A 56498-nucleotide genomic window follows, 5' to 3' on the forward strand; every position below is an offset into this window, starting at 1 on the left:
GTAAAGCTCAACTGCAAACTCCGGAGAGCGCGATGAAGATCTTTGTTGGCCTAGGCAACCCCGGCGCGAAATATGCGCAAAACCGTCATAACATAGGCTTTATGGCTTTGGACGAAATCGCCGCTGCGCATGGTTTTGGCCCGTGGAAATCGCGGTTTCAGGGCCTCGTCTCCGAGGGCCGGTTTGGCTCAGAGAAGGTCGTGCTGCTCAAGCCCGAAACATTTATGAACCTCTCGGGTCAGTCTGTCGGCGAGGCCATGCGCTTTTACAAGCTAACACCGGATGACATAACAGTCTTTCATGACGAACTTGATCTCGCCCCAGGCAAATGTCGCGTCAAGCAAGGCGGAGGGCACGCGGGCCATAACGGTTTGCGCTCTATTCACGCGCACATCGGAGCCGAGTATCAACGCATTCGCCTTGGCATCGGTCACCCCGGGCACAAAGACGCAGTGGCGCGCTATGTGTTGCACGACTTTGCCAAAGCCGACCAATCCTGGCTTGATGATGTCATTCGCGGCATAGGAGATGGCGCAGCCGATCTGGCCGCTGGCGACACGGGCCGCTTTATGAATGCCGTTGCCTTGCGCGTTAATCCGCCGCGTGAAAAGCTTGAGAGGGCCAAGCCGGCCGGCAAACCCGAAGTGGCCGAAGAACCAAAAGATGACACCCGCAATCCGATGCAAAAACTAATGGATAAGTTCAAGTGAAACTCCAAACAGCTCTGCGTGATCAAGCCCAACATTGTGCGGCCCTTGGCTCGCCATTCATGGAGCTTTTGCTCAACACATTGGCCGATAACTGGCATGACGAGCTGCCCCTTGCAAAGCGTCTTGCCGCGTGGGACGGCGACATTGGCCCGCTCGGTGCATCCCTTCCGCTCCGGCTTGCAGGCGGGTTGCATGCGCTGGTGATAAACGAGCAAGACGCCGCCCTCGCCGCGCAGTATCCGCCGCATCAAGCAACCGCGCTTTGGCCTGCAGCTAAGGCGGCTATGCACAATCACGCCGCGTTTCTTGACGCTTGGATGGACAATGCCCCGCAGACCAACGAAGTGCGCCGCGCGGCCACTTTGATCGCCGCTGCCCAACTGCTCACGGCCCGCTACAACTTGCCCTTGCGTCTGTCCGAGCTCGGAGCAAGCGGCGGCCTCAACTTGATGTTTGACAAGTTCGCTCTCGCCCTCCCCGAGGAGCATTTCGGCCCGCAAGACGCCGCGATCACTCTCTCGCCCGAGTGGTCTGGCCCGATGCCGCCAAAAGCCACGCTGCGCGTCACCGATCGCTGCGGTGTTGATCTCAACCCCCTTGACCCCAAGCAGCCCGAGGATGCTCTCAAGCTGCTCGCCTATCTCTGGCCAGATCAGCCCGAAAGACTTGAACGCACCCGCGCGGCCATTGAAATGCACGACGCGACGCTGACAAAGGCCGATGCAATTGATTGGCTCAAAACCCGCCTCGCAAGGCCGCAACAAGGCACGCTGCACCTCGTCTATTCAACCATCGCTTGGCAGTATTTTCCAGCTGCGGCCCAGTCCCTCGGAACCGCTCTTATCGAGCAGGCCGGAGCAATGGCCACCGAGCAAGCCCCGCTCGCATGGTTCGCCATGGAAAATGATGGGGCGGGTGACGGTGCCGCCCTCACACTGCGGCTCTGGCCGGGTGATCACAACATCAGCCTTGGTCGCGCTGATTTTCATGGACGTTGGATAAAACTCGCCACCGCTGCGTTGCCTTAACCGCGCGCCTGTTGCACAGTCCTTCGCACACAACAGTCCTTTGCAGCCAACAGAAAGGAAACATCATGCGCACATTCGGTAAATGGCTTGGCCGTACTCTCTTGGTTCTGGTCATCGCGGGCGTTGCCCTTTGGCTGTTCAAGCGTGAAGAGATAACCCGCGTGCTGGCTGTTAACTCGCTGTTCTCTCAGGAAAAGATCGTTTCCAACTTTTCCCACATGGACAAATTGTTCCTGTCGTCTCCCGTGCCGCGTGGCGACGGGCCGGTCACTGATCTGCCGCTTGGCGGGCCGCTTGCCCTGCCCGCTGGCTACGACGACTGGGTCAAAACCCGCTCTGTTACCTCGGCTGTTGTGCTCAAAGACGGCCTCTTGCGCCACGAGGCCTACTATCTCGGCACAGGGCCAGACGACAAGCGCATCTCATGGTCGGTGGCCAAGTCGTTTCTGTCTGCTTTGATGGGCGTGGTGATCGCCGAAGGCGCCATCACCTCGATCGACGACCCTGTCACCAAATACGCCCCTAGCCTCAAAGGCAGCGCCTATGACGGCGCAAGCATCAAAGATGTTCTGCAAATGAGCAGCGGCGTGACATTCAATGAGGATTATCTCGACTTTTGGTCGGACATCAACAAAATGGGTCGTGTGCTGGCGCTCGGTCAGTCGATGGACGGTTTTGCCGAAGGCCTCACCGAAACCTACGCCAAGCCCGGCCAGAAATGGCAGTATGTTTCGATCGACACCCATGTCATCGGCATGGTCATCCGCGGTGCAACAAACCGCCGCATCGCTGATCTGCTGTCAGAAAAGATCATAGCGCCGCTCGGGCTTGAGGCCGAGCCCTATTACGTCACAGACGGCCACGAGACGGCCTTTGTGCTTGGTGGCCTCAACATGACAACCCGCGACTACGCACGCTTTGGCCAGATGGTTCTGCAAAACGGTGAATGGCAAGGCGAGCAGATCGTCCCGGCTGCATGGCTCGCCGAAAGCACCAAGCCCTCGGCCAACACCGCTGCCGGCATGCGCCAGTATGGCTACCAATGGTGGATCGACCCAGACCCGCAGGAAGGCGAGTTCTTCGGGCGCGGCATTTACGGGCAGTATATCTACATCAACAAACCCCTCGGCGTGGTGATCGCCCTTAACTCGGCTGACAAATTGTTCCGCGAGGCCGGAGCGCATGAAAGCAACATCGACATGTTTCGCGCTATCGCACAAGCAACGCAGGCAACACAATGAGCACGCCTGATGACCCCGTCAATGTACTTGGTGGCCCGCTCGAATTGTGCAGCAATAGCCCCGTCACCGGGTATTTCCGCGACGGGCATTGCAACACCTGCGCAGCAGACGAAGGCATGCACACTGTCTGCGCTGTGATGACAGCAGAGTTTCTTGCTTACTCGAAGTATGTCGGCAATGACCTGAGCACGCCGCGCCCCGAGTTCGGCTTTGCCGGGCTCAAGGCGGGTGACAAATGGTGCCTCTGTGCGACACGGTTCTTGCAGGCCCATGACGAAGGCTGCGCGCCAAAGGTTCTCCTTGAGGCCACGCACATGCGCACGCTCGACATCATGCAGCTTAGCATATTGGAAGCGAACCAGAGCAAGCCTAGCCGCTAGACAGAGCTGTTACGCCAACAAGTGAAACGAACTGCGCGTCAGCGCACACCGTCCAGCACGAAGCGTTAGTCAGCGTCGCGGCCTTCGGTGTCCGACATGTCAAAGCCGAGGTGCTTAGCAACGGTAAAGATATCTTTGTCACCGCGTCCGCACATGTTCATCACCAAGATATGCTCCTTGGGCAGATCAGGCGCGATCTTCATCACATGCGCAAGCGCGTGGCTTGGCTCAAGCGCGGGGATGATCCCTTCTAAGGCACAAGACAACTGGAACGCCTCAAGCGCTTCCTTGTCGGTGATAGCAACATACTCGGCGCGCTTGGTTTCGTGCAGCCACGAGTGTTCGGGGCCAATGCCGGGGTAATCAAGCCCCGCCGAAATCGAGTAGCCCTCAAGGATCTGCCCGTCGCCGTCTTGCATAAGGTAAGTGCGGTTGCCGTGCAGAACACCTGGCCGCCCGCCAGTGAGGCTTGCGCAATGCTGCATCTCGTCGTTGACACCCTTGCCGCCGGCCTCAACGCCGATGATGTTGACAGATTTGTCGTCAAGAAACGGGTAAAACAGCCCCATCGCGTTTGAGCCACCGCCGATTGCTGCGATCACTGTGTCAGGCAAACGCCCCTCACCTTCTTGCTCGGCAAGCTGCCAGCGCACTTCCTTGCCAATGATGCTCTGAAAGTCGCGCACCATCGCTGGGTAAGGATGCGGGCCAGCGACCGTGCCGATGCAATAGAACGTGTCATCAACGTTTGTCACCCAGTCGCGCATCGCGTCGTTCATTGCGTCCTTAAGCGTGCCGCGGCCCGAGGTCACAGGAATGACTTCAGCGCCAAGCAAGCGCATCCGGAACACGTTCGGAGACTGGCGCTCAACGTCGTGCTTGCCCATGTAAACAACGCACTTGAGGCCGAACTTCGCACAAACAGTCGCCGTGGCAACGCCGTGTTGCCCCGCGCCGGTTTCGGCAATAATGCGTGTCTTGCCCATGCGCCGCGCGAGAATGATCTGGCCCAGAACGTTGTTGATCTTATGCGCGCCGGTGTGGTTCAGCTCGTCACGTTTGAGGTAAATCTTTGCACCACCAAGGTGCTTGGTCAGCCGCTCGGCAAAATACAGCGGCGAAGGGCGACCAACGTAGTGCTTCCACAGATCGTCCATCTCGGCCCAAAAGCTGTCGTCGGTCTTGGCCTTTTCATACTCTGCTTGCAAATCAAGGATCAGCGGCATCAGCGTCTCGGAAACGAAGCGCCCGCCAAAATCACCAAAGCGACCGTTCTCGTCGGGGCCGTTCATGAAGCTGTTAAAAAGTTCGTCATTCATCGGCTTGGCCCTCTTTGGTGTTTAGCCTGTGTTAATTGTCGCGCGGCTCAAGAGCAAGGCACTTCAACCTTTCACAGCGTCACAAAACGCCTTGATCAGCGCGGCATCCTTAACACCCACACTTCCTTCAACACCAGAAGACACATCAACCTGCCGCGCGCCCGTCATTTTGACCGCTTCGGCAACATTGTCAGGCGTCAGCCCTCCGGCCAGCATCCACGGCTTGCGCCAATACTTACGCCCCGCCAGCAAGCGCCAGTCAAAGGCCAGCCCGTTGCCCCCCGGCAATGCCGCACCCTTGGGTGGCTTCGCATCGATCAACAGTTGGTCAGCGACATCTTCGTAGGCGTCGATCGCGGCCAAGTCAGAGGCCTCGGCAACGCCCACCGCCTTCATCACTGGCAAGCCATAACGCGCTTTCACCTCTAGCACCCGCGCCGGGCTTTCCTTCCCATGAAGCTGCAACATATCAAGCGGCACCTGCTCCACGATCGCATCAAGTTCGGCGTCAGATGCGTTCACCGTCAGCGCAACCTTGGCTAAGCCAACAGGTGCGCTGATGGCCAAAGCCTGCGCCGCTTCAAGGCTTACATTGCGCGGTGACTTTGCAAAGAACACAAAGCCCACATACTGCGCGCCAGCTGCCGCCGCAGCGGCAACATGATTAGCCTCTTTCAGCCCGCATATTTTGACACGTGTGCTCATAGCTCTGCCTTCAATAACAAAAAGCGCGAGAAGTCCCCGCGCTTTGCTCTACCGTTCTTTGCCAGATAAGAAAAGTCAGCTCGCCTCATCCAATAGCGCCAGAACTTCGTCAGCTTCGTCTTTCACTTGCGCGCCTTTCACACGGCGCAATTCCTCTTCAAGCTTCTTCACTTCGCCTGATTTGCGCGATGCCTCGGCACGGTGCTTATGCTCACGCAGCCACTCCCAGAAAAAACCGAGCAACAAACCTATGAGTATTCCGCCGAAGACCACAACAAACAGTGGCAACGGAATCGACCAACTCAGGCCAGTCGGTTTTGCGAGCACGTCAGGCAGCAACGTCAGTGTCACCTCCTGCGCATTCGCAAGAGCAATCACAATTAGAGCGACCGCCAAAGCAGCCAGAAAAAAATACCGAATATACCGCATGTCTTACTTTCCGTTTAGTCTGTCTCGCAAAAGCTTGCCGGTCTTGAAAAACGGCACGTGCTTTTCCTCAACTTGCACCGATTCTCCCGTGCGCGGGTTGCGACCAGTGCGCGCATCCCGCTTTTTGACAGAAAACGCACCAAAGCCGCGAAGTTCGACACGATCACCGGACGACATCGCCTCGATGATCTCTTCAAAGATGGTATTCACAATGCGCTCAACGTCACGTTGATATAGATGCGGATTTTCGTCCGCGATTTTCTGAACAAGTTCCGAACGGATCATAGTCCTTCTGTCTCCCCAGGCAGATTATTTTTATTGTTGGTATCCTCAACTATAGAAAGGAAAACGCAACCGAGAAACCTCTAACTGACTGAGAAACCATCAAAAAGCAGCCATTTTCAGCTTTGATAGCAGATTTTCGAGCACCCCGAGCAATTGCAGCGCAGCTTTCCGCGCTGCGGCACAAGCTGGTATAGCGCAACGATTCGGGCGCAACTTCAGGGCTTCCCAAGCGGTGCCCAATAGCGCCAAACCCCACTTCGCATCAAATTCTAAGCAGGCCAGCGTTTCGTTTGAACGACAAATTCCTTGCGTAGAACCTCCGAAATTATACCCTGCCAAAACTTGAACTCACAACTAACATTCAAACTAAGGAATATTCCCTTGAAAGCTATTCGAACAAAAACCAACGCCATGCTCACTGCCTGTTTGGCGCTAGGAACACTTGCCTGCCCGGCACAGGCAGGCTCTGCGCCGTTTATCGGAGAGTTGATGTTGTTTGGCGGGTCGTTCTGCCCTCGAAATTGGGCCGAAGCCGACGGGCGAGAAATCCCCATCGCTCAAAACCCCGCTTTGTTCAGCCTGTTCGGGACAAATTATGGTGGTGACGGGCGCAATAATTTTGGATTGCCAAAGATCGCGCCTCCCGCCGGTGCAAGTTCTGCCCGTTGGTGCGTGTCTTTAGAAGGCACCTTCCCGCCCCGCAACTAACGCAGTCACCTTTCGCGGCAAGAGAAAAGGCCCCACACCCTGCGGTGTGAGGCCCTATCAACAATTTTAGAGAGGTGCTTACTCGTCGCCGCCCTTGAGCGCTCCGCCCAAGATATCGCCGAGTGTCGCGCCTGAATCTGATGAGCCGAACTGCTCGACAGCTTCTTTTTCTTCCGCGATTTCGCGTGCTTTGATCGACAGGCCAAGGCGACGTGTCTTGCTGTCAACATTGGTGACGCGAACATCAACTTTGTTGCCAACCGAGAAGCGCTCAGGGCGCTGCTCTGCACGGTCACGCGAGAGGTCCGAACGACGGATGAATGACTTCATGCCTTCGTATTCAACCTCAATGCCGCCGTCTTCAATAGACGTCACTTCAACAGTGATGATCGAGCCACGCTTCGTGCCACCAACGGCATCTGCGAACTTGTCACCGCCAAGCGCTTTGATCGAGAGCGAGATGCGCTCTTTCTCAACGTCGACTTCCGAAACAACGGCCTGAACCATATCGCCTTTGCGGTAGTTCTGGATCGCTTCTTCGCCGCGCTCGTCCCAGCTGATGTCCGAGAGGTGCACCATGCCGTCGATGTCGCCTTCGAGGCCGACAAACAGGCCGAATTCGGTGATGTTCTTAACTTCACCTTCAACTTCGGTGTTCTCAGGGAACTGCTCTGCAAAGACTTCCCATGGGTTGCGCTGTGTCTGCTTGAGGCCAAGAGAAACGCGGCGCTTGGCACCGTCGATTTCGAGAACCATAACTTCGACTTCTTGCGAAGTAGACACGATCTTGCCCGGGTGAACGTTCTTCTTTGTCCAAGACATTTCCGAAACGTGTACGAGGCCTTCAACACCGGCTTCCAGCTCAACGAATGCGCCGTAGTCAGTGATGTTGGTCACGCGGCCAGTGTGAACTGACTCAAGTGGGTATTTCGCAGCAACCAGATCCCAAGGATCGTCTTGCAACTGCTTCATACCAAGCGAGATACGGTGTGTCTCTTTGTTGATCTTGATCACCTGAACCTTCACAGTCTCGCCAATCGCGAGGATCTCTGATGGGTGGTTCACACGGCGCCATGCCATGTCTGTGACGTGCAGGAGGCCATCAACGCCGCCGAGGTCAACGAACGCGCCGTATTCAGTGATGTTCTTAACAACACCGTCAACCGCGTCACCTTCAGCGAGGTTGCCGATAACTTCGGCGCGCTGTTCGGCACGTGACTCTTCAAGAATGGCACGACGAGAAACAACGATGTTGCCGCGACGACGATCCATTTTGAGGATTTGGAATGGCTGCTTGAGGCCCATGAGCGGGCCCGCGTCGCGCACAGGGCGCACGTCAACTTGTGACCCTGGCAAGAACGCAACCGCGCCGCCGAGATCAACAGTAAAGCCGCCTTTAACGCGACCAAAGATAGCGCCATCAACGCGCTCTTCGTCAGCATAGGCTTTTTCGAGACGATCCCAGGCTTCTTCACGGCGCGCCATCTCACGTGAGATAACCGCTTCGCCGCGGGCGTTTTCAGCCGAACGCAGGAACACTTCAACTTCATCACCAACCGAGAGCTCTGGCTCTTCGCCCGGATCTGCGAATTCTTTGATATCTACGCGGCCTTCCATTTTGTAGCCTACGTCGATGATAGCTTGGCCCGCTTCAATCGCGATAACCTTGCCTTTGACAACTGATCCCTCTTCGGGCGTGTCCATTTCGAAGCTTTCATTAAGGAGGGCTTCGAATTCCTCCATTGATACGTTGCTAGCCATGTGGCGTTTCATTCCTTTTAAGGTGTTTTCGGGCCGTGCGGTTGTCTCCGCCGGTCTTGGGGTTTCATTGGTCAAGCAAGGGTTCTGGCCTTAAAACAAAGAGGGCCGGACTGTTCCGACCCTGCTCATTTTTGCCCAGCAGTTTCCCTGCCCTATTCGACAAGCGCGCGTATATGCGGGTTTCTTCCGTTTTGCAAGGGTGCTGCGCGCAAATACGCTTCCCCGTTGAACCCGCATTTTGCCGGTGATACCCTCGCCCTAATCGCGCAATCTCGGAAAGCCCTCCATTGTATACTCTTGGCCTCGCAACAATGGACAATTCCGCCGCTGCCCTCATGTGCGATGGCGTTCTCGTAGCTGCGGTTGAAAACGAGCGCCTCACGCGCGTCAAAAACGACGGAGCATTCCCCTTTGACGCCATCGACGAAGTGCTGCGCATCGGCGGGGTAACCTTTGCAGACTTGGGCCAGATAGCCGTCTACTGGCAACCGTGGCGTCTGCGTGGGCGCACTCTGGCGACGATAGGCAAAATGCTGCGCTCTCCAGCCACGGCCTTAAGCACTTTCTCGCGCGCGGCGCAGCTTTTCCGCCGCTCCGCCGCAAGCGAAGAGCCCTCAGGTTCGTGGTCTGATCTCTTCCGACTGCGCCGCAAACTCGCCGGCCGATACGGCGCATGTGACGCCGGGATCAGCTACTTTGATCACCACCTTACCCACCAGCTCTATGCCGAAGCCATGCGCGACTGGAACAGCTGCATTTCGCTGTCCTATGACGGCGGCGGGGAAGACGCCTCCTCCGTGCTTTCAGTTGTGCAAGATGGTGCGCGCAAAGAGCTGTCCCGTCACCACTGGCCAAACTCTTTGGGCCACTTCTACTCAGTGTTCACAGGCTTTCTCGGCTTCAAAATGCTGGAAGGTGAATACAAAATGATGGGCCTCGCGCCCTACGGCGAGCCGGTCTGGAAAGACGCGATCCTTGAGCACATCCTCACGCTTGAGGCCCGCGGCCAATACCGGCTCAACACCCGTTTGGCCGACTATCACGCCGCCTTGAAGGGCCGCTTTCACCCGCGGCTTTCCGAGCTCTTCTGCCCCCCCCGCGCAGCAGATGAAAAGCCTAGCCAAGAGCACATCAACATGGCCGCGTCCGTGCAAGCCGCCTATGAGGAAGCACTCGCGCATCTCACCGCACCCGCGCGCGAAAAACACCCCGATATCAAACACCTGGCCCTCTCCGGCGGCTGCGCGCTCAATGTCACAGCCAATGGTAAACTCCTGCAATCGGGCTTGTTCAACGAGGTCGCGATCCCTCCCGCCCCCCATGACGCGGGCTGCGCCATCGGGGCTTGCATCGCCGCTTCAAAAGCACCTGCCGACCTCGCCTCAATCCGCACACCCTACCTTGGCGCAAGCTATGACGATGCCGACATCATCGCCGCGCTTGAGGCGCAACTCAGCCGCCTGCCTGCACCACTTTCCAACGAAACGCTGACAGCCCAAACCGCGCAGCGTCTCGCAAATGGCGAGATCATCGCATGGTTTCAAAGCCGTGCCGAGTTCGGCCCCCGTGCTCTCGGAGCACGGTCGTTTCTCGCCGATCCGCGCCGCGATGGCATCCGTGAAGAGATCAACCAGAAGATCAAAAAGCGCGAGCTTTTTCGCCCCTTCGCACCCTCTGTTACAGAAGAGGCCGCCAGCACATTTTTCGAGCTAGACCAACCCAGCCCTTACATGAACATTGTCGCGCGCACACGGCCTGAGAAGCGCGAGGCAATCCCCGCCGTCACACACACCGACGGCACCGCGCGTGTGCACAGTGTCACCGCCGATGCCAACCCGCTTTACCACGCATTGCTCACGGCCTTTGGCAGCCTCACAGGGGTTCCCGTGTTGCTCAACACCAGCTTCAATATCCAGGAACCGATCGTCTATTCACCCCGGCACGCTCTGGCCACATTCCGCGAGAGCGGCGTCGATGCTTTGGTTATCGGCCCATATATCGTCACCCGCGACTTACTCACATGAATAAGTTATTCTTAAGTATTGATTTTGAAGATTTTTCGCATGACTTAGGCCGGGACTTGGGGCTGTGGATAACGCGGCCCCTGCGCATCAAAGCGCTTACCGATGCCTATGCCGCCATCGAAGCTTTTCTGCAAAGCCACAACGCTGCGCGCGTGACATTTTTCTGCACAGGTATTATCGCCGAGCAAGCTCCGGAACTGATCGCCCGTATCGCAAGTGATGGCCACGAAATTGCCTGCCACTATCACTTTCATGACTGCGTCGACAGCCATACGCCCGCGCAATTCGAGGCCAATCTCGCAACCGCACTCAAGGCGCTTCGCGCAGCGTCAGGCCAACCCGTCACCGGCTTTCGCGCGCCCAAGTTTCGCATCCCGCAAGACCGGCCTGAGTACTACAATGTGCTGGCAAGACATGTCGCCTATGACAGCTCGTTTCTGTGCCGAACCAAGGCCCAAGCAACCGCCTTTGCGGCCTCGCTAGATGCCCCGCTCAGCATCCTGCCGATCTATTCAAGCCGCCTCCGGCTTGGCGGCAGTTACACAAAGCTCTTTCCGCGTTTTGTCACGGCCAAGATGATCGCCAACGCCCGCACGGGCGGCCTTACGCCGCATATCTACTTGCACCCCTACGAGTTCGTCGCCGAAGGCAGCTTCGTGCTCTCACAGCAGGAACTCGCCCCGCTCGGCTTCGCAAAAGCCGCCTACTGGCACGCCCGACAAGCCCAGTGGCACCGCGTCGGGAACCGCGGGCTCGCGGCAAAACTCTCGCATTTCGGCAACAGCCACGGGTTCGGCGGCAGGCTTCAGGACGGCCTGCAAGCGCTTACAGCTTAGCCTCCAAAACCAAGGGCACTACCAAAAGCAGCGATACACTTGCCAACAACCTCAGATTGTTGAATGTTCACCCCATTAAAGTGACTTTTTAAGGAGATCAATAATGCGCCAGATTGGTGGCCTCATGGCCTTTTTCGGCATCTTTGCTATCGTTCTCGATTTTCTAGATCGCGTCCCGTCTATCCTGTTCTGGATATACAACTGGGGCAACGGGCCTGCATGGGGGATCAAGATCGGCCTCGTTGTCATCGGCGGCCTGCTCTACGCACTCGGCGGTGGCGCCGAAGAGGAAAGCGGCGAAGAGTAGCCCTTTACGGCTTCACGATCCTGCTGATTTCGGCGATGGCCTGAGTGATAGCACCGTCGACAGTGAGCTCGGATGTATCCAGAATGATCGCGTCTGCGGCGGGCTTTAGCGGCGCTTCACTGCGGTTCATATCGCGCTCATCGCGTTCTTTCACATCCGCCAGAACTTGTTCCCGGCTCACATCGGCCGCCCGGGCTTCAAGTTCCAGAAACCGCCGCTCGGCCCGCACTTCAGCGCTGGCTGTCACAAACAACTTGGCGGTCGCGTCGGGGCATATCACCGTGCCTATGTCGCGCCCGTCCAGCACCGCGCCGCCCGCGCGCCGCGCAAAAGCGCGCTGAAAGTCAACAAGTGCCTCGCGCACCTCGGCAATAACCGCAACACGGCTCGCCGCCTGAGCAACATCGGCAGTGCGCAGGCTTGCATTGTTCAGGTCTTCAGCCTGCAATGTTCGCGCCGCAGCTACCGGTTCGGCTCCGTTCAGAACCTTCGCCCCGACCGCGCGGTAGAGCAGCCCGGTGTCAAGATGCGCAAACCCGAAATGCGCCGCAACCGCCTTTGAAATCGTGCCCTTGCCAGCCGCCGCAGGGCCGTCGATAGCGATCGTAAAGCCCATTAGACGCGCTCGACCACAGCGCCAAGCCCGCCCATCAGGCTCTCGAATATCGGAAATGACGTTGCAATCGGCCCGCCGTCATCAACCGTCATTGGCGCTTCAGAGGCCATGCCCAAAATGAGAAACGACATCGCAATGCGGTGATCAAGCCGGCTTTCAACCGTCGCGCCGCCAGGCACTTCGCCAAAGCCGAGCCCTTCAACTGTCCACCAGTCTTCGCCCTCTTCAACAGTTATGCCCGCGGCGCGCAAGCCCACAGCCATCGCGTCAATCCGGTCGCTTTCTTTTACGCGGAGCTCCTTCACGCCGCGCATCTCGGTTACACCCTCAGCAAAGCAAGCGACAACCGACAGCACAGGATACTCGTCAATCATGCTCGCTGCGCGGTCTGGCGGCACAGAAATGCCCTTCATGTTTGGGGAGTAGCGCGCCCGCAAATCAGCGACAGGCTCGCCGCCCTCCTCACGCAGGTTCTCATAGGTTAGCTCAGCACCCATCTCTTGAAGCGTGGTAAACAGCCCCGCGCGCGTCGGGTTGAGGCCGATGTTTGGCACCAAGACATCAGAGCCCTCCGTGACAATCGCCGCACATACGGGGAAAGCCGCCGAGCTCGGATCGCGCGGCACAACAATCGTTTGTGGCTTAAGCTCGGGCTGGCCTTGCAGCGTGATAACACGGCCTTCCTTGGTCACTTCAGTCGTAATTTCAGCACCGAAACCCGCCAGCATCCGCTCGGTATGGTCGCGCGTTGCTTCCTGCTCGATCACCACGGTCTCGCCCGGCGTGTTCAACCCGGCAAACAGCACTGCTGACTTCACTTGCGCGCTCGGCACAGGCACCGTGTATGTCACCGGAACAGGGCTACGCGCGCCGACAATTGTCATCGGTAAACGCCCGCCTTCGCGGCCAACTGTCTGCGCACCGAACAGCGCCAGTGGGTCAGTGACCCGCGCCATAGGCCGTCCGTTAAGCGAGGCATCACCCGAGAATGTCGCAGTAATCGGGCATGTTGCCATCGCCCCCATGATCAGCCGCACGCCGGTGCCCGAGTTGCCGCAGTCAATCACGTTTTCCGGCTCGGCAAAGCCGCCAACGCCAACACCCTCAACCCGCCAGTTGCCGTTGCCAAGGTTCTCAACAGTCGCCCCAAAAGCTTGCATCGCGCGGCCGGTATCAAGCACATCTTGCCCTTCAAGCAGGCCGCTAATACGCGTCTCGCCGATGCTCAAAGCACCCAAAATAAGCGAGCGATGCGAGATCGACTTATCGCCAGGCACATGTGCCTCGCCCTTAAGCCCAGCGCTCTTACGTGAAATCATTGGAATGGGTGCGCCGTGTGACGACATATCAGGCCTCGCAAACTTGTTGCGGCCTGTCTAAACCAGCCTCACCCGAAGGTCTAGAACCACAGTTAAAACCACAGTTAGAACCACTGGCCCGTTTCCATCAGCCCCAAGTCAAGCAATTGCCGCGAGTGCCATTCAAACGGCACCGAATTGTGCCAGGTGAATGTTTTGATATCAAACGTCGATCCGGGGTTGCGCTTCAGCGCCTTGGCCGTGCGGAACGAAGCGACAGATGCCGTCAGGTTGTTGTGCCAGGGGCAAGCGTAGGTGTTATATTCCTCGTCATTAAACGTATGGTCTTCTCGCAGTTTCAAACCCGCCTTGGCCCGAAAAAGCGAGACGCGGTCGATCTTGCGACGCGGCATCGGAACATGCTCCTCAAAACGCCAGCGTAGCCCGCCGAAGAAATCAAGTTGGCGTTCTTTCGGGTGGTTGTGGTTGGCAGCATCGGGGCGCGCGAGCGCATAATAACCTGACTTGTCAATGAAGGCGCGATCAAGCGAAACCGCATCAGGGAAGCTCTGCAAATCGTCGGCATAAAGATCAACCACATATGAAAGCATCGCATCACGGCGCTCTTCAGTGTGGTAGGCCAGCATTTCAACGACAGTGCGCGTCTCGCAAAACGGGTAAAACAGGTACTCCGCGTTGTAGCAGTAAAACATCCACTGTTTGTCAGCCATGCTGATCACCGTGTTTACAGCTGTCTCAAGCGCTGCATCAACGCGCATATCGTAGCGCACACGCACGACTGTTTCCAACAAATCTGCGGGCAGCGAAAAGCCGTCAGGCATAAAACAGACGACCTGCACAAATCCGAGCTGCTGATGGTGGCGCAGGGTTGTATCAAGCTCGGTTTCATCCTCCGCAAACACCAGTGCGATCGGCCCTTTAGAGACCAGCTCCGCACCCGAACTCTTAAACTCTGTAAGACTGTCGAACTTCTTCACGCACATCACCTGCATATTTTGCGCTAGAATCGGTTAAATCATCGTGCATTGCAAGTGGCCTCTGTTTTATATAGGCCCCGCACAACACATACGCCCGAACATACGCCCGAAGGAACAAAGCCATGTCAGCGCCTAAAAAGCTCTTCATCAAAACATACGGCTGCCAGATGAATGTCTATGACAGCGAGCGTATGGCCGAGGCTCTTGAGGGCTATGAGCAAACGCAGTCGCCCGATGATGCCGACATGATCCTGCTCAACACCTGCCACATCCGTGAGAAAGCCGCCGAGAAAGTCTACTCGGAACTGGGCCGCTACAAGGTGCTCAAAGATGCCAAGCCTGATCTCAAGATCGGCGTTGCGGGTTGCGTGGCTCAGGCCGAGGGCCAAGAGATCATGCGCCGTCAGCCTCTTGTTGACTTGGTCGTTGGCCCGCAGAGCTACCACCGCCTCCCCGAGATGGAAGCCCGCACCCACAACGGCGCCAAGGTGGTCGACACGGACTTCCCCGAGGAAGATAAGTTCGAGCACCTCAAGGCGCGCCCCAAAGCCAAGCGAGGCCCGTCCGCCTTCCTCACCGTGCAGGAAGGCTGCGACAAGTTCTGCGCCTTTTGCGTGGTGCCATACACCCGCGGCGCCGAAGTTAGCCGCCCCGTTGATCGCATCCTCACCGAGGCGCGCGACTTGGTTGAGCGCGGCGTGCGCGAGATCACCCTTTTGGGGCAGAACGTCAACGCCTATCACGGCGCGTCATCGCAAGGCGAGCAAAGCCTCGCGCAGCTCATCTGGGCGCTTGATAAGGTTGATGGCCTTGAGCGCATCCGCTTTACCACGTCTCACCCCAACGACATGACAGACGAGCTGATCGAGGCCCACGGCACCTGCGACAAGCTCATGCCCTACCTGCACCTGCCTGTGCAGTCCGGCTCTGATCACATCCTCAAACGGATGAACCGCAGCCACACCCGCGACAGCTATATCCGCCTGATCGAGCGCATCCGCGAAGCCCGCCCAGATATCTTGTTGTCAGGCGACTTCATCGTCGGCTTCCCCGAAGAGAGCGACCAGGACTTTGCCGATACGATGGATCTGATCCGCGAAGTGAACTACGGCCAAGCCTACTCGTTCAAATACTCGCCCCGCCCCGGCACCCCTGCCGCCGAGCGCGGTGAAGTTGACGCCGCCGTGGCTGATGCACGCCTGCAAGAGCTGCAAGCCCTGATCGCCCACCAGCAGAAAACCATCCAAGACAGCATGGTCGGCCGCGAAGTTGATGTGTTGTTTGAAAAGCCCGGCCGTGACGCAGGCCAGATGATGGGCAAATCAGGCTACCTCCACGCCGTGCATGTGGCCGACTGCACCGCCCAGCGCGGCGACATCCGCAAAGTGCTGATCACCGAAAGCCAACGCAACTCGCTGGCGGGACGGCTGGTCTAAGACGGCTATCCTACGACGCGCCTCGAAACGGCGGCTGTGCGGACTTAGTTGCCGTTGAATGCTTGAGATTCAATGTCCGTTACTAGAAGAAACCTAGTCCAGATCCTAGCATGGAAGATTGGGGAATACGGCGTATCGCGTCATTGGTTGCCCGTCGCTACGGTAAAGGTCGTAAGCATAAGTCGCTGCATTTTCCTGAAACGCCAGTAGCGCCGCGCGCTCATCGGAACCGCAAACAACCCTTCGGATGTGCTGGTACAGATGGCGATCCGCACTAACGTTTGACTCATCCCGAAGACGCGCCATCTCGGACGTGGACTTTGCGCTGAAGATGAAATTGATTATGCCGTCCTTCATCTCGACCCCATTGAATTGGGAGATACGTTGAGGGATTATCTGAGCAAGGTTAGCTGTCACGTGGGCATATGCCCGCTGAACAGCAGCGTCATGTTCCTCCGGATCATCGAGCCATTGCTGCATCAACCGGTATTGCACCAAGCGCGGTGCGTCCCGCGTATCAACGGCGGATCGTGACCAGCCTTCACCCTCTCCACCGACTTCGATTATGCGGTCTTCTGTCAATTCGAAGGCAAAAACTTCAACCTGCTGTGGCTCTTCGTTAATGACAAACACGCAGGCCATAAAACGATCCTCTGGCTTGGCGATTTCAATGGACCAAATTCGCGCCTCGGCAATGCACCGTTCGCGTGGGTAGTCCATCGGTTGATGGTTCCGGCTCGCCCATATGACGCCTATCACGGCTGGCTTGGCAGTTGAAATGTCGTAGCTACGCGCAGCACCCGGCCCTTGCTCGTCCAATACCCGACAGACAATGTATTCTGAATATCCCGTTCGATACCGCATGCTTGGCGCAAGGTTTTCGCCCCTATGCGTCTGCAGGCACGTGTTGCCAAGAACAGGCGACACTTGTGGATTATTGGCAATATATGGGAGCCAATTTGCGATCCAAAGCGTGCCGAACCCATCGTAGAATGTGTTGTAGTCGGTTGGGTAGTGAAGGTCGAAAACTGTCTCTGCGCCGTCCGCATCAGCAAAAGTGATGTTCGCGTGGAGTTGGCCAGTATAAGTGTATCCATCAAGCGGCTCCACGCTTGCTGAGGCTGTCACGTCATAGCTTATTTCGACTGACCGACCGGACACCCCGGATTTGATCCGCTGAAAAGTGTCATAAAGCCCCTCGGTTGAGACAAGGCCGGTCATCGTCAGGACCGCGCCTCCCATGAACACGATAGAGACGAATAGCTGTAGTAAGGTTGAGAGGCGCATGGGGTCATTGGTCCTTCATAGTTTTCAACGATGAAACAGCGCGAACCAGTCAATAATAAGGCTTACCGCGTTCCTCAATATGGCTTAAGCTGCCTTCTAAAGCGGTGTGGTATTGGACCTAGGTGATAGCATATTGCTAACAAACGGCCCTAACCGAACAACTGCACCGCGCCTGTTTGTGCTGACCTGAAGGTAGAGCGTCTCTCACGAAATACGGTCGCTCAAAAAACCGAGCACTGATGTCAACTGTGCGGTCTTTGCCGTCGTTGCGTTTCCTCATTTGAGCGTCAGCTACTATTCATTTGCGAAAAAGAGAGCCTAGCCCCAATCTAGCAACGCGATGCAATAGTCATGGCTTGATCGTCACAAGAAGGATGATCAACGTCAAAAGGGCCAGCCCAACAAACAGAAATGCCTTTCCGTTGGGCTTTGCCTCACGCGCGTTGTCCTGAACCGCTCGGCGCAGTTTACCGACCAGAGCACCATGCAACCCCGCAAGGCCAAGCACGAGCACAATCTTCATCCCCAACCATGCTGATGTAAACCAGCCGCCCTGAACCCCCAGCGATATGCCTAAAAGCAGAGCGATGATCATCGCAGGAGACGACACCGCCCTGTCATAGGCTTTCAACGACTTCATATGGATCAAGGCTGGATATCGTAGTGCGAGGGCAACTGCGGCCATCCCGCCGACCCAAACAAAGAGTGCAATCAGATGTGCGGCTTTGGTGAGATCGTAGAGCATCATTTTTCTTCCATTTTTCGGCGCAGCCAGCGCTCGTTGACAAAGCCACCGAAGGGGATCATCGCACCGACAAAAAGGCGCGCGGCCCCAGTCCAGCCGATCAGGCCTTCCGCCCAGGATCGGATTACGAACCAGAGGAAAATCACGAAGGCCAAGCCATGGAATGGCCCCATGACAGAAACGAATTGCGGCATACCTGCAAAGTATTTCAATGGCATCGCCACGCAAAACAGGGTGAGGAGTGTCAGGGCCTCGAAAATAGCGGCACGCATAAGGCCAATCATAAAGGATACTCCGAATCTCTATGTGTAAACGTATGTTTACTTTACGGTGAGGTCCGGCGCGTGTAAACAGTTGTTCACACGGAGGGATAGCAGTGAAAAAAGCCGGCATCGTAAAAGATCGCGCCGCGACCGAGGCCCGCATTCTCCATGCGGCACGCACCGTGTTCGCCCACCGCGGATACGATGCAGCCGGGCTACGCGAGATTGCGGAGGTGGCCGAAGCGAACCTATCGCTGATCAGCCGGTATTTCGGCGGCAAAGAGGGGTTGCTGGCTGCATTGACCGATCAGTTCGTGGCCAGCCGCAGAGAGGGAGAGTTGTCCTATCCGCCGCAGGATACCTTGGAAGGCGAGATATACAGCTACCTGCATGCAAAGCTACGCGACGATCTGAAGGACGAAGACATCGTGCGGCTGATCGTCAGCCGCGCCGCCATTGATGCCGAGTTTCGAAATATGGGAGGTGTGCATATCGATGGTCTCGCGGATCAAAATTTTCGCGCCCGTGTCAGACGGTTACAGGATAGCGGCAATGTGTCATCAGATATGGATGTCGACTTGTTGTTCACTGGGGTCATGCATGTGTCTTTCTCGGTGAATTTCTTCGGCGCGATCGTTGTGGGGCGTCCAGACACGGAAATTGACGCACTCTTCTACGGGTTTGCGGCAGCTTTGGCGCAGGGGTTTCCGGTTCGGCATTAGAAGGGCATTTGGCAAGGGTATGCCCCATGCTGGTATAATAGTCAGTGGGACAAAGCCAACGCGGGGTCCGCGGATATGAAATCCCCGCGGATTTCCTCTCGGTACTGAAGGCAAATCCAACCACGCACGAAGGTTGCCAAACACCGCCGCGTTCCAGGCATTTTGAAGTTTACTCGTCTTTGATCTCTGCACGCCGCGAAGCGAGCCTTTCGCAACGCATGCGCGCGATCATCGGAAAACTGGCTGAGACTTTGGCATCCCCTCATAGCAGACTTTAGCTGCAAAAGCTGCAAAGCAGAAATTAGGCACTTTAGCCTCAACCCCGCCATTCGCTGCAGAACCCTCCACAATCCGCTATGAACCCGCTTGGCATGCTCAACAAAGTTAGCCACTGCAACCAAGTGCCGCCGACCGCCGCCCTGAAGTGATTCCCTTAGCAGCGCTGAGAAGCTTCACCATCGGTCGGTACAAATTGCCAATCGGGCAAAAACACCGCTTGTTTTGGCAATTCCGCATGAATGACCACAAGATATTGTAATATCAGCGCTTCACAACCCTAACAAATTTGTTAAACTGCTCTTCATAAGTGTCAGCTCCACTTGCACTAATTTCGGTGTGGAGACTGGCGGGGGTAACAACATAAGGGACACCGGCTGTGGCGAATTTGCTTTCCAAATCAGTAACCAGCCTCGCTGCCTTTGCTCTTGGCGCGGCGATGACCGTCGGCGCCGTTGAAGCGCAGCAAGGAACACGCGTCGTAACAGGCGAAAGATATGCACCAACGATCTGGGTCGACCCGGACGGATGCGAACATTGGGTCATGGATGACGGCTTTGAAGGCTATATGACACCGCACACAACCCGTCAGGGTATCCCGGTCTGCCACCGTGGTAACGTTTGCGGCGTGATGAACTCCGATCAGTTCTTCGCCACCAACAGCTACCGCATTAGCGCGTCAGGCAAAGCCACGTTGCAGCAGTTCTTCCGCTCGGCACAGGCCACGTCATTCATCATCGCCGGCCACACCGACAGCCGCGCCTCTGATGCCTACAACATGAAGCTCAGCTACAACCGCGCCAACGCCGTTGCAGCAGTTGCCAAATCGACCGGTGCTCGCATCGCCGATGTGCGCGGCTACGGCGAGCGCATGCCCGTCGCTTCAAACGGCTCAGCGGGTGGCATGAGCCAGAACCGCCGCGTCGAAATCATCTGTGTACGTTAAGGGGACAGCGATTATGAAACTTTTCCAAATCACTGCGCTCGTAACCAGCGCATTCGTGCTTTCAGCTTGTACAGAAGGCGTTATCGCCGGTCTGTCAGGTGAAGGCGGCGGCGGTCGTGTCAACACCGACAAAACATTCGACTACGGCCAAGGCCCAAGCGAAGAAGAGCACCTGTCAAACCTCGTCGCAGGCATCTGGGTTGATCCAAACGGTTGCGACCACTGGATCATCGACGATGGCATCGAAGGCTACCTCTCGCAGCGCCTCGACAAATACGGCAAGCCGGTTTGCTCAGGCATCGCACCGCCCAATACGGCCATCGGCCCGTATAAAGGCGACCAGACAGTCAACGATCCGCTCTAAGGTTGTTTAGCGAACACAACAATTTAAAGGCCTCGGTGTTTACGCGCCGGGGCCTTTTTAATCGAACCGCCCAGTGCCGCGCCCTATGCCTAACCAAAGACGTTCTCAAGCCAACCAACCACTCTCAGGAGATCTGATTGACCGCCTCAACACAACCGCCCTTCGCTGACACATCTGTCTCTGACCCCGACAAACTCATAGAAACCCACATCGAGTTCCCAGACAATCGCCTGCTCGTCGAGCTTTGCGGCGAGTATGATCGCAATCTTTCGGACATCGAACAAAAGCTCGGCGTTCAGATAGTGCGGCGTGGCAACCAACTGGTGATCATCGGTGACGAAACCACAGCCAAAGCCGCTGAGGATATGCTCACACATCTCTACGAACGCCTTGAAGAGGGCCGCACAGTCGAGCCCGCAGACATTGACCGCGAGTACAGGATGGACAACCGCATCGGCAACACCAAGCCCGCAAAGCCCACCGCACCGGGCGGCCAGATCGAGATGTTCAAAGCCGGCCGCGTCGAGATCAGAACCCGTAAAAAAACTGTCGAGCCGCGCACCGACGCCCAAAAGGCCTACGTGCAGGCGCTCTATGAAAACGCCCTCGGCTTTGGCATCGGCCCCGCTGGCACCGGCAAAACCTACCTCGCGGTCGCCGTCGGCGTGAACATGTTCATCGAGGGGCATGTTGATCGCATCATTCTGTCCCGCCCTGCTGTCGAGGCTGGCGAGAAGCTAGGCTATCTGCCCGGCGACATGAAAGACAAAGTCGATCCCTACATGCAGCCGCTTTATGACGCGCTCAACGACTTTCTGCCAGGCAAGCAACTGGCCAAGCTCATTGAGGAAAAACGCATCGAAATCGCCCCGCTGGCCTTCATGCGTGGCCGCACGCTCTCCAACGCCTTTGTGGTGCTCGATGAAGCCCAGAACGCCACCGCCATGCAGATGAAAATGTTCCTGACGCGTCTGGGCGAAGGCTCGCGTATGGTCATCACCGGCGACCGCTCCCAAGTTGACCTGCCCAAGCACATCACCTCGGGGCTGTCCGACGCCGAGCGCCTGCTCAAATCCATCGACAGCATCAGCTTCAACTACTTTACCGCTGATGACGTCGTGCGCCACCCTCTCGTCGCCGCGATCATCAAAGCCTACGACAAAGACGGGCCAGTAGGCTGAGCAACGCCAGCTCCCACCTTTTTCTTGGTAAAAATATCCTGGGGGGAGGTCACAAACTCGTTTGTGACCTGGGGGCTGGCCCCCATTCTTCAAATCCTTTAGTCCCGCTTTATGCTCGTTGATCTGATCCTTGAGGCCCCTGATTGGGAAAGCCATAATCTCGCCGCCCTTTCCGAGCGTGCCGCGACAATGACCTTGGCGCACCTCGGCCTTTCCGCTGCCAACCACGAAATCGCCCTGCTCGCCTGCAATGACGCGCGCATTGCCACGCTCAACACCGACTTCCGCAACAAGCCAACGCCGACAAACGTGCTCAGTTGGCCCGAGGAAGACCTCTCCGCAGCCCTCCCCGGCGCGGCCCCCGGCGTGCCCGACACAACCGGCCCGTCAGAGGGCTTCCTCGGGGATATCGCCATCGCCTATGAAACCTGCGCCCGTGAAGCCGCCGAACAGGGCAAGCCGTTTGCCGCCCATGTGACGCACCTCATCGTGCATGCGACCTTGCATTTGCTCGGCTACGACCACATACGTGACGAAGATGCCACGCTCATGGAAGCGCTCGAAGTTGAAATACTTGGCAAACTGGGGCTCGCTGACCCATATTAGACGTGTAACAGCGGGAATCCCGCTCAGGAAAGGTGCCATGGGCGACAATTCAGACGGATCTTCTAGCGCAGCGCTGAGCGCGCAAGAAGACAAAAAAACGGCAGCGGCATCCCCCGCTGATCCCAGCAGTAACAGCAGTTTCTTTGGCCGTATCATCGGGGCGCTCAGCCCCACCGATACCGGAGAACCGCTCGCCGAAGCCCCCCGCTCCAACGCCGGCCCCGACTTTACCCATGGGGTTCTCAACCTGCGTCGCATGGCTGTAGAAGATGTGATGATCCCGAAGGCAGACATCATCTCCGTGCCCGCCACCATCACCAAAGACGAGCTCGTCCAAGTCTTCCGCGACAGCGGCCTCACGCGCCTACCCGTATTTGAAGACACGCTCGACACGCCCATCGGTATGGCTCACCTCAAGGACTTCGCCCTTGGCTACGGCTTCAACGGCGGCTCCAAGGGCCGCTTTGCGCTGCGTAAAATGCTGCGCCCGCTGATGTTCGTGCCACCATCCATGCCAATCGGCGTGCTCTTGGCCAAAATGCAGGCCGAGCGTAAGCACATGGCCTTGGTGATCGACGAATACGGCGGCGTTGACGGGCTTGCCACCATCGAAGATCTGATCGAACAGGTTGTCGGTGAGATCGAAGACGAACACGACGCCGAAGATGCCGCCCTCTGGACACAAGAGCCCGACGACAGCTACCTCGCGTTTGCCAAAGCTCCGCTCGACGAGTTTGAAGCCGAACTCGGCCTCTCGCTCACCGATGTAGAAGACGTAGATTCTGAGGAGATCGACACCCTCGGTGGCCTAGTCTTCATGCTCACAGGCCGTGTGCCGGTGCGTGGCGAGGTGGTCAAACACCCGACAGGCGTCGAGTTTGACGTGATCGACGCTGACCCGCGCCGCATCAAACGCTTGCGCGTGCGCCCTCCCAAACGTTCAAAGGCCTAACGTGTCGGCTTGGCGCGATCGCGGCTTTGTGCTGCTGAGTGGCGTGATCGCCGCGCTCGGGCTGGCTCCCTTTGCCATGTGGCCTGTGGCCCTGGCAGGCTTTGCGGTCATCTTCACGCTCACTCAAGCCGCCGCGACACGCCGCGCCGCGGCCCTCACGGGCTGGTTTGCAGGGCTCGGCTACTTCGCCTTTGCCCTGGTCTGGATCGTTGAGCCGTTCTTCATCGAGCCATGGAAACACGGCTGGATGGCGCCCTTCGCACTGCTGTTCATGTCTGGCGGTCTTGCGCTGTTCTGGGCCGCAGCCTCCGCCGCTGCCTTCAAACGTGGTGCGCTAGGCTGGGTCGCCGCACTGGCACTGGCCGAGCTTGCCCGCGCCTATGTGTTCACAGGCTTCCCTTGGGCGCTCATCGGCTACATCTGGTCAGAAACCCCACTGGCAATCTACGCCAGTTTCATCGGCTCGCACGGCCTCACGCTGTTCACGCTCGCACTCGCAGCTGCACTCGGAGCAGGCCTAAAAGGAGCGCGCCTAGGCCCAGCCCTTGCGCTCTTGGCTCTGCTTGTCGGCTTCTTTTTTGAACGTGGATATGCTTTCAACTATGCGCATATTCTCCACGGCCCAACCGTCCGCCTCATCCAGCCCAACGCAGCCCAACACGAGAAGTGGGATCCCGAACTGATACCGACCTTCTGGGAGCGCCAGCTTGAATATACCCAAGCAGCTGGCGCCCACGGCAAGCCCGACCTCATCGTCTGGCCCGAAACCGCGATCCCCTGGACGCTGGGCCGCGCGGACGGCGCATTGGAGCAGATAGCAGAGGCCGCAAATGGCACGCCTGTTGTGCTGGGCCTTCAACGCTTTGACGGCCCAAAACTCTACAACTCACTGCTCATGCTCGACGGGCAAAGCACACGCCGCGCGCTCTATGACAAGTATCACCTCGTGCCTTTTGGCGAATATATGCCGCTCGGGAATTTTCTGGCGCGCTTTGGCATTCACGGCCTCGCCGCCCAGCACGGCAACGGGTATAGCGCTGGCCCCGGCCCGCAGCTGATGAACATTGAAGGCCTCGGAACCGCCCTGCCGCTAATCTGCTACGAGGCGGTCTTCCCTCAGGATGTTTCCGCAGCCCCCACGCGGCCCGATTACCTGCTGCAAATCACCAATGACGCGTGGTTTGGTCAGTTTTCCGGCCCGCACCAACATCTTAGCCAAGCCCGCATGCGCGCCATTGAGCAAGGCCTGCCCATGATCCGCGCCGCCAACACCGGGGTCTCGGCAATGATCGGCCCGCATGGCCGCGTTCTCGCCAGCCTCCCGCTGGGCACCGCTGGCTACCTTGACGCGCCCCTACTGCCACCGCTGCCACCAACACTCTACTCCCGCACAGGCGACTGGCTCGCCCTCGCGCTGATGCTTGCTTTGCTGGCAAGTTCATCTCTGTTTTATCGCTTGCGCAACTGATCTTCATTGACATTTCCCTCCGCAAACGCGACGAGGGCCGCATTCAACTGCCCCGACGGCTTCCTGAAGGGGCGGATTAAACAAAACCGGAGCACTTTCAATGTCACGTCAAAATTATGTTTTTACCTCGGAATCCGTTTCTGAAGGCCACCCCGATAAAGTCTGTGACCGCATCTCTGATGCTGTCCTCGATGCCTTCATCGCACAAGAGCCTGAAGCCCGCGTCGCTGCAGAAACCTTCGCCACAACAAACCGCGTTGTGATCGGCGGAGAAGTTGGCCTCGCAGACCAAGACAAGCTTGCCGACTACATGGGCAAGATCGACGCCATCACCCGCGCCTGCATCAAAGATATCGGCTATGAGCAAGACAAGTTTCACTGGAACACTGTCGAGGTAACAAACCTTCTGCACGAACAGTCGGCGCACATCGCGCAGGGCGTTGACGCAGCCAAAGACAAAGAAGAAGGCGCCGGCGACCAAGGCATCATGTTCGGCTATGCTTGCTCGGAAACCGACATGCTGATGCCCGCCCCGATCCAATACAGCCACGCCGTGTTGCGTCGCCTCGCTGAAGTGCGCAAGTCAGGCCAGGAGCCAACGCTCGGCCCCGACGCCAAGTCGCAAATCTCGGTTGTCTACCGCGACGGCGCGCCCGTTGGCGTAAGCTCTATCGTGCTTTCAACACAGCACCTCGACGCCTCCATGACATCGCAAGATGTGCGCGCGGTTGTAGAACCCTATATCGTCGAAACGCTGCCAGATGGCTGGATCACAGCCGACACAGCTTGGCACGTTAACCCGACAGGCAAGTTTGTCATCGGCGGCCCCGATGGTGACGCAGGCCTCACTGGCCGTAAGATCATCGTTGATACATACGGTGGCGCAGCGCCCCACGGCGGCGGCGCGTTCTCGGGCAAAGACCCGACAAAGGTTGACCGCTCGGCCGCATACGTCGCGCGCTATCTGGCTAAAAACGTGGTCGCTTCGGGCATGGCCACGCGCTGCACCTTGCAGCTCAGCTATGCCATCGGTGTGGCCGCACCTCTGTCAATCTATGTTGACACCCACGGCACCGGTAAGGTTCCAGATGCCGCGATCGAGAAAGCCATCGACCAAACGATGGACCTCACACCGCGCGGCATCCGCACACACCTTGAACTCAACAAGCCCATCTACCAGCGCACTGCCGCCTACGGCCACTTCGGCCGCGCGCCAGAAGCGGACGGAGGCTTCTCTTGGGAGCGCACCGACCTCGCCGACGCCCTTTCTAAGGCCGTATAATCAGGATCTTAACCATGTTCACCAGTTGCAAAGTTGCAGCCCTCACACTCGGCCTCGCGCTCACAAGCGCGACGGTTTGGGCAGAGGAGGTGAACATGGTTGATCTCACGGTCAAAGGCGACACGCTGGTTTTTGACACCACAACCACCGAAGACAGCGAAATCGACAAGCCCGATATCGCCGCTTTCCTGTCAGTGCTGCGCGCCAACACAAACATCACCACAGTGCAGCTCAACAGCTCCGGCGGCTCGGTCTGGAGCGCCGAAGAAATCTCGCGCATCATCGTCGACTTCGAGCTCGACACCGTGGTCAACGGGCGGTGCAGCAGCTCTTGTGTCATGCTCTTGCTGGCCGGCACCAACCGCAGCCTGACGCGCGGCTCCAAGATCGGCTTTCACTCGCGCAGCTGGAGCGCGTCTTCAATGCAGCGCTACTACGAAAGCGAAAAAGAAAGCGAAGGCTGGGACACGCCCTTCGAGTTCGGCAGCTGGAGCTACCGCGACACCTATCGCGAGGCCCATGAGTTGCTATCCTACCTCGTCGATCGCGGTGTCGATCCGGTGTTTGCCATCGAGACAATCGCTCTGCGCGAGGAAATGTGGTATCCCTCACGCCGTGAACTAACCGAGGCAGGCGTCCTCACCAACTGAGGGCAAACGCATGAACCGATCAGAGCTAATCGAGCTAATCGCCGCTCAATTGCCCTCCGGGCTTGCCGATCAGGTTGCCACCCTGCTTTTGCCGGTGCTGTTTTTCACCACCGCACCAGACGCGCCCGAACATCACACCTTCTTGGGCGGCACACCTGTCATGTCGGCTGCAATTACTTGGCCCACAGCAGGCCCGCTGCTCAACCCGGCCCCAACCCAGAACGCTGAGTTCTACGGCCAAGAAGTCACAACCCATATCTCAAAAGCCCTCCCCCTGAGCTTCATCGGCCAAATCGACCTCGCCAATGCCCCCGGCTCGGCCCTGCCAGACACAGGACGCCTGCTGTTCTTTTACGACACGATCGCCGGCCCGTATGAAAGCGGCACCCGCTTTGCGCGTGTGATCTGGGACAAAGAGCCAAACCCCGCACCACAGCCCACACCCAAGGCCCTACAGGGTGCCGAGACAGCCTACATTGCCGAGGCCAAAGAGGCCTTGGCGCGTTTTGAAATGCCCGAGATCGACGCAGAAACCATCGCGGTTTTCAAAGCCGCTGGCATGTCAGACGAGGAGATCGAAGCGATCATCAACACGCCTGCGCCCGATCTGATCAACTTTGACGTTACGGAAAGCTATGTTTAAAACATAACTTAAGCCAGGCTCACCGCAAAAAGGGGGACACTATGCTTATCTCGGTCGCACTGCCGCTTTCGCTAGCAATCATCATGTTTTCACTCGGCCTCGGCCTCAAGTTCGGTGACTTTACCCGCGTTGTGGCCCGCCCCGTGCCCGTGGCAATCGGCATCACCTTGCAAATCGCCCTCATACCCGCGCTGGCCTACTTGCTCTTGCAGGTGTTTAGCTTGCCGCCAGCTATGGCTTTCGGGGTGATGATCCTGTCATTTTGCCCGGGCGGTGTGACATCAAACATGCTCACACGCTTTGCACAGGCGAACGTAGCCCTGTCGATCACCCTTACAGCCGTCGTCAGCCTCTTGTCAGTTGTTAGCGTGCCCCTGCTCACAGCATGGGCCGCAACCGCCACACTCGGGGCCCAAGCCCCCGAGATCAACGTTACATCAATCGCTGTCGCCATGTTCGCGATCACTGCCCTGCCGGTGTTCATCGGCCTCATGGTTAGCCAGTTTGCCACCGGTTTCGCCACGCGCATTGAGGGCTTCATGTATAAGCTCGCAAGCGTGCTCTTCTTGATCATCACTGTCGCCGCACTTGCCACAAACTGGGAGCTGTTCATCAACAACATCGGCACGCTCGGCCCGCTGTTGATCACCCTCAATATCCTGCTTTTGCTCTTGGGCGCAGGTGTCGGGCGCCTCACAGGGCTGTCCTGGGCCGACGCAAAGGCCATCGCCCTCGAACTTGGTGTGCAAAATGCCACGCTTGGCATCACAGTTGCGGGCCTGATCTCCATGTCAGAGGGCATCGGTGAATACGCCGTCGCCTCGGGTGTCTACGGCATCACCATGTATATCGTCACCCTGCCCGCTATCTGGCTTACACGGAACAAGACATGATCTTTTACGACTGCTCCACGGCCCCAAACCCCCGCCGCGCGCGTATGTTCATCGCTGAAAAAGGCCTGAACATCGAGACGCGCGACATCTCGATGATCAAAGGCGAGCAACACTCGGAAAGCTTTCTTGCAGTCAACCCGCGGGCCACGATCCCTGTGTTGATCACTGAAGAAGGCAGCGCCCTCACCGAGAACCTCGCAATCGCCACGTATCTGGAAGCCAAGCACCCCAAGCCGCCGCTGATGGGCACCACACCCGACGAGAAAGCCCGCATCATGATGTGGACAGCGATCGCTGAAAGCCAAGGCGGCGCCCCTATCGCCGAAGCCTTTCGCAATGCGCACCCCGCAATGAAAGGCCGCGCCCTGCCCGGCCCTCTAAACCTGGAGCAAATTCCCGCCCTTGCCGAACGTGGTCTCAAGCGGGTAGACGCCTTCTTCACCATGCTGGAAACGCGCCTGAACGAGAGCCCCTACCTCGCCTCCGAGCAGTTCTCACTGGCCGACCTCACCGCATTCGTCTTCACCGACTTCGCCCGCGTGATCAAACAGCGCATCCCCGAAGGCAACAGCGCGACACAGGCATGGTATGACGCCATAAAAGCGCGCCCCTCAGCCAGCCTTTGACAACCGCCGCCTTGCCGCCTAAAGACGCCGCATGAGTGATGATACCCCAAAGAACCACCCCTCCGGAGCGCCTTGGCGCAACTTCTACGGCCGTTTCAAAGGCAAAGGCCTGCGCGCATCGCAAGAAGCATGGCTCGAGGAAGACCTCGCCAAACTCGCCCCCGGCGCTGTGAGCTGGGAAGAAAACCCCGAGCGCACACAGCTCGACCTTGAAGCGCTGTTCCCGGGCAAAGACATCTGGCTTGAAATCGGCTTTGGCGGCGGCGAGCACATGGTTCATCAAGCCACGCAAAACCCCGATGTCGGGTTTATCGGCTGCGAGCCTTACATCAACGGCGTGGCCATGCTGCTGGGTAAAATCCGTGAAGCTGGCTCAGACAACATCCGCATACACGCAGGCGACGCCCGCGACATGTTCGACGTGCTCCCCGACGCAAGCCTGTCGCGCGCCTTCCTGCTCTACCCTGACCCCTGGCCAAAAAAACGCCACCACCGCCGCCGTTTCGTCACCGAAGAACACCTTGCCCCCCTGTCACGCAAGCTCAAACAAGGTGCAATCTTTCGCGTCGCGACAGACATCAAAGACTACGTCCGCCAAACCCTCGAAGAAGTGCCAATGCAGGGCTTTGAATGGCTCGCCGAGACCCCGAACGACTGGCGCACAGCGTGGCCCGATTGGACACCAACCCGCTACGAACAAAAAGCTCTACGCGAAGGCCGAACACCACACTACCTGACGTTCCGCAAAACCTGACTGTTGGAATTTGAGTATTTTTGCGAAAAGAAAAGCCAAAGGTGCGCCCCGTTCCTAAACGGTTATGCCTGACACGAATAAGACATCACCAGAACGAGGCGGCTTTCCCTTCGACGCCCATCGGCTCTCCAGCCTGTGACGCCCGTGAATGTTCACACATCAAGGTTAACGCCCGCTAAACGCGCACCCTTTTTCTTGGTCAAAATATCCTGGGGGTCTGGGGGCTAGCCCCCAGTTTGTCGGATTTGCGCAGCAAATTCGAAGCTTTACAGGTTTTCCTGTTGCGGCATGCCCAGAACGTGGAAGCCCCCGTCAACACGGATTATCTCACCACTGGTGAAAGCCCCGGCATCAGACGCCAAGTAAACCGCCGTTCCGCCGACTGCTTCAAGTGTCGCGTTGCTTCGCAAAGGCGCGTTCTTGTCGGTGTGCTTGAACGTCGCCCGTGCACCGCCAATCGCAGCCCCCGCCAGCGTTTTCATCGGCCCCGGCGAGATCGCATTCACGCGGATACCCTCCGGCCCCAGATCATTCGCCAAGTAGCGCACTGTCGCTTCCAAAGCGGCCTTGGCAACGCCCATCACATTGTAGTTCGGCGTCACCCGCGTCGAGCCCATGTAGGTCAGCGTCAACAACGTGCCGCCGTTCTCTTCCATCATCGGATGCGCACGCCGTGCGACCTCAATGAAGGAATACGCACTGATATCCATCGAGTTCTTGAAGTTATCGCGCGAGGTGTTCAAAATCCGCCCCGTCAACTCGTTCTTGTCCGAATACGCAATCGCATGAACGACAAAATCAATCGTTCCCCAACGTTCCTGAAGCTGGCTGAAGGCGGCGTCCAAAGAGGCGTCATCGGTGACATCAACATCAACCATAAAGTCGCTGCCAACGCGCTCGGCCAGTGGCTCAAGCCGCTTGCCAAAGGCCTCGCCCTGATAAGTAAAGGCCAGCTCCGCGCCTGCCTCGGCCATCGCCTTGGCAATGCCCCAAGCGATCGAACGCTCGTTGGCGACGCCCATGATCAGCCCGCGTTTTCCTGTCATCGACCCCATGCTGTTCACCCTTTAAACTTGCTCAAAATCATCGAGCCGTTGGTGCCACCAAAGCCGAACGAGTTGGTCATCACGCTATCAAGGCCAGCGTTTTCAACGAGTTGCGTGGCAATCTCGCCTTCCTTGATCGCCGGATCAAGTGTTTCAACGTTGATCGACGGAATGATAAAATCATGCTCAAGCGCCAGCAAACAATAGATCGCCTCCTGCGCACCTGTGGCCCCTTGCGAGTGGCCTGTCATCGACTTGGTCGAAGAAATCACCGGCTGCTTGCCGCCTTCAAAGACAGCCCGCACGGCTTCCACTTCGCCAACATCGCCAACCGGCGTGCTGGTGCCGTGGGCGTTGATGTAATCAACCTGACGGCCCTCTGGCAGAGTGGCCAAGGCCAGTTTCATCGCCCGCATGCCGCCCTCGCCGGAAGGCGCAACCATGTCGGCGCCATCGCTGGTCGCGCCGTAGCCTGTGACCTCTGCGTAGATCTTCGCGCCGCGTGCTTGCGCGTGCTCAAGGTCTTCCAAAACCAAAATGCCGCCGCCACCACCGATAACAAAACCGTCACGGTTGGCGTCAAAGGCGCGCGAGGCCTTCTCGGGCGTGTCGTTATATTTGCTGCTCATCGCGCCCATGGCGTCAAACAGGCAAGACAGCGTCCAGTCAAGCTCCTCGCCGCCGCCCGCAAACATGATGTCTTGCTTGCCCATCATGATCTGCTCTGCCGCATTGCCGATGCAATGCAAGCTGGTCGAACAGGCCGAGGTGATCGAATAGTTGATGCCCTTGATCTGGTAGGCTGTTGCAAGGTTGGCTGAAACGGTCGAAGACATACACTTTGGCACCGCAAATGGCCCAATGCGCTTGGGCGCGCCTTTTTCCAACACGGTCTGATGCGCAGTAAGCATAGCGCTCGTCGAAGGCCCGCCAGAGCCAGCCACAAGCCCCGTGCGCGGGTTCACAACATCGCTTTCCTCAAGCCCCGCATCGGCAATAGCCTGCCCCATCGCGATATAGGCATAAGCCGCCCCCGGCCCCATAAAGCGCAGCGTGCGCTTGTCGACGTGCTCGGCAACATCAAGCTTCACATTGCCAGCAATCTGGCTGCGAAACCCGTGCTCGGCCATGTCGGCATTCGCGGTGATCCCCGACTTGCCCGCCTTGAGCGAGGCAAGCACCTCTTCAACATTGTTCCCGATTGATGAGACAACACCCATCCCTGTGACAACTACTCGGCGCATATGAGCCTCCTGTTAAACTGCTTATCTATCTGTAAGACAGCGTGGGCGGGGGGGCAAGGTGCTTGCCGCGCATCGTCGGGCCGTGGTGGGGCGGCCCCGTCGCATTGCAAGGCATGCAATGTGACCCGATGCGCGCCTATGGAGCTATTCGTGCATGTTTCCAACAGCCATTCACCTTGGCTTAGATTGGAGCTGCCTTTGTTTGTCATAGTCAAACTGCTCCCAAACGTGCATCCGGCCTTTTTGCCGTGCATCCGCCAACCACATTTTCTTGCGCGCGTCAGGAACTTCCAAATCACGGTAAATGCCACCGGAAAACTTTGGCCAGTCAATCGCCAACCCCTGCTTGACCAATTCAGCTGAAAGATCACGCCCATCTGGCAAGTAGCATTTTGCAACAGTTCTGCCAAAAGCATCTTGCTCGGTAACTTCCGCGCGAATGGTCTGCCCCTTGCACAAAGCCACCATCGCCCATTTCGACTTAACGCCGAAAGGATGGTTCATTTCTGGCGCATCGATACCAAACAATCGGATCTGGGTTTTTTTAATAGTGATTGTATCGCCGTCAACCACATAGGCCCGACCAACTATTTCTGTCTGAACAGGCGCAGGCCTTGAACTGCTTCGATCAAAAGGCCCGCTTCTTTTTTCTGCGACGGTTCTGGGTTGAACCGTTCTGTGATGGCCTGGATGTCTTAGCCGAGGCGTATAGCGACGCTTGTTCTTATTTCTCAGGACAAGGAACCAAACCCCAATGCCAAGAAACGCTAGCAGAATAAACTCCAAAAGATCCATCCTCCGCAAGATGTGCATACACCGCGCACCCCCACCCTGTGTGCGCATTCACTGCGCAACGCGCGCCCCTCAAGCGTCGCTCAGCGCCACCTTCAGATCGGTCACTTCATAGATCACTTCGCCATCCGCTTCGACGATCCCGTCAGCGACGCCCATTGTGAGCCTCCGCGACTGCAGAGCCTTTTTGAAGTCGATCTTATAGGTCAGCATCTTGCGATCCGGCCGCACCATGCCCTTAAGCTTCACTTCGCCCACGCCAACGGCCATGCCGCGGCCTTCCCAGCCGCGCCAGCCGAGGTTGAAGCCGGTGAGCTGCCACAACCCGTCAAGGCCAAGACAGCCGGGCATGATAGGGTTGCCGGGGAAGTGACAGTCAAAGAACCAGAGGTCAGGCGTGATATCAAACTCGGCCAGAACATGCCCCTTGCCGTGCGCGCCGCCATCATCCGATATCTCGGTGATGCGATCCATCATCAGCATCGGCGGCTCGGGGAGCTGGGCGTTGCCCTCGCCAAACAGCTCGCCACGGGCGCATTTCAACAGGTCGTCACGGTCAAAACTTGAAGGATACTGAGCCATGAATGAAGGCACCTTTCTGTCAACTATAATATGCGTTATCACCCCTCTAGCACCGCCCCCGCCCTTCCTGCAAGGCTTGGCACATGCGGCTTAAGCGCCACCCGCGCACAAATGCTTGTAAACAGCGGGGTTTTGCTCCTATATTACCTGCGTAACAACCGGCCAAACGAGTGACCAAATGACACCGCAAACCGCCAAGATCCGCAGCACCAACTGGCTCTCAGGCGCGGGCTTGAGGCCCACACGCCAACGCCTCGCGCTGGCCGAGTTGTTGGTCGGCGACGGCAATCACCGTCACGTCACCGCCGAAAGCCTTTTTGACGCCGCCAAAGCCAGCGGCCAAGTCTCGCTTGCAACCGTCTACAACACGCTTCGGGCGTTTTGCGACGCGGGCCTCATGCACGAAATCACCGTCGACGGCTCAAAAAGCTACTTTGACACCAACACCTCCGAGCACCCCCACTTCTTCTGGGAGGACACCGGAGAACTCACCGACGCCGCGACCGAGCGCATGGACATCACCAACCTGCCAGATGCGCCCGCCAACGCCGAGATCGCCAGCGTCGACGTGGTCATCCGCCTGCGCCGGACGTAACTGCTGCACTTGACCCTTCCCTAAGCCTGCCGCACAACTCCCGTAACTCAGGGAGAAAAAACCATGCGCGCCATCACTTACACAGCCCACGGCCCCGCCGCCGATGTGCTCACGCTTTCAGAGCTAGAAACACCAACGCCAAAGGCTGGCGAAGTGCTCGTGCGGCTCATGCGCTCCGGTGTTAACCCCTCCGATGTCAAATCCCGCCAAGGCGCGCGCGGCGGCACGCCTGCCTATCCGCAGATCATCCCGCATTCTGACGGGGCAGGCATTGTTGAGGCCGTCGGTGAAGGCGTGCAGCCCTCGCGCATCGGCCAGCGCGTCTGGCTTTGGAACGGCCAGTGGCAACGCGCTCATGGCACCTGCGCCGAGTATATCTCCCTGCCCTCCGAACAGGCCGTGAAGCTCGCTGACGCACAGAGCTTTGACACAGGCGCCTCCCTCGGCATCCCCGCAATAACGGCCGCTCATACCGTGTTCGGCGGCGGCGACGTGTCGGGCAAAACCCTGCTCGTCTCCGGCGCGGGCGGCTCGGTTGGCTTCATGGCCGTGCAACTGGCAAAATGGGCAGGCGCGCGCGTCGTCGCCACGGCCTCGGCGGGCCCAAGCGCCGATCACGCGATCGCCGCGGGTGCTGACGTGGTGCTTGACCACCGCTCAAAAGACCTCGCCGCCGAAATCCTACAGGCCACCGCCGGAAACCTCATCTACCGCGCGGTGGAGTGCGAGTTCGGCGCAAACATCGACACTTTGGCCGAGGTCATCGCCCCCAACGGGGTTATCTCGGCTTACGGCTCACAGCTTGATATGACGCCAACGCTGCCCTTCCGCACGCTCCTCTTCAAAGCCGTCACCATCGACATCGCGCTGGTCTACATCCTGCGCGAAGCCGAGCGCGCCGCCGCCATCAAAGCGGTTAACAAAGCCCTGGCCGACAGCGCGCTGACCGCCCGCATTCACAAAGTCTTCACCCTTGATCAGACAGTCGCGGCCCACGAAGCCGTCGAAGCCGCAGGCCGCCACGGCGCGATCCTGGTCGATACCGAGTGAGGGCAGCGAACGGCAGCTTTGCGCCCTCATTGCCCGATGCCGCGCGCTGCATGAATGTCCGCAATTATGAGAGCGCCCAAAACCCTCAACAACCACTTAGGTTTTGAACGGTTTTTTGCCAGCTTCAATCAGGGTGATTTGGACAAGTGCCAAAAACAAGCATTTGTGACAATTTCCCGGATATTAGGTCAAAACAAAATTTTCAGTGGTCAAAGCCTTTGGTGCAGGGCGACCAAGCGCCTCGGATACCGAAATCTCAATTACCCGACACATCGCATCAAGCGGAAGCCCGTTTTGTACGTTGCGAAACGGAAGTTCCAGTTCATTGGTAACGGCTTGCAGTCCGAAAAATACATAAGCGACGACCGCTGCAAATATTGGAGCGAACCAGCCCGTAGCTTCGATAAGTGCGAAGGGTAACAACCAGCAATAGAGATAGGTTGTTCGACGTATCAGTAGAGAATAAACAAAGGGAAGTGGCGTTGTAAGAATGCGCTCACACCCAGCTTGCGCGAGCGCCACCGAAGATAAAGTTTGAGAAATGGCGAGTTGACCAAATCCGCTGATTTTATCTTGTCCAGCCAGTTTGCCAACCTGAACAGCCATAGACCTTAGTGCTGCATCTGCCGGGTTTTGCTGTGCAAGCATTGCCGTGGCTTTCTCCTCACCGATCCAATCGACAATATCGCCACTTACATCAACGTTTCGCAAAAACCCCCGATGAAGGTGAGCAAAAGCAACTGCGCAAGAAAGTATCCGTGCACGGTCCTCGTCTCTGCCAACAAAGATGCTCATGTGCCGCCCAAGGTTGCGCACATCTGCTATCATTGCCCCCCAGAGCTTTCGTGCTTCCCACCACCGGTCATACGCCGCGTTGTTGCGAAATCCGAGAAACAAAGAGAGAGCTACACCGAATATTCCCATGGCCGCAATCGAGATTTGAGGGAGCGTGATCACGTGCGCATCAATCACAAGTGCCGCCATGGACAAAAAGGCAATTCCGAGAATTTTTCCTATAATACTTGGTACAACCGACCCTTGCATGACGAAGAATAACTGGAGTGACGATGGGTGCTCCCGAACGATCATTTAGTATACCTTTTTAGAGGGCAGCGCATCAGCGCCGGTGACAAAATAACAAGCAATGCTCTATACGCGTTGGGCGTTGTTTCAACCTTAAATTTTGTATTGGTCGCACACAAGAGCGCAACGCTAGGCTGCAAGCAGACTTAACGAACGCTCAGCAGTTGATGTAAGCCCACCATTGGAGCATCTGCTACGAAATGGTCCTAAGTCCCGCAGAGCAGACATCAAATATCCTGTGCCGCGTTAACCAGTTAACCACCGCAAAACTGTGCATACGCATTATGCACTGTGGTATGCACTGGTTTATGCACCCGAGTCACAGCACCTTTTCAGGCTTTAACCAAGCGGTTCTCCGCCTTAGTTAATTGATAATTTTTCCCGAAAATGAGGCGCTAGGGCTTGACCTTTGCAGCCCCAAAGCGCCATTTGAGGGTAACTGAAACGCGATTTTAAGGAGGCCCACAATGGCTTTTCAACTTCCAGATCTTCCCTACGCCCACGACGCCCTCGCAGGCAAAGGCATGTCAGCCGAAACACTCGAGTTTCACCATGATTTGCACCACAAAGCCTATGTCGACAACGGCAACAAGCTGATCGCCGGAACCGAGTGGGACGGCAAGTCGCTCGAAGAAATCATTGTTGGCACCTACGACAAGTCATCAGTCGCTCAGAGCGGAATCTTCAACAACATCAGCCAGTTGTGGAACCACAACCAGTTCTGGGAAATGATGACTCCGAACGCGAGCGCCATGCCATCAGAGCTTGAAGCCGCGATCAAAGAGAGCTTTGGCTCGGTTGACGACTTCAAATCACAGTTCGCCGCAGCAGGCGCTGGTCAGTTCGGCTCAGGCTGGTGCTGGCTGGTGAAAAACACCGACGGCTCACTCGCTGTCACCAAAACAGAAAACGGCGTAAACCCGCTTTGCTTCGGTCAAACAGCCCTCTTGGGTTGCGATGTTTGGGAGCACTCCTACTACATCGACTTCCGCAACAAACGCCCGGGTTACCTTGATAACTTCCTGAATAACTTGGTTAATTGGGAAAATGTTGCCTCACGTCTTGGGTAAGCAACCCTCCTAAAACATTCAGAACGCCTCGCCCTCACCGGCGGGGCGTTTTACGTTGAGGCAGGCTTGTAAACCAACGCCGCACACCTATCTTGCCTAAATCCCTCACGCGTATCGGCCAGCCCATGACAAACCGCCTGCCCATCTTGTTCATCGTCATGACCGTCGTCATCGACGCGATGGGAATAGGCCTGATCATGCCCGTGATGCCCGACCTCATCCGCGAAGTTCAGGGCGGCTCACTTGCTAACGCGGCCCTCTGGGGCGGCATCCTGACAACCGCATTCGCCGTCATGCAGTTCGCCTTCTCACCCTTCATAGGCGCGCTCTCTGACAGCTTCGGCAGACGCCCCGTTCTGCTCGTTAGTCTTTTGGTCATGGCTGCCGACTACGTTGTCATGGCGCTCGCGGGTTCTATTTGGCTTTTGCTCGTCGGTCGCATTGTCGGCGGCATCACCGCGGCAACACACTCAACCGCGATGGCTTATATGGCCGACATTTCCGCGCCCCACGAAAAGGCTGCGCGCTTCGGCCTCATCGGCGCAGGCTTTGGCATCGGCTTTGTGCTCGGCCCCGTTTTGGGCGGTTTGCTCGCCGAATACGGCACGCGCGCGCCCTTCCTCGCTGCCGCCGCTCTGGCCTTTGGCAACACCATCCTCGGCGCCCTTGTCCTGCGCGAAACCGTCACCGACAGAACCCGCCGCCGCTTTGAGTTCAAGCGCGCAAACCCCTTTGGTGCGCTGCGTTCGATCAGCGGCTTTCATGGCCTCTCCGCCCTGCTTACGGTCTACTTTTTCTTTCAGGTCGCGCATTACGTCTACCCTGCCATCTGGGCCTATTTCGTCACCGAGCGCTTCGGATGGGAGGCCCGTATGATCGGCATAAGCCTAGGAATTTACGGGGTTTTCTTTGCGCTTGTGCAGGGGTTTCTCGTCAAACCTTCAATCGCATACCTTGGCGAGCGCCGCGCTGTAATCACCGGTCTGGTTGTTGACATCGTCTCGCTCATATTCCTCGGGTTCGTCACCAACGGCGCGGTGCTCCTTGCCCTCATTCCGCTGTTTTCTTTTGGCGCGATCTCCGTTCCCGCCCTGCAAGGTATGATGTCTCGCAACGTCGCCGACAACGCCCAAGGCGAGTTGCAAGGCGTCATGGGCTCACTCTCCTCGCTCTCGATGATCCTTTCACCCCTCCTGTTCACAGGCATGTTCTTTTACTTCACCCGCGCAGGCACGCCTCTCTACCTCCCCGGCGCGCCGTTTCTGGCTGCGGCGTTGATAATGACAGTCAGCCTCATGCTCTTTCTCGGGCGCAAACGCGGCAATGTGCAAAACCCGACGTAACCCCGTCGCTTTTCAGGCTTGAAGAACTGCGCAGCATGGCTAGGCTCCCCCTCAAACAGGAGAGTCAAATGCCGCAAATCAAAGCCGCCGTATGCCATGAATTTGGCGCGCCTCTCACAGTCGAAATGGTTGAGTTGCGGGCACCGCAAACCGGCGAAGTCGAAGTCAAACTTGACGCCGTCGCGATCTGTCACAGCGACATTTCCTTTGCCGACGGCGCATGGGGCGGCTCGCTACCAGCGGTCTATGGCCACGAGGCAGCAGGCATTGTTTCGGCTGTCGGCGGCGGCGTCACGGGTTTCAATATCGGCGATAGCGTCATCGTCACACTGATCCGCGCTTGCGGCACTTGCCCTTCCTGCGCTGGCGGAAAGCCAACCATTTGCGGCACGCCATATGATGGCGACAAAGGTCCGCTGTCCACAACAGATGGCGGCAAATTGCACCAAGCCATGGCCTGCGGCGCCTTCGCAGAAAAGGTCGTCGTCGATCAAAGCCAGATTGTCACCATCCCGTCGGACATGGCCAAAGACGCGGCAGCGCTGGTCTCTTGCGGCGTGATCACAGGCGTCGGAGCCGTGGTTAACGCCGCTCAAATGCGCGCGGGTCAAGATGTGGTCGTTATCGGCGCGGGCGGTGTCGGCCTCAACGCCGTTCAAGGCGCGCGCATCGCTGGCGCACGGCGTATCGTGGCCGTTGACATGAGCGAAGAAAAGCTCGAGATCGCCAAACAGTTTGGCGCAACCGACGGTATTTTGGCAACCAATTCAAACCCTTGGGAGGCCGCAAAGCAGGCCTTGGGCCGTGGCGCTGACGCGGTTCTCGTCACTGTCGGCGCCCCACAAGCCTATACCGACGCCCCCAACTATCTGGCCCCCGGCGGCAAGGTTATCATGGTCGGCATGCCCGCATCCGGCGCGGCATCCACCTATGAAGCTGGCAATTTCGCCTCTGCCGGACAGTCGATGGTTGGCTCAAAAATGGGCGATGTGGTCATCCAGCGCGACATCCCCTGGATCGTCGACCTCTACGGTCAGGGCCGCCTCAAACTTGATGAGCTGATCTCGAACCGCTGGACATTGGAGCAAATCAACGAAGCCATCGCCGACACCAAAACCGGCAGTGCAAAACGAAATGTGATCATCTTTTAACCACGCAAGAGGGCGTTATGACTGACCTCACCATCAGCGAGAACGGCCAGCAACTCAAAGTCGGCACCAAGCGGTTTCACAGCATCTGGCTGCGCGACAACGCCCAAGACGCCAGCACACGCGACACTGGCAACGGCCAACGCCTGATCACGCTTTCCGAGCTGCCTGCCGTGGTCACGATCAGCGCAGCGAAGGCCCAGGGCGACACCCTCAGCATCACCTTCGCCCCCGAAAATGTAACGCTCGAGTATTCGCTCAATTGGCTCATGGCTCACGCCTATGACACCACAGAAAAGGCCAGCATCGGCCACATGCCCGAGCACGCCGAAAGTTGGGGCGCGGGCCTGCAAGCCGCCATGCCATCCGCCCCGCTACCAGCGCTCAAAGACTTTGACGCCACGCGCCTAAGCTGGCTTGATGCTGTGCGCAAGTTCGGCTTTGCCAAAGTCACAGACATGCAAGCCACATCTGAAGAGCTGTTTGAAATCGTTGAGGTTTTCGGCTTTGTGCGCGAGACAAACTATGGCCGTCACTTCGAGGTGCGCACCGAGGTGAACCCTGTCAACCTAGCCTATACCGGCCTCGGCCTACAGGCGCACACCGACAACCCCTACCGCGATCCGCAGCCGACATTGCAGATCCTCGCCTGCCTTGAAAACTCCGCAGAGGGCGGCGAGAGCATGGTGGTTGACGGCTTCACCTGCGCCATGCGCTTGCGTGAAGAAGACCCCGAGGGCTTCCTCGCGCTTGCCTCTCACTCGGCGCGTTTTTCCTACACCGGAAGCGAAGGCGTGGCACTGCATGCGCGCCGCCCGATCATCGAGCTTTCGCCCGAAGGCACGCTCATGTCAGTGCGCTTTAACGCCCGCTCCGCCGCTCCGATAACCGACGTGCCCTTTGACGCGATGGAAGCCTATTACCGCGCCTACCGCCGCCTGTCCGATCTCGTTGACAGCGAAGAAATGCAAGTCTGCTTCAAGCTCGCCCCGGGCGAAGCCTTCATCGTTGACAACACCCGCGTTTTGCATGCGCGCAAGGGCTACTCCGGCGAAGGGAAGCGCTGGCTTCAGGGCTGCTACGCCGACAAAGACGGGCTGCTCTCAACCCTAAATGCCCTTGAAAACACGCTATGAAGGACGCACCGACACGCGACACGATTGTGGCCTTCTTGGGCGACATCTTTGAGCGCTGCGGCGGCGAGGAATACCTCGGTGAACCCGTCACTATGGCCGAGCATATGCTGCAAGGTGCCACCATTGCCGAGCAGCAAGGCCTCTCTGAGGACATCATCGTCGCGGCGCTCTTGCATGACATAGGCCACTTCACATCCGAGTTCGGCACCTTCGCCATGGACGACACCGAAGACCGCTTTCACGAGGAAGCCGGAGCCAAGGTGCTTGAGGCTTTCTTTCCGACATTGATCACCGACTGCGTGCGTTATCACGTTGCCGCCAAGCGCTATCTCTGCGCCACCAAACCTGAGTATTTCGAGCGTCTGTCCGAGGCCTCCATCCACTCGCTCAACCTTCAAGGCGGGCCTATGAACGCCGAAGAAGTCACAGATTTCGCCAAGAACCCCAACCTCGCCAGGATCATTCAGGTGCGCTACCTTGATGAAGCGGGCAAGCACCCTGACATGCAAACACCGGACTTCTGGCACTTCGCGCCGATGGTGCAGCGCATCGTTGACAAACACCTCGAACCTCAAACCGGAGCCTAAAATGCATCTCAAAGATCTCGACATCATCATCACCGCTCCTCCTGCTCCGGGCTGGGGCGGCCGCTACTGGATCTTGGTAAAAGTCACCACAGACACCGGCATCGTCGGATGGGGCGAGTGCTATGCAAGCTCCGTCGGCCCCGAGGCCATGCGTGCGGTGATAGAAGATGTGTTCGCCCGCCACATGGAAGGCGAAAACCCTGAAAACATTGAGCTAATGTTCCGCCGCGCTTACTCCTCAGGGTTCACACAACGGCCTGACCTCACAGTCATGGGCGCATTCTCCGGCCTTGAAATCGCCTGCTGGGATATTTTGGGCAAGGCGCGCGAGCGCCCTGTTTACGCCCTGCTCGGCGGGCGGATGAACGAGAAAATCCGCACCTACACCTACCTCTACCCGCTGGCTCACCAAGACATGGACAGCTTCTGGACAGATCCAGACGCCGCCGCCGAAAGTGCGGTTGAGGCTGTCGCGCGTGGCTACACCGCGGTGAAATTTGACCCCGCAGGCCCATACACCGCTCGTGGCGGGCACATGCCTGCGATGTCTGACATCACAACTTCAGTCGCCTTCTGCAAAGCCATCCGCGAGGCCGTGGGCGACAAGGCCGATATGCTGTTTGGCACCCATGGGCAGTTCAACACCGCTGGCGCTATCCGGCTTGGTCAGGCCATCGAGCAATACTCGCCGCTCTGGTATGAAGAGCCGACACCGCCTGACAATGTTGAGGACATGGCACGCGTTGCCCGCAATGTTCGCATCCCCGTCGCGACAGGCGAGCGGATGACAACCAAAGCCGAGTTCGGAGCCGTTCTGCGCGCCGGAGCCGCCGAGATACTGCAGCCCGCCTTGGGCCGCGCTGGCGGCATCTGGGAGATGAAGAAAGTCGCCGCGATGGCCGAAGTCTTCAATGTGCAAATGGCACCGCATCTTTATGCTGGCCCTGTCGAGTGGGCCGCAAACCTGCACCTCGCGACATCCATCCCCAACCTGCTGTTGGCGGAGACTATCGAAACCGAGTTCCACGATGCCCTCATCGGCGGCACGATCAAAAACGAGAACGGATTTGTGCGCTTGTCCGACGCTCCCGGCCTTGGAATAGACCTCGACGAAGACCTAGCGCGCGCCCACCCATACACCGGCGAAGGCCTGCACTTAGAGATGCAGGAAGAGCCCTGCGACTACCAGAACGGCAACAACTTCCAAGGCGGTGCTCCGGCCAAAAGCCACTAGTTTTCCGGATAAAAACACGCCGCCGAATGGGCGTCGTTAGACAAACCAGGACGTTCACTGCGACACCTGTCTTGCACCTTCCAACAGCGCGGTGCAAAAGGGCAACCCGCCGGAATGGCCAATGGTGACGGCAACTCGCCCTCAAGTTTGATGCGCTCCTTGTGAGCGCGCGGATCTGCCTGCGGTGTCGCCGACAAAAGCGCCTTTGTGTAGGGGTGCTTTGCCCCTGCAAACACGGCCTCGCGGCTCCCCTTTTCAACAGCGCGACCAAGATACATCACGATCACTTCATCCGCGACATGCCGCACAACGCTGAGGTCATGGCTGATGAACAAGTAGGCCAGTTGCATTTGCTCTTGCAAGTCAACCAACAGGTTAAGCACCGAGCTTTGAATCGAGAGATCAAGTGCCGATACAGGCTCGTCCAGCACCAGCACTTTCGGCCCCAACATCAGCGCCCGTGCAATGGCAATCCGCTGGCGTTGCCCACCCGAAAACATATGCGGGTAGCGGTCAAAATGTTCAGGGCGCAACCCGACAAGCCCAAGCATTTCTCGTGCCTTCGCCGTGCGCTCCTCGCGGCTCATATCCGGCCGGTTGATCACCAACGGCTCTTCCAGAATTGTGCCAATGCGCTGGCGCGGATTGAGCGAACCGTATGGGTCTTGAAACACGATCTGCACCGACTGGCGTAGCGAGGCCCAATTCTCGGGTAGTACCGGTTCACCGTCTAGTTCGAGTTTGCCGGATGTCGGCTCTTCAATCATCGTCACCATACGTGCAAGCGTCGACTTCCCGCAGCCGCTTTCCCCGACAACCGCGAGCGTTTTGCCGGCAAAAAGCGTAAAATCAACGCCCGCAACGGCCTTGAGAATTTGCGGCGAACGTAGCAAGCCGCCGCCAACTTCATAGTGCCGCTCAAGAGCGTTTGCTGTCATAACAGTTTGGTTCATGACGCAGCCTTCTCATCTGAATTCAGTGGGTAAAAGCACTTCGCATGGCCTAAGTCGGCGCCCAAAGTCGCGGGCACTTCGGCCTTACACTTGGCGTTAGCAAACTGGCAACGCGGCGAGAAGAGGCAGCCAGCGGGACGATCAAACTGCCCCGGAACCACACCGGGGATCGTCGGCAAACGCTTCTCTGTGGCACGCTCTGGCAAGGCGTCAAGCAGCGCCGAGGTGTAGGGGTGATGCGGGGTCTCAAACAGCTCGACAACCGGCTGCTCCTCGATTTTCTGGCCGGCATATTGCACACTCACCCGCTCGGCCGTTTCAGCCACAACGCCCATGTCGTGGGTGATCAAAACGAGGCCCATGCCGGTTTCGTCGCGCAGGCTCGCCAGCAAATCCAGAATTTGGGCCTGAATGGTCACATCAAGCGCCGTGGTCGGCTCATCAGCGATCAAAAGCTTCGGCTTACAGGCAATCGCCATGGCGATCATCACCCGCTGGTTCATCCCGCCTGACATCTGGTGTGGGAAGGCCGAAAGCCGCTTTTCAGGGTCGGGAATGCCGACTTGCTCAAACAGCTCCACAGCCCGCGCATGACGCTCGCGCCGGCCCATACCAAGATGTACGCGCAGCGCTTCCTTGATCTGCCAACCGACAGTGAAACACGGGTTGAGCGAGGACATCGGCTCTTGAAAGATCATCGCCAGATCATTGCCGACAACGCGGCGCCGCGCCTTGGCGTCCATGTGCAATAGGTCATGTCCGTCAAACATCAACTCGTCGGCAGTGACGGTCGCCGTCCAAGGCAACAGGCCCATAAGCGCCAGCATCGAGACAGACTTGCCAGAGCCGCTTTCGCCAACGATGGCCAGAATTTCGCTCTCGTTCACGTCTTGATCAACGCCATCTACGGCGCGGAACTGGCCCGACGCGGTGGCAAAATCTACACTCAGGTTTCTGATCCGCAAAAGGCTCATGTCATCAGCTCCTTTTCAGCTTCGGGTCAAGCGCGTCGCGCAGCCCGTCGCCCATCAGGTTGATCGCCAGCACCGTGACCAAAATTGCCACACCGGGGAAGGTAACGACCCACCAAGCGCGCAGGATAAACTCCCGTGCTTCGGCCAGCATCGTGCCCCACTCGGGTGTCGGCGGCTGCGCCCCCATACCCAGAAAGCCAAGCGCGGCGGCGTCCAAAATTGCGGTGGAAAACGACAGCGCGGCTTGCACGATAATCGGCGCGAGGCAGTTCGGCAGCACGGTGATAAACATCAACCGCCCAAGGCCAGCGCCAGCAACACGGGCCGAAACCACATAGTCTTTCTGCCGCTCCGAAAGCACGCTTGCACGGGTCAGGCGCACGTAATGCGGCTGCAAAACAATAGCGATCGCGATCATTGCATTGGTCAGTGACGGCCCGAGGATCGCGACGAGCACCAAGGCCAGCAGCAGCGAGGGAAAGGCCAGCACAATGTCCATGATCCGCATGATAATGCTATCAACCCACTTGGGCGAAAAGCCCGCGATCAAGCCGATGATGATCCCGCCTGTCGCCGCGATAGACACCACGATCACCCCGACAAAGAAGGAGTATCGCGCCCCGACGATAAGCCGCGAAAGCATGTCACGGCCCAAAGGATCGGTGCCCAAGATATGTGTCCAGTTACCGCCCTCTTGCCAGACGGGCGGCTGCAATGTGGCGGCGCGAAACTGCTCTGTGGCGTCATGCGGTGCAACCCAAGGGCCGAAGAACGCGAGAAACGCGAAGACAGCAAATATCCAAAGCCCGATCACAGCGCCGCGGTTTTCACGGAAGTAAAACCAGAACTCTTTGAAAGCACTTGGGCGCGCTACGATTTTTGTCGGGTCGTTTACGACAGGGTTAAGGGCCATGTTAGCGCTTCCTGATCTTGGGGTTGATGACGCCGTAAAGCATATCAACCGTGAGGTTCACGATCATCACCATCACAGCGATGAGCAGCAAGCCGCCCTGCACAACAGGGTAGTCGCGGCGGAAAATACTATCGACCATCCACTTGCCGATGCCCGGCCAACTAAAAATTGTCTCGGTAAGAATGGCGCCTGCAAGCAGCGTGCCAACAGACAGACCAATGACAGTGATCACCGGAATGAGCGCATTGCGCAGCGCATGGACAGCATTGATGCGCGTGGGTGACATGCCCTTGGCGCGTGCGGTTCTGATGTAGTCCTCGCCCAGAACCTCGAGCATCGCCGAGCGGGTTTGTCGCGCAATCACCGCCAACGGGATGGTTCCTAGCACAATTGTCGGCAATATGAGGTGCCGCACAGCCGAGGCAAAAGCCCCCTTCTGCCCCGAGGCGAGACTGTCGATCAGCATGAAACCTGTCGGGTCAGGGAAGTAATAGATCAGGCTGATGCGGCCTGATACCGGCGTCCACTCAAGGTTCCCCGAGAAGACGATGATCAAGAGCAAAGCCCACCAGAAGATCGGCATTGAATAACCGATAAGCGCCGTCGACATCAAAGCACGGTCAAAGAACTTGCCGCGGTTGACGGCGGCAATCACCCCCGCAGGCAGGCCCAAAGCGATGGCAAAGATCATCGCGCAGATCGACAACTCAAGCGTCGCCGGAAACAGAGAGAAGAACTCGTCCCAAACCGGGCGCTTGGTGACAAAGGAATTGCCGAGATCGCCTTGTAGAACGCCGCTCAAGTAGTCCCAAAACTGCACATACATTGGCTGATCATAGCCGAACTGCTTGGCCAGCTCGGCATAGCGCTCGTCAGAAATGCCTCTCTCGCCCGCCATAACCACAATCGGATCCCCTGGCAGTGCACGGATAAAGCCAAACGAGATCAGCGTCACGCCGATGAACGTCGGAATAAAGGTGAGCAAACGGCCCAGCACATAGTTCAGCATGAAATCACCATCAGCTCTTTGGGAAAGTTGGTTAGGGTCACACAGCCCTCTTCGGTGATCACCACATCATCCTCGATACGCACCCCGAAGTTGCCGATCTCGTATAACCCTGGCTCGTTGGTGTAGACCGTGCCCGCAGGCAAAGGCATCTGGTTGCCGCGCACAATGTAAGGCGCTTCATGCACTTCACGGCCTAACCCGTGGCCCGTCTTGGTGCGGATGCGGCTCGCATAGGGCGAGGCTTCCAGCACGCTTGTCACCACATCGTCGATCTCATGCGCAGTGACGCCAGCGCGGGTTGCGGCAAGGCCCGCCATGTTCGCTGCCAGCACGGTTTCATACACCGCACGCCCTTCGTCAGAGACTTCGCTCAAAAATACGGTGCGGGTGATATCGGCGGCAAAACCGTCTTTGCGCGCACCAAAGTCGATCAACAAAGCATCGCCCGTCTTTACCTTATAGTCAGCCCGTGCATGGGCATGTGGCATCGCTGAATTGTCACCAGCAGCAACAATGGGGCTAAAAGCCAGCCCGTCAGCGCCCTCGTCAAACATGAACTTGATCAAGCTCTGCTCAATGTCTTTCTCGGTCTGCCCGAGCTTCACCCCGTCAAGCATCCGCTGCAAAGCGCGCTCCGAAATGTCGACAGCCGCCTGCATTGCAGCAATGTCGGCCTCGGTTTTGATCATCCGTAGCGCGGAAATCTCGGCTTCGGCATCGGTGATCACAAGGTCTGGCTGGGCTTTGAGCAAAGCGTGGTGCACAAACACCCGCATCACTTGCCCCTCAACGCCAAGCGAGGAAATATCAAGATATTCAAGCAGCTGCGAAAAAGCGTCCGCGTAGCCAACTTGATCTCGCCAATCAAAGACCGCGCCTTCAAAGCCGACAAGCTTCCAGCTGCCGAGTTCAAGGTTGGGTACCAAGGCGGCGGGTGGCTTGTCAGCCGGAATGACCAGCACAAAGGGCCGCTCATGGCTCATAAAGCTGTGCTCAAGCGCACGGCTAAAGTTCGGCCCCGGCACAAGCGCAACGGCATCAACCCCAAGCTCACGGGCAACATCGGCATAATCTGCCAGTCTCTGTTTCAAGCTCTTGCTCACGGTGTTCTCTTTACCCTCAAAATGAGAGAGACGGCGCCTAAAACGCCGCCTCCAATTGCTTAGCCGCAGCTTACTTCAGGCCAACCTGGTTGAAGATGTGTCCGCCCAGCGGGTGAACAACATAGCCGTCAACTTCTGGGCGCATGGTCATGTAAACAACTGAGTGCGCGATCGTGGCCCATGGCGCTTGGTCTTTGAAGATCGCTTGAGCTTCTTTGTAAAGCTTGCTGCGCTCTTCCTGCGTTGGCAGAACCTTGGCTTTCTGGATCAGAGCGTCAAACTCTTCGTTGCACCACTGGGCGCGGTTTGACTTCGTCACACCGTCACAACCAAGCAGAACCGCAAGGAAGTTGTCGGGGTCGCCGTTGTCGCCTGTCCAACCCAGAAGCACAGCACCGTCGCGGTCCTTGGCTTTCGAGCGCTCAAGGTATTCGCCCCATTCGTATGACACGATCTCAACAGTCACGCCCACTTTTGCAAAGTCAGCCTGCATCAGCTCGGCCATACGACGCGCGTTCGGGTTGTAAGGACGCTGCACAGGCATCGCCCAGATCTTCATATTGAGGTCTTTCACGCCAGCGGCTTCCAGAGCGGCTTTCGCGGCTTCCGGATCATAGCTGTCGTCAACCGTGCTCTCGTCATACGACCACATTGTCGGCGGGATCGGGTTCTTGGCGATTTCGCCTGAACCTTGGAACACCACGTCGATGATCGCTTGCTTGTCGATCGCCATGTTAAGCGCTTTGCGCACGTCAGCGTTGTCGTAAGGCGCAACTTGAGTGTTGTAAGCAAGGTAGCCAACGTTAAGGCCCTCTTGTTCCATCACAACAACACCTTCGGCTTCTTTCATCGCCGCAACGTCAGCAGGGTTCGGGTAGGCCATAACATGGCACTCACCAGCCTGCACCTTTTGGTAACGCACTGACGCATCAGGCGTAATCGCAAAGATCAGGCTTTCAACCTTGGCCTTGTCACCCCAGTAAGCGTCGTTGCGCAGGTAGCGGATGACAGCGTCTTTCTGGTAGGCCTGGAACGAGAACGGGCCCGTGCCGATAGGTGCCTGATTGAGCATTTCCGGCGTGCCGGCTGCCATCATCGCGTCGGCATATTCCTTCGAGAGGATCGAAGCAAAATCCATCGCCATATTGGCAATGATCGGCGCTTCAGGGCGTGTCAGATGAAAGACAACCGTGTAGTCGTCGGTCTTCTCGATGCTCTTGATCAGATCAGGCATCGACATGCCGCCGTAGTATTCCCATGTGCCGCCAGAAACCTTGTTGTAAGGGTTTTCGGCGTTGCCTTGGCGATCAAAGCTGAAAATCACATCGTCCGCGTTGAAATCGCGTGTCGGTGTGAAGTTGGCGTTGGAATGGAACTTGACGCCCTGACGCAGTTTGAACGTCACAGTCAATCCGTCTTCTGAAACTTCCCAGCTCTCTGCGAGGCCCGGAATCGTTTCTGTCGTGCCGACTTTGAACTCGGCAAGACGGTTGTAAAGCGGGTGGCTTGAGGCATCAAAAGTGGTGCCGGCCGTGTAGAGCGCGGGGTCAAAGCCTTCTGGCGAACCTTCCGAACAATAGACCAGCGATTGGGCTTGTGCCGACGCGCCAAGCGCACCGAGCAAAAGGCCCGTGGCCATAAGTTTCTTAAGTGACATTAGAGTTTCCCTCCTGGTTGGTAATCATTTGAAATCAGCAGATTTCTCGCCGCTGATCGTGATGGGGTTATCGCCTGAGCGGTAACAACTCGCGCGGGTTTTCCTCCTGCGCAGCCTCTTGCTGTCCGATCTCCGCGGACTTGTCGTATTGCATCCGGCCAACCCAAAGAACACGGGCCAACCTTTCGGTTTTGTTCGACCAACAGTGCGGCGTTGTGCCCAGATAGTGCAGGCTGTCGCCCGGCCCCATCAGGTATTCCCGCTCACCGACCATCTGTGAAATTTCACCCTCAAGAATGTAGATGATCTCTTCACCGACATGTGTAACCACTTCTGATTCATAGCCCGGCGGCACGTTCATCACGTAAGACGTCAGCTCATGGCCCGTGCGCTCGGCACCGATCTGCTCATATGCGATCGAGGAGCCGGACACCGCAAACTGCGGCCGCTTGTCGCCGCGCGTCAGGCTGTCAACGGCACGGGGCGTGCGCACGAAATAGTCAGCCTCGACTTTGAGCGCCTGAGCAATCTGGCTCAATGTGCCTAGGGTTGGTGTCGCATTGCCGCGCTCGAGCTGGCTGAGGTAGCCCACCGACACACCCGATGCCGCAGAGAGCTGTTGCAGGGTCAACGACATACCATGTCTGAGCCTGCGCATACGCTCTCCCAGCCCATTGGCATGCCCGTTCGCCGGCTTTGGTGTTTGTTGAGGCGCGTTCTGTGGCACTGATCCCCCCGATCAAGCTTCAAACTGGCAATCGCTTGTCGCCAGAAACATCGAACCTGCCGCGATAAAAATTTAACGTCAAGAATAATTTTTTTACTCATTCAAAAATTTGTCAGGCAAATACAACCCGCAGTGGCGAAAAGCCCCATAAAACATCTGCATTCAGAAAATGGCGATCCCGGGAGGACTCGAACCCCCAACCCTCTGCTTAGAAGGCAGATGCTCTATCCAGTTGAGCTACGGGACCGCTTGCGCCCTATTTGCGCAAACTCGCGCACAAAGGCAAGGGCCAGTTCGAAGGAGGCTAAGCCGCCTTTACCGGCGATGGCCTGTGCGCGGGCTTAAAGGAGGCTTGCAAGAGTTTGCCTTCAAAGGCTTTCACCACGTGCCGCGCGGTGTTGCCGTAGCTTGCCGGCATGCTGCGCAACTCGGGGAACAGCCAAAGACAACCCTGAGGTTTGTCCGGAACTCTGTGCGGTTTTTTCCAAAACTCTGCTCATGACACCAATTTGTGCATTTGGCGTTGGAGCAATCATACAAATGTCGCGAATCAGGAGCAAGCGTCGGTTAAAACCTTGCTTTTACTGTGTCATTCGCAGCGTTTTTGGTGCCTTAGGCGCCGGTTAATGCGTCCAGGGGGTGCGCCGGTTGGTGGCGAAGTTTTCACCATACCCGCCAGCACGGATATTGGGTTTGCGCAGCTTGGGTTCTTGCACGACAGCCTCAAGACCCTTGCTCTCAGCATACTCCAGCGCGGCTTCTCGGCTGTCAAAACTCAGCTTCACCTGTGCTTGCGTGTCCGAAGAACTCGTCCAGCCCATAAGCGGATCAACTTCACGGCGTGTTTCGGGCGCAAACTCAAGCACCCAATGCTTGGTCTTGGCAACACCTGACTGCATAGCATTTCGGGCTGGTTTATAAATACGTGCGCGCATGTGTGTGGCTCCTAAACTGGCGGCATTATCCTTAAACTATGGCCGTTTCACAAGCGCAAAACTGCAGGCATTCGTCTCAAGTTTGCTTGGCCAAACTCATTTATAGCACTCCACAAGCTTGGTAAACGGAGCCGCCCGCGCCGCCAACGCAACAGGCTCAAGCTTTTCAGCCACGGCAGCAACCTGCGGCGTCACGCCGTTTTGCGCCAAAAACAGCTTGGCGATCTCGCCTCTGATAGCAAAATTGACGTTCTGTCGCAGGTCAAGCGAGCCATCAGCGTTTTGGCCCGGTTTAAGCTTGGCAACCACAACACCAATCACCGCACCACTGCTATCAACCACTGGCCCGCCCGAGTTCCCCGGTTGGATCGGAGCGGTGATCTGCATCTCGGTCGCGTCGCCCTGCATACCTTTCAGCGACGACAGCGTGCCGCGCGTTACATTCAGCCCTCCTAGCAAGCTCTGAAGCGGATATCCGAGCACCGTCAGATCAGAGTTGAGCGGCGCTGGTGCCGACGCGAACTGCGCAACAGCTGCGCCATCCTCGGCGCTCCCCTGCAACAGGGCCAGATCAAAGCCCTTGTCAGAGGCCAAAACTCGCAGGGCTTTTCCGTCAACCTTAAGCATGGAGCACCCATTCACCACATGTTCGTTGGTCAAAATATGCCCGGCGTCCGAAACAACAAAGCCTGAGCCAGTTCCAACCCTCTTAGGGTCGACCACCCGTGGTAGCGGCTTGGGCTTGCGCGCGACCGCGACACTCGCAGTCTTGGGCTGAATACTGTTGTCAGGTTCAAGCGGTTTTTCCGCCACCAATGCCAGAGCCGCCTCGATGTTTTGCGCCAGATAACCGTTCTCTTCAAAATAGAGATTGGAGACTTTGCCATCGGTAATACTTGCCGTGAAAGCCCGAAATATCTTTTCATCATGGCTTTTGGCCGACGTCAGGATCGACGACCAAAGCCCGCCAACCATGCGACTTCTGATGTAAAGATAGTCGCCGTTTGCCTGCCGTGCCGCTGACACCGCATAGTTGGTTTTGCGGGCGGTATAGGCTTTGCTGCTGCGCGCGTGCTTGTCGAGCACATACCGATGCAACCGCTCGGCCTGAGCCTGTGTGCCCCGCGTCATCGAGATGGAGAGCGAGCTATTGGCATGGTTCACATTTACAAATGTCTTTGAAGGCGTACCTTTGTGAAAGGCCCCGAATGGGAAGATGTAAGACATCTTCAACCAATCATTGTGGTAGTAACGCCAGTCATCGGCCTCAAGAATTTCCGCGAGCCTGAACACCAACATAGAGCTGTGCCAGTTCTGCGGAGCTGTGTTGAACTCACGCCATGCATAGGCCTGCATCGCACGCGTGCTGAACTTGCCCCACGCCCCGTCAACCAACCCAGTATAGTCGCCCTCAAACGCCAGTGCGAGCTGCAAGAAACGCTTCTCGGCGTATGACATTTGCGCCTCGGAAAACGGGCTGAAAAGGCCTTGCTTGTCTAGCGGTGCCGCGTTGTAGCTCGCTGCAATCGAGCGCTCCCGCTTCACCAAGCTCTTACCTGACGTGCAAAAAGCATCGTCCGGAATAGCTCCACGCGCTTTCAGCCGCGCCAAGGCTTGCTTTTGATCGTCCTGCCGAAGCGTGCGCCCAGTGATAGCGTACCAGCCGTTCTGCGTGCGATAGATCGTGACGTCATGTTTTGACCATCTGAGTCTGGCATCCGCCGTCGCCTCATCCGCCGTCGGACGTGATGCTAACACCACCAAGCAATACCCGTCGGCAACAAACCGGTTCGCCCAAGTTGCATTCGGTATAACGCTGGAAACGCTCAATAAAATAAAGCAAAGAAATAGCCTAAACATGCCACCTCCGTCTGTTGAATACTCTGACCATACACGCATTATTGCGGTTGACCATCTTTTCTATACTGTCAAATCCTGTCAGCAATGAGGCCTTCCCGCCCTTGCATTCCGCTGCCAAAAACCTCACCTTATCAGCCCAAGCCAGACGCGAGCGCCCCATGCCCCACGCCCATACCGACACATCCCCTGCCCTGATGAACGCGCCCAAGGGCGACGTGCGTGAGCGCGAAAAGCTCGAAGGCGGCAAACGCATCGTTATGCACACGCCCTTCACCCCCGCAGGCGACCAGCCAACAGCGATTGCCGAGCTCAAAGAGGGCATCCTTGAGGGCGAGCAAAACCAAGTGTTGCTGGGCGCCACGGGCACGGGCAAGACCTTCACAATGGCCAAGCTGATCGAGGAAACCCAACGCCCTGCGATCATCCTCGCCCCCAACAAAACACTCGCAGCACAGCTTTATGGCGAGATGAAAGGCTTCTTTCCTGACAACGCCGTCGAGTATTTTGTCAGCTTTTACGACTACTATCAGCCCGAGGCCTATGTCGCGCGCTCTGACACGTTCATCGAGAAAGAAAGCCAGATCAACGAACAGATCGACCGTATGCGCCACTCCGCCACGCGGGCCTTGCTGGAACGCGACGACGTGATCATCGTCGCATCTGTCTCTTGCATCTATGGCATCGGCTCGGTTGAAACCTATGGCGCGATGACACAAGACTTGGAAACCGGCAAGGAATACGACCAACGCTCCATCATGCAAGACCTCGTCGCGCAGCAATACAAACGCAATGACGCCGCTTTCCAGCGCGGCAGCTTTCGTGTGCGCGGCGACAGCCTGGAAGTCTGGCCCGCCCACCTTGAAGACCGCGCCTGGAGCCTTAGCTTCTTTGGGGACGAACTTGAATCCATTCAGGAATTTGACCCGCTCACCGGCGAGAAAGCCGGCAACATGGATAAGGTGCGCATCTACGCCAACTCGCACTACGTGACGCCCAAACCGACGCTCATGCAAGCGATCCAGAAGATCAAAGCCGAGCTGCGCACCCGCCTCGACCAGTTCACCAACGAGGGCAAGCTCCTCGAAGCCCAGCGCCTTGAGCAGCGCACGAACTTTGACCTCGAAATGATGGAAGCACAGGGCTTTTGCAACGGCATCGAAAACTACTCACGCTACCTCACAGGCCGCGCTCCGGGCGAGCCACCGCCCACGCTGTTCGAGTTCATCCCCGACAACGCCATCGTCTTTGCCGACGAAAGCCACGTCTCGGTGCCGCAGATCGGCGGCATGTATAAGGGCGACTACCGCCGCAAATTTACCCTGTCCGAGCACGGCTTTCGCCTGCCGTCGTGCATGGACAACCGCCCGCTCAAGTTCGAGGAATGGGACGCCATGCGCCCGCAGTCTGTCTTCGTCTCGGCGACGCCTTCAAAGTGGGAACTCGAGCAATCAGGCGGCGTCTTCGCCGAGCAGGTCATCCGCCCCACGGGCTTGCTTGATCCGGAAGTCGAAATCAGACCCGTCGAAACCCAAGTCGACGACCTGCTTGATGAGGTCAAAAAAGTCGCCGCCAACGGCCAACGCGTGCTCTGCACCACACTGACAAAACGCATGGCCGAAGACCTGACAGAATACCTCCATGAGCAAGGCGTGCGCGTGCGCTATATGCACAGCGACATCGACACGCTTGAGCGCATCGAAATCCTGCGTGATCTGCGCCTTGGCACCTTTGATGTGCTGATCGGCATCAACCTGCTGCGCGAGGGCCTCGACATTCCCGAATGTGGGTTGGTTGCGATCCTTGATGCCGACAAGGAAGGTTTTTTGCGCTCAGAGACCTCGCTCATCCAGACCATCGGCCGCGCCGCGCGCAACGCCGATGGCCGCGTGATCATGTATGCCGACCGCATCACCGGCAGCATGGAACGCGCCTTGGGCGAAACCGACCGCCGCCGCGCCAAGCAACACGCCTACAATGTCGAGCATGGCATCACGCCGGAAACCGTTAAGAAAAACGTCGATGACGTGCTCTCAGGCCTGTATCAAGGCGACACCGACATGAGCCGCGTCACCGCCAAGATCGACCCTGCCCTGCAAGGCGGCAACCTCAAAGCCGTGCTCGAGGGCCTGCGCAGCGACATGCGCAAAGCCGCCGAGAACCTTGAATTTGAGGAAGCAGCCCGCCTGCGCGACGAAGTGCAAAGGCTGGAAGCCGTCGACTTGGCCATCGCCGATGACCCGCTCGCAAGACAAAGCGCCGTCGCCGCCGCCAGCGAAAAAGCCCCCCGAGGCCGCTCAACCGCAGGCCGCTCCGGCCAACGCGGCGGGAACGTGAAGCGGCGGGGGCGGTGAGCTGCCCAAGCCTTGACACTCTCATTTGAGTAGTATCATTCTTTCCAAGCCACCCCAAATTTCGGACTAAGATTTTGAAAAAGCTTACCATTATTCTCATATCAGTCGGACTTGTAAGTGCCTGCAAGCCCTCCCAAGCCCTTCGCGAAACTTTCAATTCCGGAACTATTGCTGGTGCAGATGCATGTATTCAGCGACTGGAGGGAAACTTACTAGATGTTACAGAAAAAAAAGTTGTCTGCTTGATTAAGCACCAAAAGCAGATGAATAGCTTTGAAGTCTCAGGCAGGGGGTCACCAAAGATATCGTACGGGTATCTTGATAGTTTTTCTGGAAGTCTCGAAAACAGATCGGCAAATCGTGTCGTAACTTGGGTTCGCATCAAAGTTACGTCTTATGATACAGACGGCAAAAAGACAGATCATTTTTCTGAAAGCCAAGTTTGGGCTTTACCAGCGCAACCGTTTGGATTTTCGGGCCCATTCATCAACAAGGTCGCAGAATCTTCTGAATTCAAGACTGGCTGCCCAGAAGGCGAAAATGAGTTTAAGAACTGCTGGGTTTGGACCGTCGATCGTGCAAAAGGGCTTAGCTTATAGAGGTCGCTTCCACTCTCCCGTTGACAACCCGCTGCAACGCGGAATCAAGGCCGCAGGCCGCCGCGTATCGCGTCACATTGCAGATACTGCAATGTGACTGGGCCGCCCCACGGCACGGCGATTTGGCCAAGGTCATGCGATGTCGTGAGGGCACACGGATTTGGCTAAGATAAAGTGCTCAATTTGAACGGTGTATCGCCGCACCTCGGCCCGTCAATGCGCGGCTTCGCGCACCACCAACCCTTGCAGCACCACCTTGTCGTCGCGCCAACTGCCCTTCACCAACCGACCGCCTTCTCGCAGGATCGGATGTTTGCTTTGCCAATCGCGAAAGCGGTCGTTGCTGATGACTTGGCAGTTCAACTTCGCGGCACCCGCGAGCAAAAGCGGGTCGGCGGGCATGCCCTTGGGCGCGACATGCACTTGTTTTGAGGCCAGATCAAACTTACGCGCCAAGTGGTCTGGGCCCATATAGCGGCCTTCAAGCAGGTAGCCCGCATTGGCGTCAAACCACACCACAGGCACTAGCCCTTTGTACTTTAGTTTCACCAGCAGTGCATAGAGCGCCACCTCACTAACCTTCTCGCCCTTCCAGTAGAGAATGTTGGAGCCGTCAATAACAACATAGTTCTTCTTGCCCCGCCGAAAGCCCGTTTTGCCCCCGCGCCCACGCCCACGCCGCAACAATAGCAGAAGGTAAACCCCTGCAAGCAAAGCCGCGCCAACTCCGAAATAGTCTAGGTTTTCTGCTAGCCTGGGGTAGTCAGT

At 57.5% G+C, this 56498-nt stretch carries 59 protein-coding genes, 1 tRNA gene and 1 riboswitch (1 of these 61 running past the window's edge); of the genes, 33 read left to right on the forward strand and 27 right to left on the reverse strand.

The genetic code is table 11. From position 1 onward, the window contains the following. Positions 1 to 32: 32 nt before the first annotated feature. The 4 genes from pth (at position 33) to KO498_RS16400 (ending at position 3359) form a co-directional block, all read left to right on the forward strand. Positions 33 to 710, forward strand: coding sequence for an aminoacyl-tRNA hydrolase (gene pth / locus KO498_RS16385; RefSeq protein WP_215960998.1), 678 nt, complete (start codon positions 33 to 35; stop codon positions 708 to 710). Then, the gene (locus KO498_RS16390; protein WP_215960999.1) at positions 707 to 1738 is read left to right on the forward strand and encodes a DUF2332 domain-containing protein; all 1032 of its coding nucleotides are present in this window, start codon (positions 707 to 709) and stop codon (positions 1736 to 1738) included. The genes pth and KO498_RS16390 overlap by 4 nt, the downstream gene beginning before the upstream one ends. A gap of 65 nt (positions 1739 to 1803) precedes the next feature. Next, positions 1804 to 2979, forward strand: coding sequence for a serine hydrolase domain-containing protein (locus KO498_RS16395; RefSeq protein WP_215961000.1), 1176 nt, complete (start codon positions 1804 to 1806; stop codon positions 2977 to 2979). Continuing rightward, positions 2976 to 3359 carry a DUF2237 family protein gene (locus KO498_RS16400; protein ID WP_215961001.1) on the forward strand — a complete coding sequence of 128 codons (384 nt, stop codon included), beginning with the start codon at positions 2976 to 2978 and terminating at the stop codon, positions 3357 to 3359. Before KO498_RS16395 ends, KO498_RS16400 begins: the two co-directional genes overlap by 4 nt. A gap of 65 nt (positions 3360 to 3424) precedes the next feature. Here the strand turns inward: KO498_RS16400 and trpB are convergent, their stop codons facing one another. The 4 genes from trpB to ihfB form a co-directional block, all read right to left on the reverse strand. Further along, a complete protein-coding gene (gene trpB, locus KO498_RS16405; protein WP_215961002.1) occupies positions 3425 to 4678 on the reverse strand; it encodes a tryptophan synthase subunit beta in 1254 nt (417 codons plus the stop codon). 63 nt (positions 4679 to 4741) lie between these two features. Then, on the reverse strand, positions 4742 to 5383 hold the full coding sequence (locus KO498_RS16410) for a phosphoribosylanthranilate isomerase (protein ID WP_215961003.1): 642 nt from the start codon (positions 5381 to 5383) through the stop codon (positions 4742 to 4744). 75 nt (positions 5384 to 5458) lie between these two features. Continuing rightward, positions 5459 to 5812 carry a lipopolysaccharide assembly protein LapA domain-containing protein gene (locus KO498_RS16415; protein WP_215961004.1) on the reverse strand — a complete coding sequence of 118 codons (354 nt, stop codon included), beginning with the start codon at positions 5810 to 5812 and terminating at the stop codon, positions 5459 to 5461. A gap of 3 nt (positions 5813 to 5815) precedes the next feature. After that, positions 5816 to 6097, reverse strand: a complete 282-nt coding sequence (gene ihfB / locus KO498_RS16420; RefSeq protein WP_215961005.1) for an integration host factor subunit beta — start codon at positions 6095 to 6097, stop codon at positions 5816 to 5818. Between the two features lie 381 nt (positions 6098 to 6478). On the opposite strand from ihfB, the gene KO498_RS16425 reads away from it, so the two are divergent. Continuing rightward, positions 6479 to 6805 (forward strand): phage tail protein, encoded by a 327-nt coding sequence (locus tag KO498_RS16425; protein WP_252731509.1) that lies wholly within the window; start codon positions 6479 to 6481, stop codon positions 6803 to 6805. Between the two features lie 78 nt (positions 6806 to 6883). On the opposite strand, the gene rpsA is transcribed toward KO498_RS16425, so the two are convergent. Beyond that, complete coding sequence (gene rpsA, locus KO498_RS16430; RefSeq protein WP_289847849.1) at positions 6884 to 8641, reverse strand: 30S ribosomal protein S1; 1758 nt, start codon at positions 8639 to 8641, stop codon at positions 6884 to 6886. A gap of 212 nt (positions 8642 to 8853) precedes the next feature. Here rpsA and KO498_RS16435 point away from each other — a divergent pair, with 212 nt between their 5' ends. The 3 genes from KO498_RS16435 to KO498_RS16445 all read left to right on the forward strand — a co-directional run bounded on the left by KO498_RS16435 (position 8854) and on the right by KO498_RS16445 (position 11733). Beyond that, on the forward strand, positions 8854 to 10590 hold the full coding sequence (locus KO498_RS16435; protein WP_289847850.1) for a carbamoyltransferase family protein: 1737 nt from the start codon (positions 8854 to 8856) through the stop codon (positions 10588 to 10590). After that, a complete protein-coding gene (locus tag KO498_RS16440; protein ID WP_215961008.1) occupies positions 10587 to 11426 on the forward strand; it encodes a polysaccharide deacetylase family protein in 840 nt (279 codons plus the stop codon). The genes KO498_RS16435 and KO498_RS16440 overlap by 4 nt, the downstream gene beginning before the upstream one ends. Before the next feature lie 103 nt (positions 11427 to 11529). After that, on the forward strand, positions 11530 to 11733 hold the full coding sequence (locus KO498_RS16445) for a hypothetical protein (protein ID WP_215961009.1): 204 nt from the start codon (positions 11530 to 11532) through the stop codon (positions 11731 to 11733). A gap of 4 nt (positions 11734 to 11737) precedes the next feature. Here KO498_RS16445 and KO498_RS16450 read toward each other — a convergent pair whose 3' ends face one another. From KO498_RS16450 to KO498_RS16460, 3 genes are all read right to left on the reverse strand, one after another. Further along, complete coding sequence (locus tag KO498_RS16450) at positions 11738 to 12349, reverse strand: (d)CMP kinase (protein WP_215961010.1); 612 nt, start codon at positions 12347 to 12349, stop codon at positions 11738 to 11740. After that, positions 12349 to 13695 (reverse strand): 3-phosphoshikimate 1-carboxyvinyltransferase, encoded by a 1347-nt coding sequence (aroA, locus tag KO498_RS16455; protein WP_215961011.1) that lies wholly within the window; start codon positions 13693 to 13695, stop codon positions 12349 to 12351. Before aroA ends, KO498_RS16450 begins: the two co-directional genes overlap by 1 nt. 77 nt (positions 13696 to 13772) lie before the next feature. Further along, a complete protein-coding gene (locus KO498_RS16460) occupies positions 13773 to 14645 on the reverse strand; it encodes a hypothetical protein (protein ID WP_354667674.1) in 873 nt (290 codons plus the stop codon). Positions 14646 to 14767: 122 nt separating this feature from the next. Between KO498_RS16460 and miaB the strand changes: the two genes are divergently transcribed. Then, positions 14768 to 16081, forward strand: a complete 1314-nt coding sequence (gene miaB / locus KO498_RS16465) for a tRNA (N6-isopentenyl adenosine(37)-C2)-methylthiotransferase MiaB (protein WP_215961012.1) — start codon at positions 14768 to 14770, stop codon at positions 16079 to 16081. A gap of 105 nt (positions 16082 to 16186) precedes the next feature. Here the strand turns inward: miaB and KO498_RS16470 are convergent, their stop codons facing one another. The 3 genes from KO498_RS16470 to KO498_RS16480 form a co-directional block, all read right to left on the reverse strand. Continuing rightward, positions 16187 to 17368 carry a hypothetical protein gene (locus tag KO498_RS16470; protein WP_215961013.1) on the reverse strand — a complete coding sequence of 394 codons (1182 nt, stop codon included), beginning with the start codon at positions 17366 to 17368 and terminating at the stop codon, positions 16187 to 16189. A gap of 349 nt (positions 17369 to 17717) precedes the next feature. Then, the gene (locus tag KO498_RS16475; protein ID WP_252731511.1) at positions 17718 to 18116 is read right to left on the reverse strand and encodes a CopD family protein; all 399 of its coding nucleotides are present in this window, start codon (positions 18114 to 18116) and stop codon (positions 17718 to 17720) included. Further along, entirely contained in the window at positions 18113 to 18397 is a 285-nt protein-coding gene (locus tag KO498_RS16480; protein ID WP_215961014.1) for a DUF3817 domain-containing protein, read from the reverse strand. Before KO498_RS16480 ends, KO498_RS16475 begins: the two co-directional genes overlap by 4 nt. A 92-nt stretch (positions 18398 to 18489) precedes the next feature. On the opposite strand from KO498_RS16480, the gene KO498_RS16485 reads away from it, so the two are divergent. The 14 genes from KO498_RS16485 (at position 18490) to trmB (ending at position 29739) form a co-directional block, all read left to right on the forward strand. Continuing rightward, positions 18490 to 19098 carry a TetR/AcrR family transcriptional regulator gene (locus tag KO498_RS16485; RefSeq protein ID WP_215961015.1) on the forward strand — a complete coding sequence of 203 codons (609 nt, stop codon included), beginning with the start codon at positions 18490 to 18492 and terminating at the stop codon, positions 19096 to 19098. A gap of 44 nt (positions 19099 to 19142) precedes the next feature. Beyond that, entirely contained in the window at positions 19143 to 19376 is a 234-nt protein-coding gene (locus KO498_RS18440) for a YdeI/OmpD-associated family protein (protein WP_354667675.1), read from the forward strand. A gap of 437 nt (positions 19377 to 19813) precedes the next feature. Then, on the forward strand, positions 19814 to 20320 hold the full coding sequence (locus KO498_RS16490; protein ID WP_215961316.1) for an OmpA family protein: 507 nt from the start codon (positions 19814 to 19816) through the stop codon (positions 20318 to 20320). Positions 20321 to 20333: 13 nt separating this feature from the next. Further along, complete coding sequence (locus KO498_RS16495; protein ID WP_215961016.1) at positions 20334 to 20684, forward strand: hypothetical protein; 351 nt, start codon at positions 20334 to 20336, stop codon at positions 20682 to 20684. Between the two features lie 197 nt (positions 20685 to 20881). Continuing rightward, positions 20882 to 21865 (forward strand): PhoH family protein, encoded by a 984-nt coding sequence (locus KO498_RS16500; protein WP_354667682.1) that lies wholly within the window; start codon positions 20882 to 20884, stop codon positions 21863 to 21865. A 111-nt stretch (positions 21866 to 21976) separates the two neighbouring features. Continuing rightward, positions 21977 to 22471: an rRNA maturation RNase YbeY gene (ybeY, locus tag KO498_RS16505; RefSeq protein ID WP_215961018.1), complete on the forward strand. Its 495-nt coding sequence runs from the start codon at positions 21977 to 21979 to the stop codon at positions 22469 to 22471. Positions 22472 to 22508: 37 nt separating this feature from the next. Further along, complete coding sequence (locus KO498_RS16510; protein ID WP_215961019.1) at positions 22509 to 23423, forward strand: hemolysin family protein; 915 nt, start codon at positions 22509 to 22511, stop codon at positions 23421 to 23423. A gap of 1 nt (position 23424) precedes the next feature. After that, positions 23425 to 24891: an apolipoprotein N-acyltransferase gene (lnt, locus tag KO498_RS16515; protein WP_354667676.1), complete on the forward strand. Its 1467-nt coding sequence runs from the start codon at positions 23425 to 23427 to the stop codon at positions 24889 to 24891. A gap of 44 nt (positions 24892 to 24935) precedes the next feature. Continuing rightward, positions 24936 to 24985: riboswitch (SAM-SAH riboswitch) on the forward strand. Between the two features lie 6 nt (positions 24986 to 24991). Further along, positions 24992 to 26173: a methionine adenosyltransferase gene (metK, locus tag KO498_RS16520; RefSeq protein ID WP_215961020.1), complete on the forward strand. Its 1182-nt coding sequence runs from the start codon at positions 24992 to 24994 to the stop codon at positions 26171 to 26173. A gap of 14 nt (positions 26174 to 26187) precedes the next feature. Then, on the forward strand, positions 26188 to 26823 hold the full coding sequence (locus tag KO498_RS16525; RefSeq protein WP_252731512.1) for a hypothetical protein: 636 nt from the start codon (positions 26188 to 26190) through the stop codon (positions 26821 to 26823). A gap of 10 nt (positions 26824 to 26833) precedes the next feature. Further along, positions 26834 to 27466 carry a DUF1963 domain-containing protein gene (locus KO498_RS16530; protein WP_215961021.1) on the forward strand — a complete coding sequence of 211 codons (633 nt, stop codon included), beginning with the start codon at positions 26834 to 26836 and terminating at the stop codon, positions 27464 to 27466. 41 nt (positions 27467 to 27507) lie between these two features. Then, positions 27508 to 28359 (forward strand): bile acid:sodium symporter family protein, encoded by an 852-nt coding sequence (locus tag KO498_RS16535; protein ID WP_215961022.1) that lies wholly within the window; start codon positions 27508 to 27510, stop codon positions 28357 to 28359. Further along, complete coding sequence (locus KO498_RS16540; protein WP_215961023.1) at positions 28356 to 28985, forward strand: glutathione S-transferase family protein; 630 nt, start codon at positions 28356 to 28358, stop codon at positions 28983 to 28985. Before KO498_RS16535 ends, KO498_RS16540 begins: the two co-directional genes overlap by 4 nt. Before the next feature lie 31 nt (positions 28986 to 29016). Then, positions 29017 to 29739, forward strand: coding sequence for a tRNA (guanosine(46)-N7)-methyltransferase TrmB (trmB, locus tag KO498_RS16545; protein WP_215961024.1), 723 nt, complete (start codon positions 29017 to 29019; stop codon positions 29737 to 29739). A gap of 266 nt (positions 29740 to 30005) precedes the next feature. Here the strand turns inward: trmB and KO498_RS16550 are convergent, their stop codons facing one another. The 4 genes from KO498_RS16550 to fabA form a co-directional block, all read right to left on the reverse strand. Next, the gene (locus tag KO498_RS16550; protein WP_215961025.1) at positions 30006 to 30794 is read right to left on the reverse strand and encodes an enoyl-ACP reductase FabI; all 789 of its coding nucleotides are present in this window, start codon (positions 30792 to 30794) and stop codon (positions 30006 to 30008) included. A gap of 5 nt (positions 30795 to 30799) precedes the next feature. Then, positions 30800 to 32029 carry a beta-ketoacyl-ACP synthase I gene (gene fabB / locus KO498_RS16555; RefSeq protein WP_215961026.1) on the reverse strand — a complete coding sequence of 410 codons (1230 nt, stop codon included), beginning with the start codon at positions 32027 to 32029 and terminating at the stop codon, positions 30800 to 30802. A 171-nt stretch (positions 32030 to 32200) separates the two neighbouring features. Continuing rightward, positions 32201 to 32824: a thermonuclease family protein gene (locus KO498_RS16560; RefSeq protein WP_215961027.1), complete on the reverse strand. Its 624-nt coding sequence runs from the start codon at positions 32822 to 32824 to the stop codon at positions 32201 to 32203. 69 nt (positions 32825 to 32893) lie between these two features. Continuing rightward, the gene (fabA, locus tag KO498_RS16565; RefSeq protein WP_215961028.1) at positions 32894 to 33403 is read right to left on the reverse strand and encodes a bifunctional 3-hydroxydecanoyl-ACP dehydratase/trans-2-decenoyl-ACP isomerase; all 510 of its coding nucleotides are present in this window, start codon (positions 33401 to 33403) and stop codon (positions 32894 to 32896) included. Between the two features lie 178 nt (positions 33404 to 33581). Here fabA and irr point away from each other — a divergent pair, with 178 nt between their 5' ends. Beyond that, complete coding sequence (gene irr / locus KO498_RS16570; RefSeq protein WP_215961029.1) at positions 33582 to 33998, forward strand: Fur family transcriptional regulator Irr; 417 nt, start codon at positions 33582 to 33584, stop codon at positions 33996 to 33998. A 63-nt stretch (positions 33999 to 34061) separates the two neighbouring features. Beyond that, the gene (locus tag KO498_RS16575; protein WP_215961030.1) at positions 34062 to 35048 is read left to right on the forward strand and encodes an NADPH:quinone reductase; all 987 of its coding nucleotides are present in this window, start codon (positions 34062 to 34064) and stop codon (positions 35046 to 35048) included. A 183-nt stretch (positions 35049 to 35231) separates the two neighbouring features. Here the strand turns inward: KO498_RS16575 and KO498_RS16580 are convergent, their stop codons facing one another. Further along, positions 35232 to 36137 carry a bestrophin family protein gene (locus KO498_RS16580; RefSeq protein ID WP_215961031.1) on the reverse strand — a complete coding sequence of 302 codons (906 nt, stop codon included), beginning with the start codon at positions 36135 to 36137 and terminating at the stop codon, positions 35232 to 35234. 461 nt (positions 36138 to 36598) lie between these two features. Between KO498_RS16580 and KO498_RS16585 the strand changes: the two genes are divergently transcribed. The 6 genes from KO498_RS16585 to KO498_RS16610 all read left to right on the forward strand — a co-directional run bounded on the left by KO498_RS16585 (position 36599) and on the right by KO498_RS16610 (position 42649). Further along, a complete protein-coding gene (locus KO498_RS16585; protein WP_215961032.1) occupies positions 36599 to 37201 on the forward strand; it encodes a superoxide dismutase in 603 nt (200 codons plus the stop codon). 125 nt (positions 37202 to 37326) lie between these two features. After that, positions 37327 to 38544, forward strand: coding sequence for a TCR/Tet family MFS transporter (locus tag KO498_RS16590; protein WP_215961033.1), 1218 nt, complete (start codon positions 37327 to 37329; stop codon positions 38542 to 38544). Between the two features lie 68 nt (positions 38545 to 38612). Continuing rightward, a complete protein-coding gene (locus KO498_RS16595) occupies positions 38613 to 39695 on the forward strand; it encodes a Zn-dependent alcohol dehydrogenase (protein WP_215961034.1) in 1083 nt (360 codons plus the stop codon). A 17-nt stretch (positions 39696 to 39712) separates the two neighbouring features. Beyond that, entirely contained in the window at positions 39713 to 40828 is a 1116-nt protein-coding gene (tmpA, locus tag KO498_RS16600) for a 2-trimethylaminoethylphosphonate dioxygenase (RefSeq protein ID WP_215961035.1), read from the forward strand. Beyond that, positions 40825 to 41415 (forward strand): (R)-1-hydroxy-2-trimethylaminoethylphosphonate oxygenase, encoded by a 591-nt coding sequence (gene tmpB, locus KO498_RS16605; RefSeq protein ID WP_215961036.1) that lies wholly within the window; start codon positions 40825 to 40827, stop codon positions 41413 to 41415. Before tmpA ends, tmpB begins: the two co-directional genes overlap by 4 nt. A gap of 1 nt (position 41416) precedes the next feature. After that, a complete protein-coding gene (locus KO498_RS16610; RefSeq protein ID WP_215961037.1) occupies positions 41417 to 42649 on the forward strand; it encodes a mandelate racemase/muconate lactonizing enzyme family protein in 1233 nt (410 codons plus the stop codon). Here KO498_RS16610 and KO498_RS16615 read toward each other — a convergent pair. The 10 genes from KO498_RS16615 to KO498_RS18445 all read right to left on the reverse strand — a co-directional run bounded on the left by KO498_RS16615 (position 42646) and on the right by KO498_RS18445 (position 52681). After that, positions 42646 to 43602: a dipeptide ABC transporter ATP-binding protein gene (locus KO498_RS16615; RefSeq protein WP_215961038.1), complete on the reverse strand. Its 957-nt coding sequence runs from the start codon at positions 43600 to 43602 to the stop codon at positions 42646 to 42648. The two genes, KO498_RS16610 and KO498_RS16615, sit on opposite strands and share 4 nt — an antisense overlap. After that, a complete protein-coding gene (locus KO498_RS16620; RefSeq protein ID WP_215961039.1) occupies positions 43599 to 44576 on the reverse strand; it encodes an ABC transporter ATP-binding protein in 978 nt (325 codons plus the stop codon). The genes KO498_RS16615 and KO498_RS16620 overlap by 4 nt, the downstream gene beginning before the upstream one ends. A 4-nt stretch (positions 44577 to 44580) precedes the next feature. Further along, entirely contained in the window at positions 44581 to 45489 is a 909-nt protein-coding gene (locus KO498_RS16625) for an ABC transporter permease subunit (protein WP_215961040.1), read from the reverse strand. Position 45490: 1 nt separating this feature from the next. Next, positions 45491 to 46498, reverse strand: a complete 1008-nt coding sequence (locus KO498_RS16630) for an ABC transporter permease subunit (RefSeq protein ID WP_215961041.1) — start codon at positions 46496 to 46498, stop codon at positions 45491 to 45493. Beyond that, positions 46492 to 47601, reverse strand: a complete 1110-nt coding sequence (locus KO498_RS16635) for a M24 family metallopeptidase (RefSeq protein ID WP_215961042.1) — start codon at positions 47599 to 47601, stop codon at positions 46492 to 46494. Before KO498_RS16635 ends, KO498_RS16630 begins: the two co-directional genes overlap by 7 nt. Positions 47602 to 47671: 70 nt before the next feature. Further along, positions 47672 to 49258, reverse strand: coding sequence for an ABC transporter substrate-binding protein (locus KO498_RS16640; protein ID WP_215961043.1), 1587 nt, complete (start codon positions 49256 to 49258; stop codon positions 47672 to 47674). Between the two features lie 67 nt (positions 49259 to 49325). Next, a complete protein-coding gene (locus KO498_RS16645) occupies positions 49326 to 49916 on the reverse strand; it encodes a helix-turn-helix domain-containing protein (protein ID WP_215961044.1) in 591 nt (196 codons plus the stop codon). 239 nt (positions 49917 to 50155) lie between these two features. After that, positions 50156 to 50232 (reverse strand) — tRNA-Arg (locus tag KO498_RS16650). 376 nt (positions 50233 to 50608) lie between these two features. Beyond that, positions 50609 to 50920 carry an ETC complex I subunit gene (locus KO498_RS16655; RefSeq protein WP_215961045.1) on the reverse strand — a complete coding sequence of 104 codons (312 nt, stop codon included), beginning with the start codon at positions 50918 to 50920 and terminating at the stop codon, positions 50609 to 50611. 96 nt (positions 50921 to 51016) lie between these two features. Then, complete coding sequence (locus KO498_RS18445; protein ID WP_215961046.1) at positions 51017 to 52681, reverse strand: S1C family serine protease; 1665 nt, start codon at positions 52679 to 52681, stop codon at positions 51017 to 51019. A gap of 257 nt (positions 52682 to 52938) precedes the next feature. On the opposite strand from KO498_RS18445, the gene uvrB reads away from it, so the two are divergent. Both uvrB and KO498_RS16670 read left to right on the forward strand, forming a co-directional pair. Further along, positions 52939 to 55131, forward strand: coding sequence for an excinuclease ABC subunit UvrB (gene uvrB / locus KO498_RS16665; protein ID WP_215961047.1), 2193 nt, complete (start codon positions 52939 to 52941; stop codon positions 55129 to 55131). Between the two features lie 74 nt (positions 55132 to 55205). Next, a complete protein-coding gene (locus tag KO498_RS16670) occupies positions 55206 to 55730 on the forward strand; it encodes a hypothetical protein (protein ID WP_215961048.1) in 525 nt (174 codons plus the stop codon). A 213-nt stretch (positions 55731 to 55943) separates the two neighbouring features. On the opposite strand, the gene KO498_RS16675 is transcribed toward KO498_RS16670, so the two are convergent. Then, positions 55944 to 56498, reverse strand: the 3' portion of a protein-coding gene (locus tag KO498_RS16675; RefSeq protein ID WP_215961049.1) for an NYN domain-containing protein. 36 nt of this gene lie beyond the right edge of the window; the window shows 555 of its 591 coding nt (coding positions 37–591); its start codon lies off the right edge, out of view — the gene reads right to left on this strand; it ends in the stop codon at positions 55944 to 55946.

Origin of the sequence: Lentibacter algarum (assembly GCF_018860975.1) — a bacterium.
Taxonomy (GTDB): Bacteria; Pseudomonadota; Alphaproteobacteria; order Rhodobacterales; family Rhodobacteraceae; genus Lentibacter; species Lentibacter algarum_A.

Bases quoted from the DNA above. Each gene is read 5' to 3' on its own strand.
- ybeY (WP_215961018.1), top strand. From the start codon at position 21,977: ATGCTCGTTGATCTGATCCTTGAGGCCCCTGATTGGGAAAGCCATAAT.
- KO498_RS16560 (WP_215961027.1), bottom strand. From the start codon at position 32,824: ATGGATCTTTTGGAGTTTATTCTGCTAGCGTTTCTTGGCATTGGGGTT.
- ihfB (WP_215961005.1), bottom strand. From the start codon at position 6,097: ATGATCCGTTCGGAACTTGTTCAGAAAATCGCGGACGAAAATCCGCAT.
- trmB (WP_215961024.1), top strand. From the start codon at position 29,017: ATGAGTGATGATACCCCAAAGAACCACCCCTCCGGAGCGCCTTGGCGC.
- miaB (WP_215961012.1), top strand. From the start codon at position 14,768: ATGTCAGCGCCTAAAAAGCTCTTCATCAAAACATACGGCTGCCAGATG.
- KO498_RS16490 (WP_215961316.1), top strand. From the start codon at position 19,814: ATGACCGTCGGCGCCGTTGAAGCGCAGCAAGGAACACGCGTCGTAACA.
- trpB (WP_215961002.1), bottom strand. From the start codon at position 4,678: ATGAATGACGAACTTTTTAACAGCTTCATGAACGGCCCCGACGAGAAC.
- KO498_RS16630 (WP_215961041.1), bottom strand. From the start codon at position 46,498: ATGCTGAACTATGTGCTGGGCCGTTTGCTCACCTTTATTCCGACGTTC.
- KO498_RS16395 (WP_215961000.1), top strand. From the start codon at position 1,804: ATGCGCACATTCGGTAAATGGCTTGGCCGTACTCTCTTGGTTCTGGTC.
- KO498_RS16590 (WP_215961033.1), top strand. From the start codon at position 37,327: ATGACAAACCGCCTGCCCATCTTGTTCATCGTCATGACCGTCGTCATC.
- KO498_RS16595 (WP_215961034.1), top strand. From the start codon at position 38,613: ATGCCGCAAATCAAAGCCGCCGTATGCCATGAATTTGGCGCGCCTCTC.
- KO498_RS16400 (WP_215961001.1), top strand. From the start codon at position 2,976: ATGAGCACGCCTGATGACCCCGTCAATGTACTTGGTGGCCCGCTCGAA.
- KO498_RS16530 (WP_215961021.1), top strand. From the start codon at position 26,834: ATGAACCGATCAGAGCTAATCGAGCTAATCGCCGCTCAATTGCCCTCC.
- KO498_RS16535 (WP_215961022.1), top strand. From the start codon at position 27,508: ATGCTTATCTCGGTCGCACTGCCGCTTTCGCTAGCAATCATCATGTTT.
- KO498_RS16480 (WP_215961014.1), bottom strand. From the start codon at position 18,397: ATGATTGGCCTTATGCGTGCCGCTATTTTCGAGGCCCTGACACTCCTC.
- KO498_RS16475 (WP_252731511.1), bottom strand. From the start codon at position 18,116: ATGATGCTCTACGATCTCACCAAAGCCGCACATCTGATTGCACTCTTT.
- KO498_RS16525 (WP_252731512.1), top strand. From the start codon at position 26,188: ATGTTCACCAGTTGCAAAGTTGCAGCCCTCACACTCGGCCTCGCGCTC.
- KO498_RS16440 (WP_215961008.1), top strand. From the start codon at position 10,587: ATGAATAAGTTATTCTTAAGTATTGATTTTGAAGATTTTTCGCATGAC.
- KO498_RS16645 (WP_215961044.1), bottom strand. From the start codon at position 49,916: ATGCGCAGGCTCAGACATGGTATGTCGTTGACCCTGCAACAGCTCTCT.
- KO498_RS16450 (WP_215961010.1), bottom strand. From the start codon at position 12,349: ATGGGCTTTACGATCGCTATCGACGGCCCTGCGGCGGCTGGCAAGGGC.
- KO498_RS16510 (WP_215961019.1), top strand. From the start codon at position 22,509: ATGGGCGACAATTCAGACGGATCTTCTAGCGCAGCGCTGAGCGCGCAA.
- uvrB (WP_215961047.1), top strand. From the start codon at position 52,939: ATGCCCCACGCCCATACCGACACATCCCCTGCCCTGATGAACGCGCCC.
- fabB (WP_215961026.1), bottom strand. From the start codon at position 32,029: ATGCGCCGAGTAGTTGTCACAGGGATGGGTGTTGTCTCATCAATCGGG.
- irr (WP_215961029.1), top strand. From the start codon at position 33,582: ATGACACCGCAAACCGCCAAGATCCGCAGCACCAACTGGCTCTCAGGC.
- KO498_RS16615 (WP_215961038.1), bottom strand. From the start codon at position 43,602: ATGAACCAAACTGTTATGACAGCAAACGCTCTTGAGCGGCACTATGAA.
- KO498_RS16580 (WP_215961031.1), bottom strand. From the start codon at position 36,137: ATGATCGTTCGGGAGCACCCATCGTCACTCCAGTTATTCTTCGTCATG.
- KO498_RS16415 (WP_215961004.1), bottom strand. From the start codon at position 5,812: ATGCGGTATATTCGGTATTTTTTTCTGGCTGCTTTGGCGGTCGCTCTA.
- metK (WP_215961020.1), top strand. From the start codon at position 24,992: ATGTCACGTCAAAATTATGTTTTTACCTCGGAATCCGTTTCTGAAGGC.
- KO498_RS16540 (WP_215961023.1), top strand. From the start codon at position 28,356: ATGATCTTTTACGACTGCTCCACGGCCCCAAACCCCCGCCGCGCGCGT.
- KO498_RS16445 (WP_215961009.1), top strand. From the start codon at position 11,530: ATGCGCCAGATTGGTGGCCTCATGGCCTTTTTCGGCATCTTTGCTATC.
- KO498_RS16655 (WP_215961045.1), bottom strand. From the start codon at position 50,920: ATGCGCGCACGTATTTATAAACCAGCCCGAAATGCTATGCAGTCAGGT.
- fabA (WP_215961028.1), bottom strand. From the start codon at position 33,403: ATGGCTCAGTATCCTTCAAGTTTTGACCGTGACGACCTGTTGAAATGC.
- aroA (WP_215961011.1), bottom strand. From the start codon at position 13,695: ATGTCGTCACACGGCGCACCCATTCCAATGATTTCACGTAAGAGCGCT.
- tmpB (WP_215961036.1), top strand. From the start codon at position 40,825: ATGAAGGACGCACCGACACGCGACACGATTGTGGCCTTCTTGGGCGAC.
- KO498_RS16640 (WP_215961043.1), bottom strand. From the start codon at position 49,258: ATGTCACTTAAGAAACTTATGGCCACGGGCCTTTTGCTCGGTGCGCTT.
- KO498_RS16625 (WP_215961040.1), bottom strand. From the start codon at position 45,489: ATGGCCCTTAACCCTGTCGTAAACGACCCGACAAAAATCGTAGCGCGC.
- KO498_RS16410 (WP_215961003.1), bottom strand. From the start codon at position 5,383: ATGAGCACACGTGTCAAAATATGCGGGCTGAAAGAGGCTAATCATGTT.
- KO498_RS16620 (WP_215961039.1), bottom strand. From the start codon at position 44,576: ATGAGCCTTTTGCGGATCAGAAACCTGAGTGTAGATTTTGCCACCGCG.
- KO498_RS16610 (WP_215961037.1), top strand. From the start codon at position 41,417: ATGCATCTCAAAGATCTCGACATCATCATCACCGCTCCTCCTGCTCCG.
- KO498_RS16575 (WP_215961030.1), top strand. From the start codon at position 34,062: ATGCGCGCCATCACTTACACAGCCCACGGCCCCGCCGCCGATGTGCTC.
- KO498_RS16550 (WP_215961025.1), bottom strand. From the start codon at position 30,794: ATGGGGTCGATGACAGGAAAACGCGGGCTGATCATGGGCGTCGCCAAC.
- KO498_RS16585 (WP_215961032.1), top strand. From the start codon at position 36,599: ATGGCTTTTCAACTTCCAGATCTTCCCTACGCCCACGACGCCCTCGCA.
- tmpA (WP_215961035.1), top strand. From the start codon at position 39,713: ATGACTGACCTCACCATCAGCGAGAACGGCCAGCAACTCAAAGTCGGC.
- KO498_RS16495 (WP_215961016.1), top strand. From the start codon at position 20,334: ATGAAACTTTTCCAAATCACTGCGCTCGTAACCAGCGCATTCGTGCTT.
- pth (WP_215960998.1), top strand. From the start codon at position 33: ATGAAGATCTTTGTTGGCCTAGGCAACCCCGGCGCGAAATATGCGCAA.
- KO498_RS16470 (WP_215961013.1), bottom strand. From the start codon at position 17,368: ATGCGCCTCTCAACCTTACTACAGCTATTCGTCTCTATCGTGTTCATG.